The following is a 57,671-nucleotide window of genomic DNA, read 5'->3' as shown; positions in this document are numbered from 1 at the left end:
ATCGAGCGCCTCGAAGCGTTTCGCCTGCGTCAGCACCTGGCTTTCGAAGCTGCCGACAAACGCATTATACGCCCCCGTCGCCTGATCGAGATTGCGCCCGACCTTGGCGATATGCGAGCCCATCACCGACATGCGCGCATACAGCTCCTTGCCCAGTGCCGCGATCTCGCGCGCCTGATTGGCGAGCTTTTCCTGCCGCCACACCGCCGCGACGGTGCGCGCGATCGCGATGAGGTTCGTCGGGGTCGCGAGCAGCACCTTGCGCTCGAAAGCATAGTCCCAAAGCCCCGCATCCTGATCGAGCGCGGCGGCGAGGAAATGTTCGCCGGGGACGAACATCACGACAAAGTCGGGGGTGTCGTCGAACTGGTTCCAATAGGCCTTGGCGCCGAGGGTGTTGACGTGCGCCTTCATCGCTGCTGCGTGCGCGACGAGATGCGCCGCCTTCTCGCGCTCCTCGACCGCGCCGAACGCGTCCTGATAGGCGTTGAGCGAAACCTTGGCGTCGATCACGAGATTCTGCCCGCCGGGCACGCGTACCACGACGTCGGGGCGCAGGCGCCCGCCGTCGCCGTCGTTGACGCTGACCTCGGTCTGGAAATCGGCATGTTCGGACAGGCCGCAGCTTTCGAGCACGTTGCGCAGTTGCTGCTCGCCCCAGCGCCCGCGTGCCTTGGGAGCATTGCGCAGCGCGTTGACGAGCTTCGCCGCTTCGCTCGACACGCGCTCTGTGCCCTCGCGCATCGCCGCGATCTGGCCGTGCAGCAGGCCGAAGGCGTCGCGCCGCTCGGCTTCGACCTTGCCGACCGCTTCCTCATATTTCTGCAATCGCTCGTGGACCGGGTTCAGAAGGGCTTTCAGATTCTGCCCCGCCGTCTCTTCGCTCTGGCGAAAGCGCGCATCGGCGCGTTCGAGAAACGCCTTTTGCGCGCCATCGAGCATCACCTGCCCGACCTCGCGGAACTGTGCGGTGAGCGCCGCCTGCGCATCCTTCAATCCTGCGATCTGCGCATCATGCGCCTCGTCGCGCGCGCGCTGTTCGCTGAGCAGGGCGGCAAGCCGGATATCGGCGGACTTGCGCGCCTCCGCCTCGGCGGCAAGATCGGTCACCGCGCTCTTGAACCGCTCCGAAAGCCCGTCGCGCTCGGCCGTGAGCGCGCCCGACTGGCGGCCGGCGAAAAGCCAGCCGATCAGGCCGCCGACGGCAAGGGCAACAAGGGCGACCACGAGCGAGATTCCATCCATGACGGGAACATAGGACGAACACCGCCTCTCTGGCTAGTCGGTAATTCGGATCAGAGCAGATAGATGACGATGTAGCGCCCGATCAGCGCGGCGAGGATCGCGATGCTCCAGCGGCGATCCTTGACCCATATCGCCGCGACCATCAGCACGACCAGCACGACGGTCAGGATCCACGCGGCCGGCCGCGCCAGATTGGCCGCAAGCGCCGGCTGCGATGCATAATAGCCGAGCTGCGCCGCAAGCAGCACGAGCAGCAAGCCGAGCACGATCCGCCGGACGCGGAAATAATGGACGTCGAGGTTCGCGAAGCCCTCGGGATGCGACGGAAAGACCAGCCGCGCTGCGAGGAAATAGACGCTGGCGAAGGCTGCGACACCCAGCAGGGCCGTGCTCGATACGGCAATGTCGCCGCGCGCGATCCATGCCGCGCTCCAGAAGGAGAGCAGGTCGAGCATCACGAAGATCGCGAGCAGCGGGGTCAGCCAGCCGATCGCGAACGTCTCGCGTTCGGCTTCGGCGGCGAAACGCGTCTCGATCGCGCGGCCCAGCCCGCCGAGCAGCTCGACCATCGAGAGTCCGAGCAGCAGGCTGTAGAGCGCGAAGACGAATTCGAAATCATCCATCTAGGTAAGGCCCCACGATGAAGGCAGGATCGCGCGATAAGCGTCGATCCCCGGTGCGCCGCCGACGATCATGCCCTGCGTCAGCAGCCAGTAATGGCGGACGATCTCCGCTTGCTGCTCAAGCCCGTAGCGTTCGAGAAGCCAGCCGGGTTTCAGGCTGTAGCTATAGGTCGCGAACGGATGACGCATCAGCACCAGATACCAGCGCCCGCGCGTCTGCGCCTGCCACACATGCGTCATCTCGTGGATGAACAGGCCCTTGAGCCGCTGCGACGCGGCGCTGAAATCCTCGCAATAAAGCTCGCCATGCGGGTTGAAGTGCAGGCTGCCCATCGGCGCCATGACGATGTGGCGCGGCTGGAAGAAGATCCACTTATGGTGGTTCACCCGCACGCGGTCATAGGCGATCGCATCGCCGAACACCGTCCGGGCGAGCGCCACCTCACCGCTCGTCAGGGGTCGCGACGGACGCGGCACCCGCGCTTATTTCTTCGCGGCGTCCGGTGCCGCCTTTTCGGCGCCCTTTTCCGTCGAACCATGATCCATCGCGCCATGGTCCATTCCGCCCTCCGCCGCAGCGCCTTCCGCGGGCTTGATCACCATGTCGAAGAGGATGCGTTCATTGTTGTTGTTGGTGAAGACGAACGCCATCGGCAGCTTGCCTGCACGCACCGCGGCCCCGTTGATGCCCCAGATCATCAGATGCTTGCCGCCCTGCTTGAACACCAGTTCGCCCTTTGCGGGGACGTCGGCGCGGAGCAGCGGCTTCATCGTCACGACGCCATTTTCCTTGACGCTTTCATGCATTTCGACGCGCTGCGCGAGGTCGGCGGTCACCGCGACGAGCTGGACCGGCTGCGGTCCGCCCTGAACGCGGAAATAGCCCACGGCGGGACGGTCGGGAGTCGCGCCCATCACGATATGGCCGCTCACCACATTGAGCGGCTGTCCCTTGCCCAGATTTTCCCCGCAGGCCGTCAGGGTCAGCGCGGTGGCGGCAAGTGCAAGGATCGCAAAAGGTTTCATTTTGGGAGGACTCCGTAAAAGCGCGTCATTTCACGCCCTCGATAAGCCCTGAAAGCTCTTGTGCCAAGGATTAGCGCACCTATATCGCCCCCATCGAACCCCCATGGGACTCAACATACGGCGTGCCTTTTCAGGGCGCCACAGAAGCAACAAGGACGTAATACCAATGGCCAAAGTGATCGGGATCGACCTCGGCACCACGAACAGCTGTGTCGCGGTGATGGAAGGCGGAAAACCCAAGGTTATCGAAAATGTCGAAGGCACGCGCACGACCCCGTCGATCGTCGCCTTTGCGAAGGATGGCGAGCGCCTGATCGGCCAGCCGGCGAAGCGCCAGGCCGTCACCAACCCCGAAAACACCGTTTTCGCCGTGAAGCGTCTGATCGGCCGCCGCTTCGACGACCCGATCACCAAGAAGGACACCGAACTTGTCCCCTACACGATCGTCAAGGGCAGCAACGGCGACGCGTGGGTCAAGGCCGGCAACGAAGATTATTCGCCGTCGCAGATTTCGGCCTTCATCCTGCAGAAGATGAAGGAAACCGCCGAAGCCTATCTCGGCGAAAAGGTCGAGCAGGCGGTCATCACCGTTCCCGCATACTTCAACGACGCGCAGCGCCAGGCGACCAAGGACGCCGGCCGCATCGCGGGCCTCGAAGTGCTGCGCATCATCAACGAGCCGACCGCGGCCGCGCTCGCTTACGGCCTCGACAAGACCGAGAACAAGACGATCGCGGTCTATGACCTTGGCGGCGGCACCTTCGACATCTCGATCCTCGAGGTTGGCGACGGCGTGTTCGAAGTGAAGTCGACCAACGGCGACACTTTCCTCGGCGGTGAAGATTTCGACAGCAAGATCGTCGAATATCTCGCCGACGGCTTCAAGAAGGACGAAGGTATCGACCTGCGCGGCGACAAGCTCGCGCTGCAGCGCCTGAAGGAAGCCGCCGAAAAGGCGAAGATCGAACTGTCGTCGGCCGCGACGACCGAAGTCAACCTGCCCTTCATCACTGCCGACGCCAACGGGCCGAAGCATCTGGTGAAGACGATTACGCGTTCGGACCTCGAAAAGCTGGTCGAAGAGCTGGTCAAGCGCACGCTCGAACCCTGCAAGAAGGCGATCAAGGACGCCGGCATTTCGGCGAGCGAAATCGACGAAGTCGTGCTCGTCGGCGGCATGACGCGCATGCCGCGCGTGCGCGAAGTCGTGAAGGATTTCTTCGGCAAGGAACCGCACACCGGCGTGAACCCCGATGAAGTCGTCGCGATCGGCGCCGCGATCCAGGCGGGCGTGCTGCAGGGCGACGTCAAGGACGTGCTGCTGCTCGACGTCACCCCGCTGTCGCTGGGTATCGAGACGCTGGGCGGCATCATGACCAAGATGATCGACCGCAACACGACGATCCCGACCAAGAAGTCGCAGGTCTACTCGACCGCCGACGACAATCAGTCGGCGGTGACGATCCGCGTGTTCCAGGGCGAGCGCGAAATGGCGCAGGACAACAAGATCCTTGGCCAGTTCGACCTCGTCGGCATCCCGCCCGCCCCGCGCGGCGTGCCGCAGATCGAAGTGACCTTCGACATCGACGCGAACGGCATCGTGTCGGTTCACGCGAAGGACAAGGGCACCGGCAAGGAACAGCAGATCAAGATCCAGGCGTCGGGCGGCCTCAGCGATTCGGACATCGACCAGATGGTCAAGGACGCCGAACAGTTCGCCGAAGAAGACAAGACGCGCCGTGAGGCGGCCGAGGCGAAGAACAACGCCGAAAGCCTGATCCACTCGACCGAACGCCAGATCATCGAACATGGCGACAAGGTCGACGCGGGCCTCAAGTCCGAGATCGAAGCCGCGATCGCCGAAGCCAAGACCGCGGTCGAAGGCGGCGATCCCGCCGCGATGACCGAAAAGAGCCAGGCGCTCGCGCAGGTCGCGATGAAGCTCGGTCAGGCGATCTACGAGAAGGAGCAGCAGTCGGCCGCATCCCCCGGCGGCGACGAAGCTGGCGAGGCGAAGAGCGACGAAGATGTCGTCGACGCCGAATTCTCCGAAGTCGAAGACGACAAGAAGTAAGAAACTCCCCTGCCGGACCCCTCACCCGGGTCCGGTGGGCCGGAGGGGGCCTGTTTGACCTATGTCACTCGACATCGATTATTACGAACTGCTGGAAGTCGAGCGTACCGCCGACGATGCCGCGCTGAAGGCGAGCTACCGCAAGCTCGCGATGAAATATCACCCCGACAAGAATCCGGGATGCGACGACAGCGAAGCGCGCTTCAAGGCGATCAGCGAAGCCTATGACTGCCTGAAGGACCCGCAGAAGCGCGCCGCCTATGACCGCTTTGGCAAGGCCGGCGTCAACGGCAACGGCGGTTTCGGCGGCGGCAATGGCGCCGATTTCGGCGATATCGGCGATATTTTCGAATCGATCTTTGGCTCGGCGTTCGGCGGCGGACGCCAGCAGCGCGGCCCCGCGCGCGGCGCCGACCTGCGCTACGACATGGAAATCCGGCTCGAGGACGCCTTTTCGGGCGTCACGCGCGAGATCCAGGTCGACGTCGCGGCGCGCTGCGACGCCTGCGACGGATCGGGCGCGAAGCCCGGCACCCAGACCAACCGCTGCCAAACCTGCGCAGGTCACGGCAAGGTGCGCGCGCAGCAGGGCTTTTTCATGGTCGAGCGCACCTGCCCGACCTGTCAGGGCGCGGGCGAGGTCATCGCCGACCCGTGCAACAGCTGCCATGGCGAAGGCCGGGTGGACCGGCGCAAGACGCTGACCGTCAACATCCCCGCGGGGGTCGACGAAGGCACGCGCATCCGCCTGTCGGGCGAGGGCGAAAGCGGCGCACGCGGCGCGGCGCCGGGCGACCTCTACATCTTCCTCCATATGGCGCGGCACAAGGTGTTCGAGCGTGAGGGCACGACGTTGTTCACGCGCGCGCCGATCAGCTTCACGACCGCGGCATTGGGCGGCGAGATTGGCATCCCCGGCCTCGACGGCCGGATGCACGACATCGCCATCCCCGCGGGCATCCAGTCGGGCAAGCAACTCCGCCAGCGCGGCGCCGGGATGCCAGTGCTCAACGGCCGCGGTCACGGCGACCTTGTCGTCCAGATCGACGTCGAGACGCCCACGAAGCTGACCGCGCGGCAGAAGGAATTGCTCTGCGAATTCCGCGAGACCGAGACGGGCGACGAATGCCCGGCAAGCCAGGGCTTTTTCGGCCGCATCAAGGAAATGTGGGACGATCTGACGTAACGATCTGTCGCAGCCAATCCACCGTCGTCATTCTCGCGAAAGCGGGAACCCGGTTTAAGCGAGCGACGGCAGCCGCTGGGTCCACGCTTTCGCGGGGGATGACGACGGAAGCTATCCGATCTCGACCCTGAGCTCCGCAATCAGCGCCTTCACCTTGGGCAGCCTTTCTTCCTCCTCGTCGAGGATCGCGTGGAACGCGCGGCGCTTGATCGCCTTCAGATCCTCGCCCGCCATCGCGCCATCGCCCGTCACGCTGCTCGCGACGATGTCGATCAATCGGTCGGCGCCGTGGAGCCGTCCCCACAGATAGTCATTCTCGCGGTACGCGCGGCTGAAGAAGGCACCGAAACTGTTGAACTCGACCCCCTTCAGCATCGCCGCCGCGCCGCCGGTGCGGATCGCAGTGGCGTCCGACGGCGAGATGCGGTCGATCTTGATCGGGTCGAACTCGTCGAAGCCCTCGCCCTGCAGCAGCGGCAAGGTCGCGATGTCGTAAAAGGGGTAGCCGAGATAGGCGAGCAAGAGCGTCCGCCGGTCATCCTTCGGCATCGCAGAAAGCCCCGCGGCGATCAGCGCGTCGGCCTCGCCATCGACCGCGCGGAGGTCGCGCCGCGCCGCGACCGCGTCGATCCATTCGCCCGGCCCGGCGTCGGCGGGCAGGTCGAGATCGGCAAGCCAGCTATCGCCCTGCCGGTCGAGATAGAGGCCGAGCGCGGTAAAGATCGCCTCGCGCATAGCTTCGCACACCGGGTCGCGGCCATCACGCGTTGCCTCGACCGCGGTGTCGAGTTCGCGCGCGAGGAAACGCAGGCGGCGGATACGAAAACCGAGGTCGTGGGTGCGGAAAAAGACGATGGCGTCGCTGCTCGCCCCCGCCCCCCTTTTGCCCGAAATCCGGTCGAGCCCGCGCGCGCGTGCCTCGTCCCACAACGCGAGGCGACGGTTAGCCTGATGGACCGCGCCCTCGGGCGGCAGCAGCCGGTCGATCAGGCTCGCCATCTCCTCGACCACCGCCGACAGCTTGAGGTGACCGTAGGGCGCATACGCGAAGCCCGCGCGCGCCGATGCCTGGTCCTGCGCCTTGGCGCGCCATTTTTCGAGCCGCGCCACCGTCGGCGTGTCGAGAAAGAAGGTCGTGCCGAACAGCGCCGCGACCTGCTCCTCGACCTCGACCTTCATCGCGTCGACGATATGCTGCATACGGCGGATCCGGCGCGACATCCCCTCGATCGCCTCGACATTCTCGCGGATCGGCTGCTCGCGCGGAATTTCCGACAGCGCCCCCAATATGGTGGCCAGAAAGCCGGGAAGCCGCGCTCCCTCGCCCGCCACCTGTTCGCCCGGCTTGCCGAAGCTGATCGAGCGATAATCGGGCTTAGGGTCGATATAGACGAAACGGCGATCGATCTCGCGCCGCGCCGGACGCTGTTTCAGCGCCGCGATGGCGGGCCGGAAGGGCGCATTCGCGAGTACTGAACCGTCGATCAGCACGCGGTCGGCGGGATCGCCTTCGCCGCCCGACGGAAGCTGCGCATGGATAAAAGCCTCGCGGCCCGACCATGCGATCTTGCGCTTTTCGAGCACCCGGTCGAGTTCGCGCAAGGTGAAGGGCGGAAAGGCACCGGGAAAACTCGCCGTCGCGCGCGCCGCCGCGGTCAGTCCCGGAACATCGTCGAGCCGCTTTCCGAACTGGCTGTCCTTGCGAAAATGCAGCATCAGCCGATGCTCGTCCTCGGTTACGCGCGGCGGACTGTTGAGCGCCAGCGGCACGCTGTGCCCCGCAAAATCGGTGACCGAGACGAACAGGTCGACCGGCTGCCCGCCCGGCACCAGCACCGGCCCGCGCGGCCCCGCATCCATCGCGTCGAACGCATCGAGCAGCAGGTTCGTGAAGGTTTCGCCGCCGAAGGGGGGATCGAACCAGCGCGCGCGGACAAAGCGCGACAGCTTGGCGCGCACCTCGTCCTGCGCGCCTTCGCCGACGGTGCGGTCGATGGCGTTGCCGCGCTTCTTCATCATCCAGCCGGCGATCGGCACTGCCCAGAATTTGGTCGCCGCCGACAGCGGCCGCGCGTCGGGGTCGATCAGCCGGTCGACATCGGCGCTATCGAGCCACAGGTCGGTGAGCGGGTCGAGCGACTGCCCCGTCGCCAGCGCGCGCGCGAGGAAGATGCCGTTGATACCGCCCGCGCTGGCGCCCGCGACGATGTCGGCGAGCACGCGCAGCCGCACATTGCTGCGCGCCGCTATCGCCGCCAGCAGTTCGCCATAGACGGCGCCCGCTCCGCTCAGCGGTACGCCGTCGTGGAAGGCGCGCGATGCCGCGGCGAGCCGCCAGACCTCTTTCGTGATGCCGTGCATATAGACGGCGAGACTGATGCCGCCGTAGCAAATCAGGGCGAAGCGCAGTTCCTTTTCCCGCATCGGCAAGCTGATAGCGCGCTTTTCGGCACTGTGGCGAATTTTCCACAGCGCAAGCGAAAGTCGCGATACCGCGTCCGGCTCGCGGGTTTTTCCTTGCCTATGCGAATCGCTCTCATTAGCGGCCCCTGCGAACAGGAGTTGATAATGATTCGCAAAATTGCCGCCGCCGCGCTGCTCAGCACCGCGCTTTCGTCCCCCGCCTTTGCGCAGGACGGCGCCCCCGTCGACGAGGACAGCGCGGCGGGCGAGACGATCGTTGTCACCGCGGCGCGCACGATCCTGCCGCCGAACGCGCTGCCGCTGACGATCGACATCATCGGCAAGGATGCGCTCAACCAGCAGCTCGCGATTTCGGGCTCGGTCACCGATGCGGTCGCGAACCTGACCACCAGCTTCTCGCCGACGCGGCAGAAGCTTTCGGGTTCGGGCGAATCGCTGCGCGGGCGCTCGCCGCTCTATGCGATCAACGGCATTCCGCAATCGACCCCGATGCGCGACGGCAGCCGCGACGGTTTCACGATCGACGGCTTTTTCGTCGACCGTGTCGAGCTGATCTTCGGGTCGAATGCGCTGCAGGGCATCGGCGGCACCGGCGGCATCGTCAACCAGGTGACCGTTGGCGCGCCGAAGGACGAGGGTCTTTCGGGCCGCTTCCTGCTGCAGGGCACCGCCGACAATGATTTTTCGAAGGCCGGAATGGGCGGCAAGGCCGGCGGCCTCGTCCAGTATAAGGCGGGCCGGTTCGACGCGACCGTCGGCGCGACTTATGAAATCCGCGGTGTCTTTTCGGACGCCAGGGGCCGCCCGATCGGGCTCAACCTGACGCAAGGCGAAACGCAGGACAGCAAGGCAACGAACTTCTTCGCACGCCTCGGCTATGAATTGTCGCCGAGCGCACGCCTCGACCTGATCGCGAGCCGTTTCGAACTGAAGGGCGACGGCGATTATGTCGCAATCCCGGGAAACCGGGCGCTCGGCTTGCCCACCAGCGCCGTGCGCGGCACCCCGCCGGGCGTTCCCGCGGCCAACCGCACCGAAAGCGTCGCGCTGTCGCTGACCGACACCGACCTTTGGGGCGGCAATTTCGTCAGCCAGATTTTCTTCAACCGCAGCCGCGACACGTTCGGCGGCGAAATCGCCCCGATCGCGACCTTCCAGGATCCGGCGATCGCGCCCGTGAATAGCTTGTTCGACCAGTCGCAGAATCGCAGCCGCAAACTCGGCGCCAAGTTCAGCTACGAACGCGCGGTTCCCGGCTTCGAGGATCTGACGCTGACGATCGGCTTCGACGCGCTCGTCGACAAGACCGAGCAGGCGCTGATCGCAACGAACCGCGTCTGGGTGCCGCCGAGCGATTTCCAGAGCCTCGCGCCCTTCGGGCAGGCGAACCTTGCGCTGTTCGACGGCGTCGTCCGCATCGCCGGCGGGGTCCGCTGGGAAAATGTGAAGATCAAGATCGACGATTTCCACACGCTCGCCTCGACCACCTTCGTCGCCTGCCCCGCGCCGCCCGCGACGCAGCCCGTGCCGTGCGGCCTCGCGAGCTATGGCGGTGTCGACGTTGCCGGCGGCAAGCCCAAGTTCGAGGACCTGCTGATCAACGGCGGCGTGATCGTCGAACCCTGGGCGGGCATCCGCGCCTATGCGAGTTATGCCGAGGGCTTCACCGTCCCCGACATCGGCCGCATCACGCGCGGCGTGAACCGAACCGGGGTCGACATCGACAATTTCCTCGATATTTCGCCCGTCGTGTCGAACAACCGCGAGATCGGCTTCGAAGTGAAGCGCGGGCCGCTCGACGCCAGCGCCGCCTATTTCTGGTCGTCGAGCGACAAGGGCCAGCTGCTCATCACGCGCCCCGACCGCATTTTCGACGTCCAGCGCCTGCGCGTCGAAATTCAGGGGCTCGAGGTCAACCTCGGCGTCCAGACGCCGATCGACGGGCTCAAGCTCAATATCGGCTATGCGCATCTGATCGGCCGTTTCGACAGCGATGCGGTGCCCGACGGCAAGGTCGACAGCGACCTCGACGGCGTCAACATCTCGCCCGACCGCCTCAATCTCGCGGCGAGCTATAGCAGTGGCCCCTTCTCGGCGCGCGTCCAGACGCAGGTGTATATGAAGCGCCGCTTCGACGGCAAGGCACGCGCCGCCGACGACGCCAATCCGAACCACCCGCTGAAACTCGCTGACAATGACTTCGGCGGCTACACGCTGACCGACGCCTATGTCCGCTACCAGACGGGCTTTGGCGGGATCAGCCTGTCGGCGCAGAATCTCTTCAACAAGCAATATATCGACTATTCGAGCGATACGCGCCTGCCAAGCGACCAGCTGTCCTATTTCGCGGGACGCGGGCGGACCTTCACGCTCGGCTGGGATTACCGTTTCTGATGATGAAGCTGCTCGACACGCTGCACCGCTGGACGGGGGGGCTGATCGGCCTCGTGCTCGCGCTGCTCGGCCTGTCGGGCACGATCCTGCTCTACGAGCATCTGTGGATCGGCTTTCCGGGTACCGGCGATCCGCTGCGCGGCGACCTCGCGACGGTCGCCGCGACCACCGAGAAGCTGATGGCGGCGCCGGGCGCGCAGGGCATCATCTATGCCGACGAGCGCTTCGGCCTCCACCAGCTCCGTCTGGGCAAGGAGGCCGGCGCCTATGCCAGCCAGTCGGGCGATATCGTGACGCGCTGGGCGAGCCAGTGGGAGCGGCCCGAGCTCTGGATCTTCGATTTCCACCACCATCTGTTCGCGGGCGACAATGGCGAATGGGTGATCGGCATCGCGGGGCTGTGCGGGCTGTTCTTCGTGATCAGCGGCGTGATCCTGTGGTGGCGCACGCGCAAGACCTTTCAGTTCCGGCTTTGGCCCAAGCGCATGTCGCGCCCGTCGATCGTGTGGCAGCACCGCGACCTCGGCATTATCGTCGCGCCGCTGCTGCTGATCTCGATCGTCACCGGCACGATGATGATCTTTCGTCCGTTCGCGCTCGGGGTCGTCGCGCCCTTCGGCCCGGTCGCCGAGACCGCAAAGGCGCTCGACCCGCCCAAATACAAGGGCGGTCCGCTCGCCGGAAAGCCCGACTACACCGCGATGCTGACCGAAGCGCGTCGCCGCTTTCCCGACGCCGAATTCCGTATCCTCAGCCTGCCGCGCAAAGACGGCGACCCGATCAGCCTGCGCATGAAACAGCCCGCCGAATGGCTGCCCAACGGCCGCACGACGCTGGCGTTCGACGCCGCCACGGGCGAAGTGCTCGGCGCGCGCGACGCGCTCGCGCTGCCCCCGGGCGCCCAGGCGTTCAACATGGCCTTTCCGATCCACGCGTCGAAGGTCGGTGGCTGGGCGTGGCGCAGCGTGCTCACTATCTCGGGCCTGTCGCTGACGATGCTCGGGAGCCTTGCGGTGTGGACGTTCTGGTTCAGGCGGCCAAAGCCGGCAAAGCGGGTGGTGAAGAAGGCGGCGCTCGCCTCCGCCTAACCTCCTTCGTCACCCCGGACTTGATCCGGGGTCTATGCCGAGGGCGCAGGAATGGATGCCGGATCAAGTCCGGCATGACGAAAGAATGAGGGGCACCGCTCCCCGCGCTTTCCTATTTTACCCGCCGCCCTATATCCTGCGCAGCCCATGACCCGCGCCCGCGTCCTCCTCCTCACCGCCGCCCTCGGCCCGCTCGACTATCGCGTCCCGCGCGAAAGCGAGGCGCCGCTAGGCAGCGTCGTGGTCGCGCCGCTCGGCCCGCGGCGATTGGGCGGCGTGGTGTGGGAGGATGAGAGCTTCGGCGCGCCCGAGGCGGTCGGCGACAATCGCCTGCGCAATCTCTACGAAGTCGTGCCCGTCCCGCCGGTGCCCGCCCCCTTGCGCCGCCTCGTCGAATGGACGAGCGACTATTATCTCGCGCCGCCGGGCGCGGTGCTGCGCATGGTGCTGCCGGGGGTCGCCTTCGCCGACGCACGCCGCCCGATCGTCGAATATCGCGCCACCGGTGAACTGCCCACGCGGATGACGCCGCAGCGTATCGTCGCGCTCGAGGCGATCGGCGAGCGGCAGGGCATGGTGCGCGAACTCGCGACGCTCGCCGAGGTCAGCGACGCGGTGATCCGCGGGCTCGTGAACACCGGCGCGCTCGAAGCGGTCACCGTCTCGGCCGACCAGCCCTACCCCGAGCCCGACAGCGGCTTTGCCCCGCCCGACCTTTCCGACGAACAGACCGCCGCCGCCGCGCAGCTCAAGGACGCGGTGCACGCCGCGAAATTCGACACGCTGCTGCTCGACGGCGTCACCGGGTCGGGCAAGACCGAAGTCTATATGGAGGCGATCGCCGCCGCGATCGATGCGGGCAAGCAGGCGCTGGTGCTGCTCCCCGAAATCGCGCTGACCGAACCGATGCTGACGCGCTTTGCCGCGCGCTTCGGCTGCGAGCCCGTCGCGTGGCACTCGGGCCTGCGCTCGACCGAGCGCCGCCGCGCCTGGCACAGCATCGCCGCAGGCGAGGCCAAGATCGTCGTCGGCGCACGCTCGGCGCTCTTCCTGCCCTATGCGAACCTCGGCGTCATCGTCGTCGACGAGGCGCACGAGACGAGCTTCAAGCAGGAGGACGGCGTCCATTATCACGCGCGCGACGTCGCGGTGATGCGCGGACATTTCGAAGGGCTTCCCGTCGTCCTCGCGAGCGCGACCCCCGCGCTCGAAAGCCTCGCGATGGTCGAGGCGGGACGCTACCGCCATATCGTCCTCCCGGCGCGCTTCGGCGGCGCGACGCTGCCCGACCTCGCGGCGATCGACATGCGGCAGGACCCGCCCGACCGCGGCCGCTGGCTCGCGCCGCCGCTCGTCGACGCACTCGCCGACCGGCTCCAGAAGGGCGAGCAGAGTCTGCTCTTCCTCAACCGCCGCGGCTTCGCACCGCTGACGCTCTGCCGCACCTGCGGCCACCGCATCCAGTGCCCGAACTGCACCGCATGGATGGTCGAGCACCGCCTCGTCCACCGCCTCGCGTGCCACCATTGCGGCCATGTCATGCCGCCGCCGCGGCTCTGCCCCGAATGCGAGGATGAGGACAGCCTCGTCGCGTGCGGCCCCGGCGTCGAGCGCGTCGCCGACGAGGTCGCGCTGCGCTTACCCGAGGCGCGCGTCGCGATCGTCACCTCGGATACGCTCTGGTCGCCCGCGAAGGCGGCCGAGTTCGTCGACAATGTCGAGGGCGGGCTGGTCGACATCATCATCGGGACGCAGCTCGTCACCAAGGGCTATCATTTCCCGAACCTCACGCTCGTCGGCGTCGTCGACGCCGACCTCGGGCTCGACGGCGGCGACCTCCGCGCCTCCGAGCGCACCTTCCAGCAGATTGCGCAGGTCGCGGGGCGCGCCGGGCGCGGGGTGAAGCCCGGCGAGGTGCTGATCCAGACGCGCGTTCCCGAAGCGCCCGTGATGGCGGCGCTCGTCGCGAACGACCGCGACGGATTTTATGCGGCCGAAGCCGCGGCGCGCAAATTCGCCGGCGCCCCCCCCTATGGCCGCTTCGCCGCGCTTGTCATTTCGTCGGAGGATATCGAGGTCGCGCGCGGCGTCGCGCAGCGGCTGGGGGCGAAGGCTCCGGTCGCCGAAGGTCTTGCCGTTTACGGGCCCGCCCCCGCGCCGCTCGCGATGCTGCGCGGCCGCCACCGTTTCCGCTTGCTGCTCCACGCCCCGCGCAGCTTCGACCTGCAGGGCACGATCCGCGAGTGGGTCGGCAGCGTCGACTGGCCCGCAAAAGCGCGCCTCGCAATCGACATCGACCCCTACAGCTTTGTTTAGCCGTAACAGGGCTTTACTGTAACCGGGCGTGCTGGCAGCATCCCCCAGGGGTTTCGACGCGGGGGCGCAGAATGAAGAGAATCGGTTTGGGCCTGCTGGCCGGGATCGCGGCGATCGGGATGGCGGGGGCTGCCGAGGCCAAATGGCTTCGCGCCGACACCGACAGTTTCATCATCTACAGCGAGAGCAACGAGAAATCGCTGCGCGAATTCGCCCAGAATCTGCAGCGGTTCGACACCACGCTGCGCCTGCTCTTCAAGGTCGAAACGCCCGGCGAGGAAAGCAAGCTGCCGATCTATCTGGTGCCCGCCGCGCCCGACGTCGCGGAATTGGCAACGGGATCGCGCAATGCGTCAATCGCGGGCTTTTATCGGCAGGACCGCGACGGCAGCTTCGCCATGTCCTTTCGCCAGAATGGCAGCAGCAGCGTCACCGGTACATCGGCTTCGCAGCAGGTGCTGTTCCACGAATACAGCCACCATTTCATGAAGCGCCACCTGCGCGCCGCCTTTCCGTCGTGGCTGATCGAAGGGTTCGCCGAATATTATTCGACCGTCGATTTCGACAAGCAGGGCCGCGCGATGATCGGCCATCCGGTCTACCGCCGCGCTTATGGCCTGCTCGCGATGCCAAAAATTCCGGCCGAGAGGCTGTTGTTCGAACAACCGGGCGCGATGCGCAACAGCGGCCAGATGGATGTCTATTACGGCCGCGCATGGGTCCTGACCCACATGCTCCTCCACAGCGCCGCGCGGGGAGACCAGATCAACGCCTATACGAGTGCGATCAACAACGGGACCGACCCCAAACAGGCGGCGACCGACGCCTTTGGCGACCTGGCGCTGCTCGACAAGGATCTGAACCGCTATATCGAGGGCAAACTCAGCTACCGCACCACGCGCGATGCCGTTCCTATCTCGACCAACATCAAGATCACCCCGCTGTCGGCGGACGAAGATGCCGTGATCCTGCCGCGGCTCGAACGGCTGAATGCGCGCGGCGACGCGGCGCGGCTGACGAAAGCGCGCGATACGCTGCGCAAACTGGCAGCCGCACAGCCAGCCAATGCTGACGTCCAGTTCGAGCTTGCGGCCGCCGAATGGGACATCGACAGCGACAAGCGCGACCTTGCGGCGATGCAGGCCGCGCTGGACAAGGTGCTCGCGGCCAAGCCCGACCATGTCCGCGCCAATGTCCTGCTCGGACGGCTGAAGCTGTATCAACTGCGCGAAAAGGGAGAGGATGACGCCGCCGCATGGCGCGAGGCGCGGAGGCCGATCCAGCTCGCCAACCGCACCGATCCCGACGACGCAGTGCCGCTCTACGCCTATTTCGACAGCTTTCTGGCCGAAGGTAAACGGCCGAGCGAGATGGCGATCAAGGCGCTCGAGCGCGCCTTCGTCCTCACGCCGGAAAATATCGAGATGCGGGTCGCTTATGCCTTCGCGCTCGCGAATCAGGGCGAGTTCGATCGTGCGGTGCGGCTGGCGCGAACGGTGGCCTTCGATCCGCACGACAATGGCCGGGGCGAAGCGATGCTCGCGCGGCTAGAGGCGATGCAGAGCCGCCGCGCGGGCGCCGCGGGCACTGGCAAAGAAGCCGTCGCCGGCGACGCCGACGACGACTAGCCTTTTGTCAATAATCGGGTTCGGCGCCGCCCAATACCTGTTTGGTCTGCCCCGCCAGCCACGCCATCGCCGCCGCCCACGGCTGGTGCCCGTGGCTGATCCGCGCAACGCCGAGCGCGGCGAGTTCCTTGTGCGTCGGGCCGCCCTTGCCGCGCAGGATGTTCACCGGCAACGGCGAGGCGTCGCAGATCGCGTCGATGCATTTGGGGTCGAGCAGGAAGGGCACGAACAGCGACCCCGCGCCCGCGTCGGCATAGGCGCGCGCGCGTTCGAGCGTTGCCGCAACGAGCGCGTCGCCGTCCTTCGCCGCATCCTGCCCCAGGAACAGGTCGCAGCGCGCGTTGACGAAGATGCCGGTGTCGGCGGCAGCGCGGTAGCGTGCGGCGGCATCTGCAATGGCGAGCAGTTCCTTCTGCCCGGGCAGCCGGTCTTCCATATTGATGCCGGCCGCACCGGCTTCGCGCGCCAGCGCCACCGATTCGCCCACCGCGGCGGGATCGTCGCCATAGCCCGCTTCCATATCGATCGTGACGGGCAGATCGGTGACCGCCAGAATCTGCGCAAGGTTGGCGAGCGCCGCTTCGAGCGGAAAATTCTCGCCGTCGGACGATCCGTGCGCCGACGCAACGCCCCAGCTTCCCGTCGCGATCGCCTTCGCGCCGGCGGCCGCAACCGCCTTCGCGCTCCCCGCATCCCAGATGTTGATCAGGATCAGCGGATCGCCGGGGACGTGCAGCGCGCGAAATTCAGCAACCTTGTCCGACATCAAAAACTCTCCCTCTTGAGCAATTCTTCCTTGATCGGCAGGCCATAGGCATAGCCGCCGAGCGTTCCGTCGCTGCGTACCACGCGGTGGCACGGGATCAGCACCGCGACATTGTTCGCGCCGTTGGCGCTTCCGGCCGCGCGCACCGCCCTGGGCTTGCCGACCGCGGCGGCAATGTCGGCATAGCTGCGCGTCTCGCCCGCGGGAATCTTACGCAGTTCGCGCCACACCGCTTCCTGAAAGGCGGTGCCCTTCACGTCGATCGGGATATGGTCGAAGCCGTTCACCGGCGCCTCTACCGCGTCGACCACCTGTTTCAGCAGAGCTTCAAACTCTTCGCCGCCCTCGACCAGTTCGGCCGCAGGGAAACGCTCTTCCAAGGCTTCGCGCCCTTCGTCGAAACTCAGGCGGCATACGCCCTTCCCGGTCGCCGCGACGAGCATTTCGCCGAGGCTGGTCGGCACGACCGCCCAGTGGATCACCGTGTCCTTGCCGCCGTTGACCCACGCCGACGCCGTCATGCCCATGCGGCCTTCCATATTCTGATAGAAACGCGACGGCCCCGAAAAGCCCGCGTCGTAAATCGCGTCGGTCACCCGGCTGCCGTCGCTCAGCGCCTGCCGCGCGCGCTCTTCGCGGAGGGCGCGGGCATAGGCCGCGGGCGAAAGGCCGGTATGACGGGTGAAGACGCGCTGGAAATGCGTCGGCGAATAGCCGGTGCGCGCGGCAAGGTCGCCGAGCGCGAGCGGCTCCTCGCTGCCCTTGATCGCCGCGATCGCCTTGATCACCGCATTTTCGTCGCGCGCGACATCGTCGGGCAGGCAGCGTTTGCACGGACGCAGGCCCATGGCGCGCGCCGCGTCGCCGTCGGCGAAGAAGCGGACATTCTGGCGCAAGGGATGGCGCGCCGCGCAGCTTGGCCGGCAATAGATGCCGGTGGTCAGCACCCCGGTGACGAAACGGCCGTCCTGCGCCTTGTCGCGCGCCTGTACTGCTTCCCAACGCTCGTCGTCGGTCATGGCCTTGAAGTCCATGGTCAATTCCTTTCGATTCGCGCGGCAAAACAGCCATAGGCGGCGTTGTGGGCATCGATATAGGATATGCCCTCGTCCTCGAACAGGTCGCGGATCGCACCATCGGCCTCGCCCGGACCCGCAAGCCGCGCGGTTTGCAGCATGCCGTCCGCAGCGAAGGCGCGCAGCGCGAGCGCGCGCCCCTCGAACACCGGGGGCAGTTCGTCGCGATAGGTCGCCGCTTCGACGCCGGGACGCACATAAATCGCATAAGCGCTGCGATACGGCGTTTCGACATCGTGGCTCATGTGGTGGAGCAGGATCAGCGCCTCACCCGCCTTCGCATCCTCCAGGCTGACGCGGCACGGAAAGCCGCGATCGGCGGTCGCGGTAACGCGGCGCGCGTTGAGCGCGGCGAGTCCGGCGTCGTCGAGCGCGAAGAGCGGGGCAAAGGGTTCGGGGCTGAGGCCCTGGATCGAATAGGTCATCGGAATATCCTTTCTCGTGCGTTGGACATTCAATGCCACGGTCCGATTCGCGCCGCGTCCCGATGCTTGCGTTCAAACATTTCAGCACCAGTGTGTTACTGTATTATATCATTGACTCACTATGGCGAAAGACGCACTCTCCCCGGAAATGGAGGGTCGGCCATGGCAAGCATCAATGCAGCAATCGCACCCGCACGGCCCACGCGCCGCACCGACTGGCTCAGGCGCAGCGCGACCTTCTGTTACCTCGCCATAGCTGCGGGGCAGTTGCTCTTCACCGCGTTCATCCTGTTCTTCTATTATCCCTCCTCACTCTCGGGCAATTTCGCGGCGTGGAACGGCAAGCCGCTGATCAAGGGATTTGTCGCGGGCGACGGCGCGGGCAATCTTTTCTTCGCGGTGCATGTGCTGATGGCGGCGGTGATCACCTTCGGCGGACTCGTCCAGCTTGTCCCCGCGATCCGCAGCCGCTGGCCCGCGGCGCATCGCTGGAACGGACGGCTCTACCTCGTCAGCGCGGTCACCCTCGCGCTCGGCGGGCTGTGGCTCACCTGGGTGCGCGAAACCTGGCTCGTGCTCGCCGGCGCGATCGGCATCACGCTCGACGCGCTGCTCATCCTCGCCTTCGCCGCGCTCGCGTGGCGAGCCGCCCGCGCGCGCCGCTTTGTCGAGCACCGCCGCTGGACGCTGCGCCTCTTCGCGGTCGCCTCGGCGGTATGGTTCATGCGCGTTGCCTATATGGCATGGGGCATGGCGACCGGCGGCGCGGGGATCGGCAAGGCGCTCAACGGGCCGTTCGATATCTTCCTCGCCTTCGCCAGCTCGCTCATCCCGCTCGGACTCGCCGAGCTCTATCTGCGCGCCGGTTCGCACGGTACGCTGGCCGCGAAAAAAGGCGTCGCGATCATCCTCACCTTCAGCGGCCTCGTCATCCTGGCCGGCAGCGCCGGCGCGTGGATGATGATGTGGAGCCCTTATATCTAGCTGCGCTTGCCTTCCCGCCGCGAGCGACTAGGTTCCGCGCCATGACCCGCCTCCTCGCGCTGCTGCTCGCCCTTCTGACCCTCTCGCTTCCGGCCCTCTCCCTTCCGGCGCACGCCGCCGACGATATCAGCGCCGCGTCGCGTAGCGTCGTGCGCGTCGTCACCGTCGCGATGGTCGATGGCGAGGTCGTCGGTTTCGGGCACGGCAGCGGCATCGCGATCTCGCCGACGCGGATCGTCACCAATGCGCATGTCGTCGAATCGGCCGCCAAATATCCCGACAATGTCGCCTTGGGCGTCGTCCCGTCCGAAGGGCAGAAGAGTTTCGCGGGCAAGCTGATCGCGATCGACACCGCGCGCGACCTTGCGCTGATCGAGATCACCGAGGGCCGCCTGCCCGCCGCTGCGATCTACACCGGCCCGCTCGATTCGGGCGCCGATGTTGTGGCCTTGGGCTATCCGGGCAATGTCGACCTTGCGACCGCGCGCAGCGCCAACGATTATATCACCCCGCGCACCCCGACGCGCAGCGAGGGCAATATGTCGAACACGCAGGCGGTCGACGGGGTCGCGATGCTGATCCACACCGCCAAGATCTCGCGCGGCAATTCGGGCGGCCCGCTCGTCGATCAGTGCGGCCGCATCACCGGGATCAACACCGCGATCACGCGCGCCGACGACGGCGATTCGCCCTTCGCCTTTGCCATTTCCGGGCGCGAGCTCATGCGCTTCCTCGCCGATGCGAACCAGCAATATAGCAGCGTCGGCACGCCGTGCCTGTCGCTCGCCGAAGCCGATGCCCGCGACCGCGCCGCGATCGACGCCGAAGCGCGCGCGAGCGCCGAGGCGAATGCCGCGAAGGACGCCGCCGCCCGGCTCGACCGTGAATTGAAGCAGGCGCGCGCCGAGGAAGACGCGCTCGCCGCGCGCGAAAACCGCATCGCGCTCGCGGGCGTGTTCTTCGTGATCGGCGCGCTCGCCGCGGGCGCCGGCCTGCTCTTCTACAGCCAGAAGAATCTGCGTAACGCCAAGATTGCTGGCGGCGCGGGCGCGGTGCTGATGCTCGGGGCCGCGATATTGTTCGCAACGCGCCCCGACGCGCACGCCGAGATCGCGGAGGAAGCGGCGACCGCCGCTGCCACCGCAACCCCGAAGCTCGCGCAGGGCAATTTCCTCTGCACGATCCGCCCCGACCGCAGCCGCATCACCGTGTCGGCGACGACCGACGTCCCGATCGCCATCGGCAAGGGCGGCTGCGTCAACGGGCGCACGCAATATACGAGAGGGCCCGACGACCGCTGGCAACGCATCCTCGTGCCGAACGACGAGGCGACCGTCACCGTCGCGTCGATCGATTCGACCGGGCGCGATTATCGCGTCGACCGCTATCTGCTCGATGCCGAAACGATGACGAAGGCACGCGAGACGCGCGCGACGGTCACGCTGAAGAGCTGCACCGCCAATCCGGACGAGCTCGCGGGGCTAGCCGCGCAACAGGACGCGATCCGCAGCGCGCTTCCCGCCACCCCGAACGAACGGCTCGTCTATCGCTGCCAGCCCGCGTCGGGGGCGGCGGTCAAACCGGCGCCCGGCGGCTGACCGTCAGCGGAGTCCGCCAACCCATTCGGTGAGAATCGCCTGCGCAGGGGCCGTGTAGGCCAGCTCGTGCCCCGCGCCCGCGACGCGAGCCACGGTAGCGTCGGGGCGTGCGCCGGCGAGCCGCTCGAGATTGACGGGCGTCACGAGCGTATCGGCGTCGCCGTGCATCAGATAGACGGGCGCCTTCACGCGGGCCAGCTTGGCCGCATTGTCGAACCGGTCACGCACCAGCCGGCGCGGAACGACCGGGACCTGGCTTTTCACCACCGAAGGCAGGTCGGCAAGCCCCGAGACGAGCATCAGCGCCGCGACATCATGCCGTAACGCGATTTCGGTTGCAGGCCCCGAACCGATCGAATTGCCGACAAGGACGATATTTCGCGGCTCGACCCCCGCCTCGGCGAGCCAGCGCATCGCCGCCTCCCCATCGCGATACAGCCCCGCCTCGTCCGGCGAGCCCGGATTGCCGCCATAGCCGCGATATTCGACGAGCATCAGCCCGTGCCCCGCCGCCGCCGGTCCGCGCGTCGCCTCGATCGCGCCCAGCATATTGTCGCCATTGCCGTGGAAAAAGAGGATCGTCTTCCGTCCCGGCATCGCGGGGCGATAGAAAGCGGAAAGCCGCAAGCCGTCATCGGTGCGGGTGTGGACGAGGCGAAAGCCTGGCGGCGGCGTCTGCACATAGTCGGCCGGCGCCGGAAAGATCAGCCGGCGCTGCTGCGTAAAGAGCAGCGTCGCTGCGACGAGCGCGAAGACGGAAAGCGCCAGTAGCAGGTTCAGCGCGAGCTTCACCCTTCGTGCGCTATCCGAGGCCGAGCGCGGCGCGAATCCGCTCTGCCGCTTCGGCGGGGCGCATGGCGCCCGAATCGACCGCGACCCGCGCGGCGGGAAGCGCGGGATAGGCAAAGGCGCCCTTCGCCGCGAGTTCGCGATACAATGCAACCGATGACAATTTGCCGCTCGCCTGCCGCGACGGCGCATCGAGACGGGCTTCGACAATCGCGCGCGCGCATGTCAGCGCGACGAAATCGACCTGTCCTCCGGCTTGTTCGACCAGCGCTACGACGCGCTCTGGAAAATCGGGGGCGACGCTCGCCTCGGGATGAAAGGTGAAGATCAGCGATCGCCCGCAGGCCGCGGCCGCGCGAAATACATCCATCCACATCGTCTCGCGCAGTTTGACGAAAGCGTCGCTGCCGAAGGGGAAGACCGCCAGCAGCGCATCGACGACCAGATGATTATGGAACAGCGGCAAGCCGGTGAGCGCCGCAAGTTCGCGCGCGATGGTCAGCTTGCCCGACGCCGCGGGACCATGGATGAAGACAAGTCTCATCCCCCGCACGCCTTGAACAGCATCAGCGTGCGCTCGCGCGCCAGATCGGCGCTCGCTTCGTGATAATCCTTGCGCCGGTCGCTGTTGAAGCCGTGCCCCGCCTCATAGACGAAGATCTGCGCGGTCGGGTGATCCTTCGCGACCAGCGCCTCGACGCCCTCCATCGGGATGCCATCATCGAAGCGGCCGAAATGGGCGATCGCCGCGCAGGCGGGTGCCTCGTCCTTGAACATCGTCGGCACAAGGCTGCCATAATAGGCCGAAGACGCCGCGAGGTCCGAGCTGATCTGCGCCATCCGCCATGCGACCGACCCGCCATAGCAATAGCCGGTGATGAACACCGGCCCCTTACCTTTCAGCGCATCGATGCACGTCTGCGCATCCTTCAGGCTCTGCTCGAAGGGATGCAGCTCGCGCGCCAGCTGCACCGCACGCTGGAACTGCGGCCCCGAATAATCGCTCTCGAACCCCGGATGCTCGCGGTCGAACAGCGCGGGCGACAGCACCTCATAGCCCTCGGCGGCAAACTCGTCGCACATCTCGCGGATATGGTCGGTGACCCCGAAGATTTCCTGGATCAGCACCAGCCCGCCGCGCCGGGCGCCGTCGGGCCGGGCGTGATAGACCGCGATTTCGGCGCCATCGTCCATCGTCATCCGGATCATCTCGCCCATCGTGCACCTTCCCTTCGACGTCATATTTTTTGGTTAGCCCGTCCCTATCGCACGAAGGGGCAAAAGCAATCGCCCGCCCGCCTTGCATTGCAGCAAAATCGTTGCTAGGCGCGCCGCGACTTCGCGTGGGGGACATTCGTCGAATATCCCGCAAAAGCGCGCGACCCATCCCCCACGGGATAGCAACAAAGGACTTTCACGCGTGGAGAATTCCGGCGGCATTCAGGGCAACATCACGGCGGGCCTCGCGGGCCGTTATGCGGTCGCTTTGTTCGATCTGGCGCGCGAATCGAACGCGATCGACGCGGTCGCCAAGAGTCTCGCGACGCTTCGCGCCGGCCTCGCCGAATCGGCCGACCTGACGGCGCTGATCGCCAGCCCGGTCGTTGGCCGCACCGATGCCGCGAACGCCATCGCCGCGGTCGGCAAGGCGATGAAGCTTGATTCGCTGACCGCGAAGTTCCTCGGCGTGCTCGCCGAGAATCGCCGCCTCGCCGATCTGCCCAGGATGATCGACGCGTTCGACGCGATCGTTGCCGATCACCGCGGCGAAGTGACCGCCAAGGTCACCAGCGCGCACCCGCTTTCGGCCGCGCAGCTGAAAGAGCTGACCGCGAACCTCAAATCCCGTGTCGGGCGCGACGTCACCGTCGCCGCGACCGTCGACCCCGCCATCCTTGGCGGTCTCGTCGTCCAGCTGGGCAGCCAGCTGATCGACGGCAGCATCCGTACCCGTCTCAATAGCTTCGCACAGGCGATGAAAGGCTAAACCATGGAAATCCGCGCCGCTGAAATCAGCAAGGTCATCAAGGACCAGATCGCCAATTTCGGCACCGACGCAACGGTCAGCGAAATCGGCAAGGTTCTGTCGGTCGGCGACGGCATCGCCCGCGTCCACGGCCTCGACAACGTCCAGGCCGGTGAAATGGTCGAATTCGCCAATGGCGTGCAGGGCATGGCGCTCAACCTCGAAGCCGACAACGTCGGCATCGTGATCTTCGGCTCGGACGCCGAGATCAAGGAAGGCGACACCGTCAAGCGCACCGGCACGATCGTCGACGTTCCCGTCGGCAAGGGTCTGCTCGGCCGCGTCGTCGATGGCCTCGGCAATCCGATCGACGGCAAGGGCCCGATCAAGGCCGAGAAGCGCATGCGCGTCGAAGTGAAGGCGCCGGGCATCATCCCGCGCACCTCGGTGCACGAACCCGTCCAGACCGGCCTCAAGGCGCTCGACGCCCTCGTCCCCGTCGGCCGCGGCCAGCGCGAACTGATCATCGGCGATCGCCAGACCGGCAAGACCGCCGTCGCGATCGACACCTTCATCAACCAGAAGGAAGCCAACGCGGGCGATGACGAGAGCAAGAAGCTCTATTGCATCTATGTCGCGATCGGCCAGAAGCGCTCGACCGTCGCGCAGATCGTCCGCCAGCTCGAAGAAAATGGCGCGATGGAATATTCGATCGTCGTCGCCGCGACCGCGTCGGAGCCCGCTCCGCTGCAGTTCCTCGCACCCTACACGGGCTGCACGATGGGCGAATATTTCCGCGACAACGGCATGCACGCCGTGATCGTGTATGACGATCTGTCGAAGCAGGCCGTCGCTTACCGCCAGATGTCGCTGCTGCTGCGCCGCCCGCCGGGCCGCGAAGCTTACCCCGGCGACGTCTTCTATCTCCACAGCCGCCTGCTCGAGCGTTCGGCAAAGATGAACGCCGACAATGGTTCTGGCTCGCTGACCGCGCTGCCGATCATCGAAACGCAGGCGGGCGACGTTTCGGCCTACATCCCGACCAACGTGATTTCGATCACCGACGGCCAGATCTTCCTCGAAACCAACCTCTTCAACGCCGGTATCCGCCCCGCCATTAACGTGGGTCTGTCGGTGTCGCGCGTCGGCTCGGCCGCGCAGACCAAAGCGATGAAGAAGGTGTCGGGCTCGATCAAGCTCGAACTCGCGCAGTATCGCGAGATGGAAGCCTTCGCGCAGTTCGGTTCGGACCTCGACGCGTCGACGCAGAAGCTGCTCAACCGCGGCGCGCGCCTGACGCAGCTCCTGAAGCAGCCGCAGTTCCAGCCGATGCCGTTCGAAGAGCAGACCGCGTCGATCTTCGCCGGCACCAACGGTTATCTCGACAATGTCGCGACCACCGACGTCTCGCGCTACGAAGCGGCGATGATCGCCTATCTGCGCAGCGACCATGCCGGCGTGCTCAAGACGATTCGCGACACCAAGGATCTTGGCGACGACGCCAAGAAGGGCCTCGTTGCCGCGCTCGAAGCGTTCGCCAAGATTTTCGCTTAAAGGTTTACGTCGTCCCGGCCTCGGCCGGGATGACGAAATATAGGGGCCTTCATGGCAAACCTGAAAGAACTCAAAGGGCGGATCAACTCGGTCAAATCGACCCAGAAGATCACCAAGGCCAAGAAAATGGTCGCGGCGGCAAAGCTGCGCAAGGCGCAGGCGGCTGCCGAAGCCGCGCGTCCCTATGCGACGCGCCTCGAAGGCGTCGTCGCCAGCCTGGCGTCGAAGGTCGGCGGGTCGGACAGCGCGCCGAAGCTGCTCGCGGGTACGGGCAAGAGCGACACGCACCTGCTCGTCGTGCTCAACAGCGACCGCGGCCTCGCCGGCGCGTTCAACTCGAACATCGTCAAGGCGGCGCGCGACAAGGCGCTCGAACTGCAGGCGCAGGGCAAGAAGGTTCTCTTCTACCTGATCGGCCGCAAGGGCCGTCCGGTCATCGGACGCCTGTTCGCAGGCCAGATCACCGAGCTGTATGAGACGACCGGCATCCGCGACATCGGCTTCGACCAGGCGCACGAAGTCTCGGCGAAGGTCATGGAGATGTACGAAGCCGGCGTGTTCGACGTCGCGCATCTCTTCTATTCGAAGTTCCGTTCCGCGCTCCTCCAGGAAGCGACCGGCCAGCAGCTGATCCCCGTTCCCGCTCCGGCCGACGTTCCGGCGTCGAGCGGCGCCGCGGTCGAATATGAGCCCGACGAGGAAGCGATCCTCGCCGACCTGCTGCCGCGCAACATCACGATCCAGATCTTCAAGGGTATCCTTGAAAACGCCGCGTCCGAACAGGGTGCGTCGATGACCGCGATGGACAATGCGACGCGCAACGCGGGCGACCTGATCAACAAGCTGACCATCATCTACAACCGCACGCGTCAGGCGGCGATCACGACCGAACTCATCGAAATTATTGCTGGCGCGGAAGCGCTGTAGCTCCGCGAAGAACTGGGCGCCGAAGCGCTCTAATCGATCAACCCAAGGAAGAAGACCATGGCTACCGCACCCGCTGAAAAGAAGGCACCCGCCAAGAAGGCCGCCGCGCCCAAGGCTGCTGCGCCGAAGAAGGCCGCCGCCCCCAAGGCCGCGAGCACCGGAACCGCCACGGGCCGCATCGCACAGGTCATCGGCGCCGTCGTCGACGTCCAGTTCACCGGCACCCTGCCCGCGATTCTGAACGCGCTCGAAACCGACAACAACGGCAACCGCCTTGTCCTCGAAGTCGCGCAACACCTCGGTGAGAACACCGTCCGCACGATCGCGATGGACGCGACCGATGGCCTGACCCGCGGCCAGCCCGTCACCGACACCGGCGCGCAGATCTCGGTCCCCGTCGGCCCGCAGACGCTCGGCCGCATCCTCAACGTCATCGGCGAGCCGATCGACGAACAGGGCCCGGTGAACGCCGCCAGCCGCGCGCCGATCCACGCCAAGGCTCCCGAATTCGTCGACCAGTCGACCGAATCGAGCATCCTCGTCACCGGCATCAAGGTCATCGACCTGATCGCGCCTTACGCAAAGGGCGGCAAGATCGGCCTGTTCGGCGGCGCGGGCGTCGGCAAGACTGTGCTCATCCAGGAACTGATCAACAACATCGCCAAGGGCCATGGTGGTACGTCGGTGTTCGCGGGCGTCGGTGAACGCACCCGCGAAGGCAACGATCTCTATCACGAATTCCTCGACGCGGGCGTTATCGCCAAGGACAAGGACGGCAACCCGACCCCCGAAGGTTCGAAGGTTGCGCTGGTGTTCGGCCAGATGAACGAACCCCCGGGCGCCCGCGCTCGCGTCGCGCTCTCGGGCCTGACGATCGCCGAATATTTCCGCGATCAGGAAGGCCAGGACGTGCTCTTCTTCGTCGACAACATCTTCCGCTTTACGCAGGCGGGTTCGGAAGTGTCGGCGCTGCTCGGCCGTATTCCGTCGGCCGTGGGTTACCAGCCGACGCTGTCGACCGACATGGGCGCGCTGCAGGAACGCATTACCTCGACCAACAAGGGCTCGATCACCTCGGTGCAGGCCATCTACGTTCCCGCGGATGACCTTACCGACCCTGCCCCGGCAACCTCGTTCGCCCACCTGGACGCGACGACGACGCTGAACCGCGCGATTTCGGAACTCGGCATCTATCCGGCGGTCGATCCGCTCGATTCGACCAGCCGCGTGCTGACCGCCGCGATCGTCGGGCAGGAGCATTATGAAACCGCCCGCCGCGTTCAGGAAACGCTGCAGAAGTACAAGTCGCTTCAGGACATCATCGCGATTCTCGGCATGGACGAGCTTTCGGAAGAAGATAAGCTGGTCGTCGCCCGCGCGCGCAAGATCCAGCGCTTCCTGTCGCAGCCGTTCCACGTCGCCGAAGTCTTCACCAACATCCCCGGCAAATTCGTGGCGATCGAAGACACGGTGAAGTCGTTCAAGGCGGTGGTCGATGGCGAATATGACCATCTGCCCGAAGCGGCCTTCTACATGGTCGGCGGCATCGACGAAGCGGTCGCCAAGGCCGCGAAGCTCGCCGAAGACGCGTAACACACCTACACCCCTCCCCGTGCGGGAGGGGTTTAAGGACATATCATGGCTCTGAAGTTCGAACTCGTCACTCCCGCCCGCCTCGAACGGTCGATCGACGTCCACATGGTTACCGTGCCCGGCAGCGAAGGCGATTTTTCGGTGCTCGAAGGTCACGCGCCCTTCATGGCGACGCTGCGCAACGGCCCGCTGACCATCTATGCGACCGCGGGCGCCGCGCCCGAGGTGATCGAGGTCGAAGGCGGCTTTGCCGAGGTTAACGAAGCGGGCCTCACCGTTCTGGCCGAGCATATCGCAAGCTGATTGCTTCCGCCGTCCACGGCGATCAAAAGTCCGCATCCTTCACGGATGCGGACTTTTTTTATGCCTGCGCGCAATCGCCCGTCGCATTAGGACAATGTCAAAGTTTCCGGTTTATTCACCGTGTCGGATGGGGGTTCGTCTGCTCAGGCAGCGATGCTCCCGATGATATGGAAGCAGGAAAAACCGATGAGTGCATTCGGACGCCGACCCGGAACCGCTGGCCGCCCCGCCTTTGGCGTGGCCAAGCCGATGCAGACTGGTCCTGGCGTGCCGGGCGGAACGCAGTTCCCCGCGATCGACAGCCCGGTCGAAATCCCGCAGATGCCGTCGAACCTGACGCCCGAAGAAGAGGCGATGGAGCGGCTGAACCAGCGGTCGACCGCCGAGGCGATGGAGCCCGAAAAGGCGCAAGGCTTTGAAGCGAGTGTCCACAAGATCAAGGAACAGGTGCTGCCGCGCCTGCTCGAACGCGTCGATCCCGAAGCGGCGGCGACACTCAACAAGGACGAGCTGACCGAGGAATTCCGTCCGATCATCCTCGAAGTGCTCGCGGAACTGCGCATCACCTTGAACCGCCGCGAACAGTTCGCGCTCGAAAAGGTGCTCGTCGACGAGCTGCTCGGTTTCGGCCCGCTCGAAGAACTGCTCGCCGACCCCGACATTTCGGACATCATGGTCAACGGACCCTACCAGACCTATATCGAACGCAAGGGCCAGCTGGTCATCGCGCCGATCCAGTTCCGCGACGAACAGCATCTGTTCCAGATCGCGCAGCGCATCTGCAACCTCGTCGGTCGCCGCGTCGACCAGACCACCCCGCTCGCCGACGCCCGCCTCAAGGACGGCAGCCGCGTCAACGTCATCGTCCCGCCGCTCTCGCTGCGCGGCACCGCGATCTCGATTCGTAAATTCTCGGCCAAGCCGATCACGCTCGACATGCTCTGCCAATGGGGCGCGATGAGCCAGAAGATGTGCACCGCGCTGAAGATCGCGGGCGCCAGCCGTTTCAACATCGTCATCTCGGGCGGTACGGGCTCGGGCAAGACGACGATGCTCAACGCGCTGTCGAAGATGATCGACCCCGGCGAACGCGTGCTGACGATCGAGGATGCCGCCGAACTTCGCCTGCAACAGCCGCACTGGCTGCCGCTCGAAACGCGCCCCGCGAACCTCGAGGGCAATGGCGCCATCCACATGGGCGACCTCGTCAAGAACGCCCTGCGTATGCGTCCCGACCGCATCATCATGGGCGAAGTTCGCGGCGCGGAGTGTTTCGACCTCCTCGCCGCGATGAACACCGGTCACGATGGCTCGATGTGTACGCTCCACAGCAACTCACCCCGCGAATGCCTCGGCCGTATGGAAAACATGGTTCTGATGGGCGACATCAAGATTCCGAAGGAAGCGATTTCGAAGCAGATCGCCGATTCGGTCGACCTGATCGTCCAGATCAAGCGCCTGCGCGACGGTTCGCGCCGCGTCACCAACGTCACCGAGGTGATCGGCATGGAAGGCGACGTCATCGTCACCCAGGAACTCTTCAAGTTCGAATATCTCGACGAGGACAAGGACGGCAAGATCGTCGGCGAATATCGCGCGATGGGCCTGCGCCCCTATACGCTGGAAAAGGCGCGCCAGTACGGCTTCGACCAGCCCTATCTCGAAGCCTGCCTCTAACCTCCCCCCTCTCCCCTTGGGGGAGAGGGATGCAAAGACTTGGCAGCTTGCTGCCTGGTCGAAGCTGGGTGAGGGTATAAACGAGGCGCGCGAAAGCAGGGGCAGAGACCCTCATCCAACTCCGCCAAGGGGAGAAGGTTTATTTCCCGGCGAGCCAGAACGCCGTCGCGAACAGCGCCACCGCCGCCGACGCGAGCGCGATCCCGCGCCAGGGCATGAAACCGACATTGTCGACGTCGCGGCGGTTGTTGCGGCGCCAGCTCGCGACCTCGGCCACACCGAACAGAATCGCGGCACCGATCCCGACTGACAGCATGGACACTTGCATTGCCGCGCATCCCTTCGCAAACAGGGCCTTCCCCTGGAGAGAGGTGCCCCATATGCGTTCCCTGTTACTGGTTGCAAGTGCCGCCGCCCTGATCGCCGTCCCCGCGACCGCGATGCAGCATGACGCCCACGCCGCGCACAAGGCGCACGATGCGATCGCCGCCGCCGTCGCAGCGCCGACCCGCACGGCAACGAACACGCCGCGCGACACATATCGCCACCCCGCCGAAACGCTCGCCTTCTTTGGCGTGAAGCCCGGCGACACCGTGGTCGAGCTGTGGCCCGGCGGCGGCTGGTACACCGAAATCCTCGCCCCGCTCGCCAAGGCTGGCGGCGGTACGCTCTACGTCGCGGCGCCGTGGGAACGCGGCCTCAATCGCGTCAAAACCAAGCAGACCGAGAATGCCGACGTTTATGGTGCGGTAAAGCTCGCCGAATTCCCCAATGCGGGCACCAACCCGAAGGTCCCCGACGGCAGCGCCGATGTCGTGCTGACCTTTCGCAACGTCCATAACTGGCGCTTCGACGGCACCGACAACACCGCGAACGCCTTCAAGCAGATTTTCGCGATGCTCAAACCCGGCGGCACACTCGGCGTCGTCGAACATCGCCTCAATGAAAGCGACGACAGCGCGAAGGAAGAGAAATCGGGCTATATGAAGAAAAGCTCGATCGTCGCCTTCGCCGAAGCCGCGGGCTTCAAGCTGGCGGGCGAGAGCGAGATCAACGCCAATCCCAAGGACACCAAGGATTATCCCAAGGGTGTCTGGACGCTGCCGCCGAACCTGACCGAGGGCGAGACCGACCGCGCCAAATATGTCGCGATCGGCGAATCGGACCGCATGACGCTGAAATTCGTGAAGCCCGCGTCCTGAAGCATTTCGAGTCCATAGACCCGGCGCTGCTTTTGAGCGCCTATGCTCAGGGCATTTTTCCGATGGCCGACGGGGCGGACGACCCGTCGGTCCATTGGGTCGAACCGCGGCTGCGCGCGATCCTGCCGCTCGATGGCTTTCACCTGTCGCACAGCCTGAAAAAGGTGATCGTGTCCGACCGCTTTCGCGTCACCACCGATACCGCCTTTGCCGAGATGGTCGCGCTCTGCGCCGCGCCCGCCGACGACCGGCCGACGACGTGGATCAACCCGGTGATCCGGGCGAGCTACGACCGGCTGTTCCAGCTCGGCCATGCGCACAGCGTCGAATGCTGGCTGGATGGCGAGCTCGCGGGCGGGCTCTACGGCGTGACGCTCGGCCGCGCCTTTTTCGGCGAATCGATGGTCAGCCGCGCGCGCGATGCCTCGAAGGTCGCGCTCGCGCACCTCGTCGCGCGGCTCCGCGCGGGCGGCTGGAAATTGCTCGACTGCCAGTTCATCACCCCGCATCTTGCCAGCCTCGGCGCGATCGAAATCCGCCAGGCCGACTATCTTGCGCGGCTCTATTCGGTGTTGGCGGGGGGCGACGGTGCCGCGGCCTTGGGCGCCGGGGCCGGAACGACTGGCGGGGCGACGGGCGCTGCTATGCCCTCGCCGCCGTTCGTCGCGGGCGACTGGGGCGCCCTCGACGCCTTGGGCGCTGCAGCGGCGCCCGATTTCGGCGCCGAACGCGCGACGGGTTCGCCGCCCGGATATGTCATCGCGCAGCTTTTGACGAAGACGTCATAGATCGGGTGCTGGATCACGTTGCGGTCGGGCCGCTCGCGGAAAATCCAGCCCGAAAAGACGCGATACCATTTGTCGTCGCGCTGATCCTGCACCGTCAGCTGGACGAACGCACCCGTCTCGGGCGGATCCTCCCACGGCGCGGTTTGCTCGCATGCGCGGAGCCGCACGATCGCGCGGCCGACGCGCGCCGTTTCGCCGGGCTTCATCTCGAGATCGCGGACGAGCCCGTTACGCTTGTTGAGCAGGCCGACGACGGCGACGCGGTCCGCCATCGGGGTCGCGCCTTCGATGCCGCCGACTTCCTGTGGCACGCGTTCGGATTTGGCGATCTGCGGCGCCTTGTCGCTGCCGCCCGCCTTGGTCGCCGGGTTCCGGTCGCAGGCGCCGAGCGACAGCGCGGCGAGCATGGCCAGCCCGGCGGTCGCGGTCAGCCTGGGCACCGCGGCGCTCACTCGGCGCCGGGCCGCCAGGCCTCATAATCGCCCGTCGCCGCGGCACGCTGGCCGCCGCGTTCGAGCGCGCCGGCGGGGCGATAGGCGCCCGTGCTGCCGGTCAGGTTCGGGGTGGCTTCCTTCTCCCACGCGCGCGGCGCGGGGAGCATATCGGTCGGCAGTTCGTCAAAGGTGCCGTGCAGCCAGCCGTGCCATTCGGGCGGCACGCGGCTCGCATCATTCGATCCATTGTAGAGGACCCAGCGGCGCCCGCCCTTTTTCGCACGGAAATAGCGGTTGCCGAGGCTGTCCTCGCCCACCTTCGTGCCGGTGCTCCAGCTGTTCAGCAACGTGCCGACGGTCGCGCCGTCCCACCAGGTGAAAATCTTGCCCAAGATGCTCATGGCGTGGCGTTTACAGGCAAGGTAGCGCGGTCTGCAAGCCGCAAACCACGCGGCCGGGCGCTATTTCGTATCTTTCCATGTGATCTTGGCGGTCTCGTCGATGCCAAGCTTTGCCGCCGTACCGCCCGCGAGTTCGAGCACTGCCGAAACCTCGCCGCCGCTGACCACAGGCTCCAGCGATTCGGGGATGGTATTTTCGGCGATGCGGTCGATGCTGCCGTCGGCGCGGATGAAGAACATATCGAGCGGGATCAGCGTATTCTTCATCCAGAAGCTGCCGATTCGCGGCTTCTTGAACGGGAAAATCATTCCGCCGCCCTCGGGCAGGCTGGTGCGAAACATCAGCCCGCGATCCTGCTCTTCATCGGTGCTTGCAACCTCGACGTTGAAGACATGCGCCTTGCCCGCCGCGGTGATTGTCACCGGGATCGTCGCCGCACTTTCGGCCTGCCCGCCCTGATCTGCCGTGCTTTCGGCCGGCGTGTTCGGATCCGCGCTGCACGCCGCCATCGGCAATGCGAGCGACAGCGCAAGGGCAGTAAAAATGGCGCGCATCGGCAAATCCTTGTCCCGTGATGTCGCCGGACCTAATCGAGCATCGCTTCATCGTCCAGCACCGCCAGCGCCGCCTCGTTCCCCGGGGGAACGGCGAGGATGCGGCGCGCGATCGTCATGCTGTGTCCCGCGCGCAAAAAGGCGCCGATTTGCCGCTCGCGCTGCTTCGGATCGTCGGTGGATCGCATCGCGAACGGCCCGAACCGCCGCCGCCGCGCGAATCCGACCGCCGCGGCCACCGCCGCGCCTTCGGCCGCCTCGATCGCTTCGCCGCTGTCCTTCTCTCCGATTCCGTCGACGTAAAGCTGCGCCTTGACCCGCCGCACGCCGAGCCCGCGCCGCGTCATCGCGCCGGCGCGCATTACGGCATATTGGCGGTCGTCGAGATAGCGCAATTGCTCCATCCGGTCCGCCGCCGCCTCGCACGCCGCCATGGCGTCAATCTCGTCTATCCATTCGGATTCGCGGACTTTTCGCGACAAATAGCGCGTCAGTTTCGCCCTGCTCGTCGCGAATCGCGCAACATAAGCGAGTGCCAGATCGTCAAGCCTGGCTGCGCCGAGAGGCCTTTTCGATCGGTCGGATGGGGCGCGGCGGTTGGCCATATGCCATGTTTGTGCCACAGTCGGGCCTGATTGAGAACGATCAACACCGCCATATCGGGCCATAACGCCCGGAAATGGGCGATTGTTCTAACAACACAGGGCTCGCGCACGGTACTATGGCTGCAAAAGATGACATGCTTGTTGCCGCGCGGCCCGTTTCACGGGATGTCGCACCCCCTATGACACAGATCATCGAAACGCAGGCCGACGCGCTGACGTCGACCCCGACGCTTTGTGCGCAGCCGCGCCGCTTTTCGGACTTCGCCACCGTCGGCGAAGCGCTCGACTATGCCGCCAACGGCACGCGCGGGCTCAATTTCCACGACCCGCGCGGCAAGCTTGTGCGCCCCTATCCGTACAGCGAGCTCAAGGTCGACGCGCTTCGGGCCGCCTATCGGCTGATCGCCACGGGCGTGAAACCCGGAGACCGAATCGCGCTGATCGCCGAAACCGGTCCCGAATTCGCCGCGCTGTTCTTCGGCACGATCTACGCCGGCGCCTGGCCGGTGCCGCTGCCGCTGCCGACCAGCTTCGGCGGGCGCGACAGCTATGTCGGCCAGCTCGTCGTCCAGCTTTCCAGCTGCGACCCGACGATGCTCTTCTTCCCGCCCGAAATCGCCGCGATGGCGGTCGAAGCGGCGGAGAAGGAAGGCGTGAAACCCGTCGACTGGAGCGAATTCGAAAAGAAGCCCGCGCCGGTCACTGCGCTTCCCGAGCAGAAGTCGGACGAAACCTGCTATCTTCAGTACAGCAGCGGTTCGACGCGCTTCCCCCACGGCGTCGCGGTCACCCACGCCGCATTGCTCAACAATCTGGCCGCGCACAGCCACGGCATGGAAGTGCGTGACAGCGACCGCTGCATCTCGTGGCTGCCCTGGTATCACGACATGGGTCTTGTCGGCTGCCTGCTCTCGCCCGTCGCGAACCAGGTCTCGGTCGATTATCTCAAGACCGAGGATTTCGCCCGTCGCCCGCTCGCCTGGCTCGACCTGATCAGCCGCAATGAGGGCACGACACTCAGCTATTCGCCGACCTTCGGCTACGACATCTGCGCCCGCCGCGTGTCGAGCCAGACGCATGTCGCCGACCGTTTCGACCTGTCGCGCTGGCGCGTCGCGGGCAATGGCGCCGACATGATCCGCCCCGACGTCATGCAGAGCTTCGTCGACGCCTTTGCCGACGCGGGTTTCAAGGCAAGCGCCTTCCTGCCGAGCTATGGCCTTGCCGAAGCGACGCTCGCAGTCAGCATCATGCCACCGGGCGAAGGCATCGTCGTCGAACTGGTCGAGGAAACCGAGCTGTCGGGCGCCGCGAATGATTCGGGCCGCCCCACGCGCTACCGCGCGATCGTCAACTGCGGCCGCGCTGCGCGCGACATGGTGATCGAGGTCCGCGACGAAGCGGGGGGCGTGCTTCCCGACCAGACCGTCGGCAAAGTGTGGTGCACCGGCCCGTCGCTGATGACCGGCTATTTCCGTGATCCCGAATCGACCGCCGCCTGCATGAAGGATGGCTGGCTCGACACCGGAGACATGGGTTATTTGTCAGATGGTTACATCTATATCGTCGGCCGCGCCAAGGACATGATCATCATCAACGGCAAGAATCACTGGCCGCAGGATATCGAGTGGGCGGTCGAACAATTGCCGGGCTTCAAATCGGGCGACATCGCGGCGTTCGCGATCACCGCGCCCGGCGGCGAAGAAACTCCCGCGGTGCTCGTCCAGTGCCGCACCAGCGACGAAGCCGAGCGCCTCGCGCTGCGCGAGACGATTCGCGACCGCGTCCGCGCGATTACCGGCATGAATTGCCTGATCGAACTGATCCCCCCGCGTACGCTGCCGCGGACCAGTTCGGGCAAGCTCAGCCGATCGAAGGCGCGCGCGCAATATCTGGCCGGGGAAATCCAGCCTTTCGCGATAGCTGCCTGATCAACACCCTGAAGTTGCAACGCTTTCCTGTCTCGTGACCGAACAGGAAAGCGTTTTGGAAATGGGCCGATAGTTACCTTCGGGTAACCCCCGCGCGCTAAACAGGGCGGGTGAAAAGCCTGCTGACCGATCCAATTGCTGCCGAAGTCATTCCTGCGCGGACCCTTTTGGGGCTGGGGCCACGCGATCAGGACATCGGCAACCTCCGCCAGCTCCAGCTCGCGCCGCTCCGCGGCCGCGGATCGTTGCGCCTGCTGATGGGTATGGGCATGGCGCTCGTTGCGGCTTTCACCATGATCCTCAGCGTGCCCTTGCCGGTCGCTGCCGGCTGGCTGGGCGGCGCGCTGCTTTTCGGCCTCTGGTCGTACAGCAGGTTCCGCAACCTCCCGCTCGGTGACCCCAAGCTTTCAGGGGTGGCCGAATATCGGCTGTGCGTGCGTCACGCGCTCTATTCGGCGGTTCTCTGGGGATCGCCTTTCTGGTTGCAGGGGCTGACGCCGGCGCTCGACCATGTCCTTTCGATGTGGACGATCGCGGTGCTGATGATGGTCACGCTCTCGATCGTCGCGCACAGCGTGCCGCTGGCCTGCGTGCTGTTTATCGGGCCCGTCACCCTGTCGGCGGTAGTCGCGCTGGTGCGCGCCGGCGCGCCTCAGCTGGCCGGCGTCGCGCTCGCCGCGGGGCTGCTGCTTTGCGCCTTCTGCGTGCGTTTCGCGCAAAGCCATATCCGCTTCCGCCGCGCCGAAGAGACGCTGCACGAAAAGACCGAAACGGTGAGCCTGCTGCTGCGCGAATTCGAGGAAACCTCGGCAGACTGGCTGTGGCAGACCGACAACAGCCGCCGCCTCGTCCATGTCTCGCCGCGCCTCGCCTATGCGCTCGGGGGCACCGCCGAGACGCTCGAGGGCGTCCCGCTCTTGCAGGCGCTGTCGGGCGACGCCTGGGAAACCGGCCTGTTCCCCAAGAGCCTGCACGACATGGCCGAACGGATGAAGCGGCGCGAGAGTTTTTCGAACCTGATCGTCCCGGTGACGATCGGGGGCATGCCGCGCTGGTGGGAATTGTCCGCGTCGCCGCGCCTCGATGAAGCCGGCAAATTCCTCGGGTTCCGCGGCGTCGGATCGGACGTCACCGAAAAGCGCGCGACCGCCGAACAGATCGCCAAGATGGCACGCTTCGACAATCTGACCGGTCTGCCCAATCGCCTCAGCCTCAATGAAGACCTCGCGCGTGCTCTGGCACACGCGCTCGAGGCCAAGTCGCGTTGCGCGCTGCTGATGATCGACCTCGACCGGTTCAAGGCGGTCAATGATACATTGGGCCACCCCGTCGGTGACAAATTGCTCGCGCAGGTCGCCGCGCGGCTGAAAGGCCTGATGGAACGCGGGATGACCTGCGGGCGGCTCGGCGGCGACGAATTTGCCGTGGTGCTCCACAATGTGGCGTCGGCCGATGCGGCCGAGGATCTTGCGCAGCGGCTCATCACGACGATCAGCCGCCCCTACGTCGTCGATAACCATCAGCTTTTCGTTGGCGCCAGCATCGGCTTCGCGATCGGGCCGACCGATGGCGCGACGGTCGAAACGCTGACGCGCAACGCCGACCTCGCGCTCTACAAGTCCAAGGATAAGGGCGGCAATGTCGTCGCCGCCTATGTCGCCTCGCTGCACGCGCAGGCCGAGGAACGGCGCGTGATGGAGCAGGAATTGCGCGGCGCGCTCGAGCGCGGCGAGTTCGAACTCTATTACCAGCCGGTGGTCACCGCCGCCGACGGCACGCTCAACGGCTTCGAAGCGCTGATCCGCTGGCACAACCAGAAACTCGGCAACGTGTCGCCGGGCCGCTTCATCCCGCTGGCTGAGGATGCGCGCCTGATTTCGCCGATCGGCGAATGGGTGCTGCGCACCGCGTGCTGCGAAGCGATGAAATGGCCGTCGAACCTGAAGGTCGCGATCAACGTCTCGGCCGACCAGCTCACCGACCCCAGCTTCGCCTCGGTGGTCGTCTCGGCACTCGCGCAGAGCGGGCTTTCGCCGCAGCGGCTCGAGATCGAGGTCACCGAAAGCGTCTTCCTGCGCGACGGCGGCGGCGCGGCGCAACTGCTCGACCAGCTTATCGGGCTCGGCATCCGCCTGTCGCTCGACGATTTCGGCACCGGCTATTCGTCGCTCGGCTACCTGCGCAAGACGCAATTTTCGACGATCAAGGTCGATCGCAGCTTCGTTGTCGGGGCGGCGAAGGGCAGCATCGAATCGATCGCGATCATCCGCGCCGTCGTCGCGCTCGCCGACAGCCTCGGCATGTCGACGACCGCCGAGGGGGCCGAGACCGAACTCGAGGTCGACACGATTCGCGCGATGGGATGCAGCAACATCCAGGGCTATTATTACGGGCGGCCGATGCCGGCGAGCGATGTGCTGACGCTGTTCCGTGCGCCCGACGATGTTACGACGGTCGCCGCCTGACGGCGACAGGCCGAACCACCCGCACGACGAATTGAACACCTTAACAAAAGGTTCCCCCGTCCACCGCATCGACGGCGCGACTCGTCGCTATGCGGTGGTGTACCGCGCGGTCCGTGGCAAAGACGCTCCAACGCTTGAAGACAAGCCATCGGGGGGTCGCTTTCCATGCATTATCGTCGTTATCTGGCAGCCGCCATGGCGTCTGTGATGATGATCACCGGCCTGCTTGCCAGCGCCCCCGCCGCCGCGCGCGACTATCTGCAGTGCGTCCCCTTCGCCCGCGCAGAATCGGGCGTCGAAATTCGCGGCAACGCCAAGACCTGGTGGTCGCAAGCCGCCGGCACCTATCAGCGCGGCGACGAGCCTCGCCAGGGCGCCGTGATGGCCTTTGCCGGCACCGGCGGCATGCCGCTCGGCCATGTTGCCGTCGTCAAGAAAATCGTCAGCGACCGCGAAATCCTGATCGACCACGCTAACTGGTCGCCAATCAACGGCCGCCGCGGCCAGATCGAGCGCAACGTCCGCGTCGTCGACGTCAGCAACGCCGGCGACTGGAGCATGGTGCGCGTATGGTACGCCCCGATCGGCGACCTCGGCCTGCGCGCCAATCCGGTGCAGGGCTTCATCTACGCCGATGGCGAAGCGGGCGCACCGAACAAGGCGCCGAGCTTCAAGGCGCCGGTATGGGCCCAGAACGACTGGAAACCCGGCAACGGCCTCGAATTCGTCGCCGCTTCGCTCGGCCAGTAAGCCGCAAACGACATTCGGCAAGCACATCGCGCGCACAAAGAAAGCCCCGGATTGCCTCCGGGGCTTCTTTTATGCGCCGTGACGCCAGTGGTTCAGGCGTCGTCGCCTTCGCCGGCGGCGGTGTCCTCAAACCAGGCTTCGACCTCACCCGACAGCTTGATCGTCATCGCCTGGCCGAAGCGGTCCTTCGACTTGCCCGCGGCGACGCGGATCCAGCCTTCGGAGATCGAATATTCCTCGACGTCGGTGCGCTCCTTGCCCTTGAAGCGGATTCCGATGCCGCGCTGCAGCACCTCCATGTCGAAATGCGGCGAGCGCGGATTGGTCGACATGCGGTCGGGGGGCGTATCGGTCATGACTATATTTCCCAAAAAATGATGGCGCGGCCCTAGCTGGACCGCGCCACCATCGTCAATCGTTGAGACGCGGCACCGAGGGACCGGTGCCGCGTCTCAAGCCTAGAACCCGGCCTTCAGCGTGACGAAAAACTGCTGCGGCGCGCCCGTCAGCAAGGTCTGGCTGTCGCCGCGGTTGGCGAAGCCGTTCGTCCCGATCGTCGACACATATTCCTTGTCGAACAGGTTCGTCGCATTCGCCTGGATCGAGATGCGCTCGTTGAGGCGATAACCGATGCTGGCATCGACGATGATGAAGCCGCCGACCTCGGCGTCATTCTCGTACGAATAATAGCGTTTCGACGTATAGTTGGCGCCGACGCGCGCGAAGAAACTGCCATTGTCCCAGGTGATCTCGCCCTTGCCGAGATGGCGCGGCGAGTTGACCACCGTCTTGCCCGCGGTCGCCGCGACGACCGTGCCGGCGGCGTTCACGACATCGTCCTGATATTCGGAGTCGTTGTACGCATAGGAGGCGAAGAGCGAGAGTTCGGGGGTGACGCGGAACGTCCCCGCCGCCTCGACGCCCCACGAACGGACGTCGCCGACGTTGCTGAGGATCGCCGGATTGCCCTGGATGCCCGATCCGTTGGCGAACGCAATGATGCGATCCTTGAAATCGACATAATAGCCGGCGATCACGCCCTGGAAGCGCGACGATTTTGTGCGGAAGCCCAATTCGTACGTCGTCGAGGTTTCGGGTTTGAGGTCGAGCGCGTCGAAGCCCGCCTGCGTCGTGGCGAAGGGACCGCCCGTCGCCGACGATTCGAAGGCACGGATATTTTCGGTGTAGCTCGCGAACAGCTCGTTATCGTCGTTAAGACGATAGAGCAGCCCCGCCTGCGGCAGGAACCAGTCCTTCGCCTCGGTCTTCCCCGACGCCAGCCCGCCGCTGACGACCGGCGTCGCAAGGTTGGTGACGCGAAGCCCCTTCCACCCCGCATTGATCTGGAAGCTGCCGAGGTCGATCGTGTCCTGGACGTGATATTGCAGCGTCTGGGTGTTGAAATCGAACTCCCACTGCGTCGCCAGCGGATCCTTCGGGAAGGTCAGGCTGCCGCGGCTCGGTGCGCCGGTCGTATCGGCCAGGCCATAGAAGCGCCGTGCCTGATTGAACGCATTATCCTCGTACCACATGCCGATTTCGAACTTGTTGTTGCCGACCTCGAACAGGCTGGAGGTGACGATGCCATAGCGTTCGATGTCATATTCGGTGGTGCGGATCGTCATCGGCGCGCCGCCCGGCGTGGTCACATAGGGCGTGAACCACAGGCCGCGCCCCTTGTTACCATGATAATAGCCCATCGCCTTCAGCGTCCAATATTCGCCGAGCGGCGCTTCGACGCCGACGCCGGCCAGCCAGTCCTTGCGCAGGCCTGCGGCGTCATAATAGGCGTCGTCGACCGTCCCGACCGGCGCCGGGAATGCTTCGCCGATCCCGGCATAGGGCGCGACATAGGGTGTTCCCAGCGGCAGGCTGCCATTCGCAACGCCGGTGTTATAGGCCGCGCGCGCGACCTGATTCTGATAGACTTTGGCGACCTGAACCGCCGTGTCCCAGTCCTTGGCGAAATTGTCCCACTGATAACCAAGGCGGCCGATCATGTTCGCGCTCAAATCCTGATAGTCATTCTCGCGGCGGTTCGAATAATTGACGAAACCGAAGAACTGGCCGTCGCCGACGGGCTGGACGATGCGCGCATTGACCTGGTCCTGACGCTGGACGCCATTGCCCTTCCACTTGTCGGCATCCTGCCACGCATAGCTCAGCGACAGGCGCGGCCCGCCGGGCGCGATCTCGCCGCTGTCGATGCGTGCGAAGAGGCGCTTCGTTTCGTCGCTGCCATAGGTGGCCGACGCCTCGATCCCGAGTTCTTCGGCCGGTTCGCGCGAGAAGAATTCGATCGTGCCGCCGAGGTTGCTCGTCGACGCCGCGCCAAGCGAGCCCGCGCCCTGCGCGACTTCGACCCGGCCGACATTCTCGCTGATGATCGCGCGGCTGATGTGCAGGCCGTTGTGGTTGCCATAATTCATGTCGCCGAGCGGCACGCCGTCGAGCGTGAAGCCGAGCTGGTTCTGCGAAAAGCCGCGGATCGAGATACGCGCCGACCATTCATAGGCGCCGAACGGGTCGGCCGCCTGAAAATTGACCCCGGGCAGCTTGTCGATGGCTTTGAGCGGGCTGATTCCCGAAACTTCAAGCGCGATGTCGGCGGCGCCCAGTTCCTGCACCTGCCGCGCCTGCCCCTGGCCGAGCACGACAATCTCGTCGACATCGCCGCCATCGGCGGCGGCATCGACCGCGGCGTCTTCGGCAAAGGCCGGCGTCGCGGCCAGTACGGCGAGCGCAGCGATCGAGGCGGCCCCGGCGCGCAGGCGACTCCTGTACGGATTGGTCATTGATGAATCCCCTTTTCCCGGTCGCGAAATGGCGCCGGGGTCGCGGGGGCATTAGGCGGGCGATATTGCTGCGCTGCGGCGAAGGCGTGACAGGGCGATGACGGAAAGAAGTAGGATTCGCGGCAATCGCGCCGTCATCGGGCGGGAACTTTTTATATAAATCAATTTGTGAAAATCATGTCTCTTGATGGATCACATATTGACCACGCCAAGTCGGCATGAAGAATGAACTACAGAAAAATTTTAGTTAACGCCTTGGATCTCATTGTAAGGAAATGCGTAATGATCTCCTGATTTACTAGTTTATATACTCGGTTAATAACAATTAATTTCAACAACAAAGGGAACTTTCGAGTTCGTTTGGGAATATCGGCACAGGGACCAGACCATGTACGGAAGGGGATATCTCATGCCTTTGTCCTGTCTTGAATTCCGCCCAGCCCATCTCATCCTTATCCCGGCGTGCTTTGCGCTCGCGGCCTGCGAATCGTCGGGCAGTTACCGCGTCGGCAGCGTCGGCAGCGGCGGCGCCACCGGCACCGTCGGCCCCGCGGGCGCCCCCGGTCCGGCCGGAGCGACCGGTGCCACGGGACCGGCTGGCCCCGCGGGCCCGGCGGGTAGCGGCCTCGGTCTCGGCAGTGCAGGTGCGCTCGCGGTGGGCGGCCTCGTTGGCCCCGGCGGCGTCGCGGGCACCGGCCTCCTCGCCAACACCGGCGATCCTGCCAGCACCAATCCGGTGATCGGCGGCGTGCTCGTGAAAACGGGCGGACTCGTCAATGTCATCGCCGACAAGGGCCTGCTGCTCGCCAGCGCGGTCGACGGCAAGGTGCCCGGCAACACCAATCTCGTCGGCACCGTCGTCGGCGTCGTCAAAAGCACCGGTGTCGCGCTCGTCCAGACGGGGAGCGGCCAGCAATATCTGGTCGATGGCCTCGCCGCCGCCCCTGGCCAGCTGATCACCGCGAAGATCGGCAAGGCGACCGCGATCGGCAGCCCGACCGCGTCGCCCCTGATCGGCGCGAGCATCCTCTCGCCCGGCCAGCAGAACGGCAGCCTGCTGACCGTCGGCGTCGGATCGGCGGGGCAGCTCGTCACGCTCCAGCCCGGCGCCGGCGGCAATCTGCTCGGCGGCGCCACCGGCGGCCTGACGGGCGGTACGACGGGTAATCCCGCCGGGGCGCCCGTCACGCTCGTCAGCAATGTCGTCACCACGGCGACCGGCGCGCTCGCGCAGGTCGGCGGCGGCGTCACCGGCGGCACGCCGGGCGGCGGCACGGCGGTCGATCCCGTCACCGGCCTCGTCACCGGGGTCACCGGCACCGTCGGGGGCGTCCTCGGCGGCCTGAAACCGAAGCGCGGCAACTGAAGCCGCACCCTATGCGCCCATTGCGCAACGCCTGTGCCGCGGCGGCCGGAGCCCTGCTCCTCCCCGCCGCGGCGCTCGCCGCCCAGCCGGCGGCAACGCCGCTCGATGGCCGCCCGCCCCTTGCCCCCGACCGCAGCCGCGACCCGCTTCCCGATCCAGAGGCCAAACCGCTCTCGCTCGGCAAGGTCGAACTCGGCGCGCGGCCCGACGTCACCATCCGCGAAATCCGCTTCGTCGGCGCGGGGGTGCCCGCCAATGTCGGCCGCGCCGCGCAGCGCTTCGTCGGCAAACCTGCATCGGCGGACAATCTCGCGAAACTCGCCGCCGCGATGACGCGCGCCTACAACCGGTCGAGCGTGGCGCTCTTCACCCTCGTCATTCCCGAACAGGATCTGTCGGGCGGCGTCGTCACCGTCGCCTCGGCCGAGGGCTATATCGGGTCGGTGACGCTGAGCGGCGAGCGCGAGAGCGGCCCCGCGCCGCTCGTCGGCCGGATGGCCCGGAGCCTCGTCGCTCAGCGCCCGCTGCCGCGCGCGCGCTTCGAACGCGCGCTTGGCAATATCGCCGACATTCCGGGTGTCACCGTCACCCCGTCGCTCACGCTCGGCGGCGAACAGGGCGCCGTCGCGCTCGACCTCGCGCTTGATGCCAAAAAGCCTACCGTCGGGCTCGGCTTCACGACGCGTACCAGCCAGTTCGTCGATGACGGCATCGTCGAGGCGAATGCGCGCGACACCAGCCTGCTGCGCAGCGGCGATGAGACGCGGCTCACCGGCGCCGCGGCGGTCAACCTCAAGTCTCTGCTCTACCTAGCGGCAAGCCATTCGACCCCGATCGGCGCGGGCGGTACGCGCGCCGAACTGTCGGCGGCGGCGCTCCGCACCCGCCCCAAGGGCCTCGCGATCGACGGCGAGGCGTGGAGCACGGGTTTCGGCGTCACCCATCCGCTGATCCGCGCGACGCGGCGCAATTTGGTCGCCGCGGCGCGGATCGACTATCTCGATTCGAAAAATGCGCTGTTCGGCTCGACGATCGCCGCCGAAAAGACCTGGACGGCAAGTGGCAGCCTCGCCTTTCGCCTCAGCGAAGAGCGCACCGTCGTCGGCGCGCGTATCGGCGGCGGCAAGGGTCTCGATTTTGCAGGCGCACGCGTCGATCCCGGCGTCGGTGAGGCCGACTTCCTCTATGCCGACGCCAGCATCGAAGCGAATCAAGCGATCGGCAAAGCGTTCGTCGTCCGCGCCGCCGCGACGGGGCGCTGGACGCGCGACCGCCTGCCCGCCGCGCAGCGATTCAGCGTCGGCGGCGCTACCTTTGGCCGCGCGTTCCACGACGGGCTGGTCAATGGCGATCGCGGCTATGCGACGTTCGGCGAGTTCGCGCTGCGTCCGCTGCGCGCCGGCAAGCTGGCGAAGAGCGAGATTTACAGCTTCATCGATTATGCCGACGTCACGCTGCTCACGCGCACCGCGATCCCGAAAACCAATTTCCGGCTCGGCAGCTGGGGCGGCGGCGTGCGCCTATCCTGGTCCGAAAATGCAACGATCGGCCTCGAACTCGCCGACGCGTGGAACCAGCCGGTGCCGGGCTATGACCAGGACTGGCGCGTCGCGCTCAGCTGGAAATTGTCGCTTCGTCCGTGATCGAAGGGCCGAGTGCCGCGGCCGCCGCGTAAAGCTTGTCGGCAAGCGGATAAAGTTCGCGTTCCTCGCGTTCGACCCGCATCGCCAGCACGCCGAAAACTTCTATCGTCTCGCGGCTAAATTCTTCCCAGCGCGCAGCGACGCGTTCGGCGGTCCATTTGTCGTCATAGGCGACATATTCCGCCGCAAGGTCGCCCATTTCCAATTCGAATTCGCGGGTGATGTGCATCAGGTCCGCGTCGCCGGTCGCCCTGAGGCGCGGATAGAGAATCCAGTCCTCGCATTTCAGGTGGCGCACCAACGTCTCGCGGAGCAGCCCCCGCGCCGACGCCAGTTCGGTCAGCCGCGCCGGGCCGGGAGCCTGAAGCAATTCGGTCACGATCCGCGCCAGCGCGATCAGCGCCATATGTTCGGCGCGCAGTCGCTCTATTTCGCGGCTCAAAGGCATAGTTGCTCCAAGCGATACGAGCGGTCCCTCGATGTCACCTTGAGGGCACCGCAATCGGAAAGCAAATTGATATTTTAAGACGTTCGAAACGCCCGAACAGTCTGCACCGGAATGGCCCCTCCCGTTCGTTTCGCCGCTGGAGCGGCCCGGGCCTGATTGCCCGCCGTACCGGGAACCGCTTGCCGCCTTGTTCATTGTGACTCCCGATAGCGAAAGGGAAAACCGATGGCGGCACGCGCTTACTGGAAGGGGCAGATCCGGCTCGCGCTGGTGTCGATCCCCGTCGAAATCTATTCGGCGACCAAATCGGGCGCCGCGGTCACCTTTCGCCAGATCCACGAACCGAGCGGCAAGCCGATCAAATATGAGAAGGTCGTGCCCGGCATCGGCGCGGTCGACCATGACGAGATCGTGAAGGGCTTCGAATTGTCGAAGGGCAATTATGTCCTGCTCGATGAGGAGGAGATCGAGGCGGTCAAGCTGGAGAGCAAACGCACGCTCGAGCTTGTCCAGTTCGTCGACACCGACGCGATCGACGTCCTCTATTATACCAAGCCCTATTACGTCGTTCCTGCCGACGAGCTCGCCGAAGAAGCCTATATCGTGCTTCGCGAAGCGCTCAAACGCACCAAAAAGGTCGGGCTCGGCCAGCTGTCGCTGCGCGGGCAGGAACAGCTCGTCGCGTTGCGGCCATGCGGGCGTGGGCTGGTGCTCGAAGTGCTGCGCTACGCCGACGAGGTGAACAAGGCGGCGAATTATTTCCGCGATGTCGGCAGCAGCAAGCCCGACGCCGATCTGCTCGACCTCGCCGAAACATTGATCGCCAAGAAGAGCGGCGAATTCGACGCCTCCGACTATCACAACCATTATATCGACGCCCTGAAGCGCGTGATCGCCAAGAAAGCGAAAGCCAAGGGCAAGCGCGTCCTCGAAGACGTCGAAGAGCCCGCCAGCACCGGCCGCGGCTCGAACGTCATCGACTTGATGGCCGCGCTCAAAGCCTCGGTCGACGGCAAGAAGACGGCGCCCTCCAAGGACGCTCCGGCGAAGAAGGCCCCCGCCAAAAAGCCCGCCGCCCGCAAGCGCGCCTGACATGGCCAAGCGCGCCGACCCGCTCGCGCAATATAACGCCAAGCGCGACTTCGCGCTCACTCCCGAGCCCGCGGGCAAGGTCGCAAAAGGTGCGGGCAACCGCTTCATCGTCCAGAAGCACGACGCGACGCGGCTCCATTACGACTTCCGCCTCGAAGTCGACGGCGTGCTCAAAAGCTGGGCGGTGACCAAGGGGCCGAGCGCCGACCCCGCCGACAAGCGCCTCGCGGTTCGCACCGAAGATCATCCGATGAGCTACGCCGATTTCGAGGGCGGCATCCCCAAGGGCGAATATGGCGGCGGCACCGTGATGCTGTGGGACAGCGGCACATGGGCGCCGATCGAGGGCAAGAGCGCGAAGGATATCGACAAGGGCCATCTTCATTTCACCCTCGACGGCGAACGCATGAAGGGTGAATGGCTGCTCGTCCGCATGAAGCCGCGCCCCGGCGAAAAGCGCGAGAACTGGCTGCTCCGCAAGGTCGACGACGCCTTTGCGGGGGGCACCGACGACCTTGTCGGCCGCCAGCTGACGAGCGTGCTCACCGGCCGCACGATGGCCGAAATCGCCGGCGACGAAGGCGGCGAGCAATCGCTCGAGGGCGCAAAGGGCGCAGCCTTCAAGAAGAAGATGGCCGACGCCGCCGCGCACAACAAGAAAGTCGCGAAACCCGCCACAAAGGGCAAGCCGCCCAAATTCCGTCCGCTCCAGCTCGCGACGCTCGTCGATGCAGTCCCCGGTGGCAACGGCTGGTTCCACGAGATCAAATATGACGGCTACCGCGCCGAAATCGCCGCGGCGGGATCGGACGTGCGCGTCTACACCCGCAACGGCCTCGACTGGACCGACAAATTCGCGCCGCTCGTCCGCCATATCGCCGCACTCGACCTGCCGTCGTGCCTGATCGATGGCGAAATCGTCGCCTATGGCAAGGACGGCAATCCCGATTTCTCTTCGTTGCAAGCCGTGCTCAAGCGCGGTCATGGCGCTCAGGATGAGAAGACCGAATTGCTCTTCTTCGCGTTCGACCTGCTCGAACAGGATGGCAAATCGCTCGCCAAGCTCGGAAATCTCGAACGCAAGGATCGCCTCGAAGCCCTTCTCCGCGAGGCCAAGGCTCCGGTCGCGGTCGCCGATCATGTGATCGGCGCGGGCGAAAAACTCTACGCCACGATGTGCAGCGCGGGACAGGAAGGCATTATCTCGAAACGCGCCGACGCCGCTTATTCGGGCCGCCGCTCGAAAAGCTGGGTGAAGGTCAAATGCACGCGGCGACAGGAATTCATCCTTGTTGGCTGGAATCCGTCGTCGACCAAGGCACGGCCTTTCGCCTCTTTGCTCCTTGCGCAGCGCGAAGGCGACACGCTTGCCTATAAGGGCAATGTCGGCACCGGCTTCGACACCGACACTATGGCCGACCTCGCAAAGACATTCGCCAAGCTCGAACGCCAGACCGCGCCGCTCGAAGTCGACACCGCAGCGGCGCGCAAGGTCCATTGGCTCAAGCCCGACCTCGTCGCCGAAATCGCTTTCGCTGAATTCACTGCAAGCGGATCGGTACGCCACGCAAGCTTCCTCGGCCTGCGTCAGGACAAGGAGGCAAAAGACGTGACCCCAGAGAAGAAACAGTCCGCCCCCGCGCCCGAAAGCGACGTGACGATCAGCAGCCGCGACCGCGTGATTTTCCCCGAGGCCAAGGCAACCAAGGGTGACCTCGCCGACTATTATGCCGCGATCGCACCGCTCATGCTACCGCACACCGCGCGCCGCCCGATCAGCCTCGTCCGCTGCCCGCAGGGGCGCGCCAAGAAATGCTTTTTCCAGAAACATGATTCGGGATCGTTCGGCGACCATGTCCTCCACGTGCCGATCAAGGAGAAGGACGGCGGGCATGAGGACTATCTTTACGTCGAGGAAGCCGACGGCCTGCTCGCCTGCGTCCAGATGGGGACGATCGAATTCCATGGCTGGGGCAGCCATGTCGATGCGCTCGAAAAGCCCGACCGCATGGTGTTCGACCTCGACCCCGACGAGGGGCTCGATTTTGCCGATGTGAAGAAAGCCGCGCTCGACATCCGCCGCCAGCTCGCCGACATCGGTCTCGTCAGCTTCGCCATGCTCTCGGGCGGCAAGGGCGTGCATGTCGTCGTGCCCGTAGATCCGGGGCACAGCTGGGACAAGCACAAGGATTTCTCGAAACGCTTCGCCGAGGCGCTCAGCCTCGCCGAGCCCGACCGCTTCATCGCGACGATGAGCAAGGCGAAGCGCAAGGGCAAGATCTTCATCGATTATCTTCGCAACCAGCGCGGCAGCACCGCGGTGATGCCCTATTCGGCGCGCGCGCGCGAACAGGCGCCGGTCGCGGCACCCATCGGCTGGGACGCGCTCGCCGATGTCGAAAAAGCCGGCCAGTGGACGATCAGGGATAGCGACGAACTGGTCGCCCGCGCCGCCAGCTCCGAACTCAAGGGATGGGGTTTCGCGAACCAGGCGCTTCCCGATTTCTAGCGCATCGGGCCGGCGCGACTCGCGCACGGCAGATTGGTTAGCGCGCTAAGCGTCCTTCCAATAGGACCAATAAAGTACCAAAATTCCACTCACTTCGCGTAGACGGGTCACAAATTGCGTCAAATTCAGCTTGACGGATAGATTGGTATGTATAAATTTCCCTCAAAATTAGAGCAAAACACGATCTAAGATCAAAAAGAGGGAGACACGACATGACCAATGCAAGATATCTGCTCGCTTCGGCCAGCATTGGTACGATGCTTTTTGCCGTTAGCGCGGCCCACGCCCAGACTTCCACCACTGCCTCCGCCGCCGATGCGGCAGAGAGCGAAATCGTTGTCACCGGCATCCGCGGATCGCTCCGCGAAGCGATCGATGCCAAACGCGACCTGTCGGTGATCGCCGATGTCGTCACCGCCGAGGACGTCGGCAAATTTCCCGACAAGAATGTCGCCGAGGCGCTCCAGCGTGTTCCGGGCATCGTCGTCAACCGCGAGTTCGGCGAGGGGGAGCGCGTCTCGCTGCGCGGCACCGCACCGAACCTGACCAAGACCCTCCTCAACGGCCACAGCGTCGCGACCGCCGACTGGTTCATTCTCGACCAGGTCGCCTCGACGCGCAGCTTCAACTACCTCACCCTGCCCGCCGAGATCATCGGCCGCCTCGAAGTGTATAAAAGCCCGCAGGCCGATGTCGAGGAAGGCGGGGTCGGCGGCACGATCAATGTCATCACGCGCAACCCGCTCGACCTCGACCCGCTCACGCTGTCGGCATCGGCGCAGGCCGCTTATTCCGATTTGTCAGGCAAGGTCGACCCGCAGGTCTCGGGCCTCATCAGCTGGAAGAATGCCGATGAGACCTTCGGTGTGCTTGTCGGCGCGATCTACCAGAAGCGCCGCACGCGCCGCGACGGGCTCGAAATCTTCGGCTACCGCTCCTTCCCCGTCGGCGGCGGACAGAGCGCGCTCGTCCCGACCTTGATCGGCTCGACGATGTTCGAACAGGACCGCGAACGCTACGGCGCCAATATCGGCATCCAGTTCCGCCCGTCGGACGAGCTCGAGATCAACATCACCGGGCTCTATTCGCGCTTCAACGCCGACAACTTCAACCAGAATTATATCGCATGGGGCGAACAGGCGCTCGGCGGCGGCGGCACGATCACGGGTGCGGTGGTCGAGGACGGCGTCGCGGTTGCGGGCAATATCGCGTCGGCAACGGGCGGCACGACGGGCTTTGGCGTCGTCTATGACGCGATCGACCGGCAGGCGGTCGCCAAGACCGTCTCGGCCGACTTCGACCTGACGTACCGCCCGACCGACAGCCTGTCGGTGCATTTCAAGGGTGGCTGGACCAAGGCGAACGGCGACACGAGCAACGAGAATTTCATCGAGTTCGCCGGCCCCGGCGCCTTCAGCTACGACCTGCGCAGCGGCCGGCCCGAAGTCAATTTCTCGAACCCCAACCCCCTCAATCCGCTCGGCATCCGTCCCGACTTCGCGCGCATTCAGTCGGTCACCAACGAGGATGAGGAGAAATATTTCTACCTCGACGTCGAAAAACAGGTCGAATGGGGCCCGATGACCGCGCTCAAATTCGGGGTCAAATACACCGATCACGACCGTGTCGCCGAACGCTTCGCGACCAACGGCGGCGTGTTTACCCCCGGCCTGCGCTGCAACGGCGTCGCTTGCACCTCGGCCGATTTCGCGACCGGCAGCGGTATGCCCGGCGACTTCCTCGACAATATCGCGTCGCCCGGCACGCTCAAGGATTACTGGCGCGTCGATCCCGCGAAGCTGCGCGCGATCTATGGCGCGGCGACGTCGCCCGGAACCGACCGTTTCCTCGTCCCCGGCAACACCTATTCGATCAACGAAAAGGCGTGGGGCGGATACGGCCTCGCCAAATTCGGCGGCGACGGTTGGCGCGGCAATGTCGGCGTGCGCGTGATCGAGACGAAGCAGACCTCCGACGGCTTCATCATCGGCGGCGCGAACCCCGAGTTCACCAACCCGTTCGGCGGCTTCACCCCTTCGCGGGCGAAACGTTCGTACACCGACATCTTGCCGAGCGCGAACCTGTCGGTCGACCTGTCGGACCAGGTCGTGCTGCGCTTCGCCGCGGGCAAGACGGTGACGCGCCCCGACTTCGTCGACATCACCCCCGGCGTCGACCTCAACGGCACCTTGCTGACCGGGCGCGGCGGCGATCCGAACCTCGATCCGTACCGCGCCAACCAGTATGACCTGTCGATCGAATGGTATCCGGACCGCGAGACGATCGTCGCGCTCGCCGCATTCTACAAGGATATCCAGTCGTACATCGTCAACACCACCTCGACCGAAATCCTGCCGAGCGTCTTCGTGCCGGGGTCGCAGCCCGCGGGCTGCGTCGCGGCGGGCGGCGGCAACCCGAACCTGTTCAACTGTCCCTATCAGATCAACCGCCGCACCAATGGCGACGGCGGCCGCAACCAGGGCTTCGAATTCCAGGTGTCGCGGCCGATCTGGGGCGGCTTCGGCGCGGTCGCGAACTACACCTACTCCGACGCCAAGGCGAACAACGGCGATCCGATCCCCGGCAATTCGAAGCACTCGCTCAACCTGACGGGCTATTTCGAGAACGACCTGATCAGCGCGCGGCTGTCTTACAACTACCGGTCGAAATTCTTCATCGACATCGACCGCGCAGCGCCGCTCAATCAGGCGTCGCTCTCGTCGCTCGATGCGTCGGTCAGCGTCAATATTACCGACAATATCGCGCTGACCGCGGACGCGATCAACCTGACCAACGAAGAGATCGTGCAATATTCGGGCACCCGCGCCCGCCCGCGCGCGATCTATGACAATGGCCGTCAATTCTATGTCGGCGCCCGCCTGAAGTTCTGATCCTCGTCGCAGCCGGCATCTGGCGCATACAGCGCCGGATGCCGGCTCGGTCCTGTCAGAACCGACCTTCGAAGGTCAGCCCGATCATCCGCGGTTCGCCGAACAGCGCCTGCATCCGGCCGGCGTTTTCATACTGATAGTCGTAATATTCATCGTCGAAGATGTTCGTCGCGACCAGATAGGCCCCGAAATTGTCGTTGCTATACCCGACCTTGGCATTGACCAAAGTGCGCGAGGGCAGGTCGCGCCCTGTGCTCTGGTCGCGGATGTCCTGGAACTGCGCGCCGCGATAATTGACGTTGAGGTTGGCGCTGAAACCCGACGGGTGCCGCCAGTCGAGCCCCGCCGCCCAGGTCCAGCGCGGCGCATTGGCGAATTCGAAGCCCGACAGGTCGAGCACCTGACCGTTGGTCGTCTGGAAATCGAGGAATTTGCTGTTCGCATAGCCGACCGAACCATAGAGGTTCAGCCGCTCGGTTACGTCGAAATCGCTCTCGACCTCGAAACCCCAGACGCGCGAACTGCCGGCATTCTGCGTCTCGTAATCATAGACATTGTCCGACAGCTGGACATAGACCTGCTGGTCCTTCCAGTCGACGTAGAAGGCGTTGGCGTTGAGCGTCAGCCGACGGTCGAGCCATTGCGTACGCAGCGACAGTTCGTAATTCCACGTATATTCGGGATCATAGACATGCGTCGTCGCGCGCCCCGGATTAACCCCGCTGCCGCCCGAACGATAGCCGCGCTGGACGATGGCGCTCAATGTCTTGTCGGGCGCGATCTCCCACGAAATCCCGCCCTTGGGCAGGAACGCCTTGTAGGTCGTCGTCGATTCGGGCCCGGCGCTGTTGGCATTGGCGACCTGCTGGCGCAGCAGGCCGTTGATCGTCTGTACGATGCCCGCCATCAGCGGGCTGAACAGCGGGTTGGCGGGGTCGGGCAACGGGGTGTTGAGGATCACGACATTGTCGTTCGCGACCTTCTGCCGCTCATGATCGTAACGGAAGCCCGCGAGCAGTTTCAGCCCCGGTGCAACTTCCCAGTTCGCGTCGCCGAACAGCGCCATCGTCTCGATATCGACCGCATAGCGCTGATCCGACGAGATGAAGATGCGCGGCGGGTAGAGCGCGCGCGCCTGCTGCGCAAAGGCCAGCGCCTGATCGGCCGGCAGCCCGAACTGGCTCTGGAGCAGCGCCGCGACCTGCGGGGTCAGCCCCAGGTCGGCATCGGGGTCGAGGCTGAAAGTGCTGTTCGAATCCGACGCCGGATTCTTCGTCCGCGAATAATAGCCGCCGAGCAGCCCCTGCAGCGGTCCGCTGTCGAAGGTCAGCCGCAGTTCCTGGCTATAGATTTTCTGGTTGGTCGCGAAATCGCCATAGGACTCGTCCTCGGCGCGCAGCTCGCCGTCATAGGTCGAGAAGGTCTTGAGGTGGTTGTAGGTGCTCACCGACGACAGGGTGAAGACATCGCCGATCGGCAGCGTCACGTCGAAGGTGAACAGGTCGGCGCTGGTCCGCGTAAAGGTCGGCCGGTTGGCGAGGACATGGCGGTTGTCCCACGCATCGGGCACGTCGCTGAACACATAACCGCGCCCGTCGTTTCCGAAATGGCGGTCATAGAGGTAAGATGCCTTGATCTGGACCCCGTCGGCACCCGCGGGGGTGAACAGCAATTTGGCGCGTACCACCTCGCTGTTCGTCCGCGCGTAATGGCCGCCGGTCAGGCGGTTCTTGATAAGGCCGTCGCCGCGCGCCAGTTCGCCCGCGACGCGAAACGCCAGCACATCGTCGATGATCGGCCCGCCGACCGCAGCGGCCAGGCGGTACTCACCGTCGGCGTCGGCGATCATCGCGCGCGCCTTGCCGCGCCAGTCGAAGCTCGGGTCGGCGGTCTTGAGGATGATCGCGCCTGCGAGCGCGTTGCGTCCCTGCAAGGTCGATTGCGGCCCGCGCAAGATTTCGGCCTGGTCGAGATCCCACAGGTCGAGCGGCCCGCCCGCCGCCGCTTCGCTGGGGAGCGGCGATCCGTCGAGATAGATCGTTGCGAGGTCGCCGAAACCATAGCCCGAGACATTGGTGTTCGAAATGCCGCGGATGTTGAAACCCGATTTGGCAAAGGTCGAGGAGAGGTTCGCGGTGCGGTCGATCAGGTCATAGACGCTGACCAGATTCTGGCGCTCGATCTCTTCGGACGTGAACACCTTCACGCTTTCGGGCGTGTCCTGCAACGTCCGGTCGAATTTCATGCCCGTGACGACAATCTCGTTGCTCGCGCCACCGGCCTCGACCGCCTCTGCATCGACGGCAGCGTCCTCGGCGTAAGCCGGCATGGCCGCACCCGCCAGCAGCAACAGAAGCACCGGATTGAAAATCTTGGTCATTGCGAAGGACTCCCCATGTCGCTATCGAACGGGCCGCTATTGCTATTGCGAATGCATGTCAATAGTAGGACGATAAGGGGGATAGATGATGGAAGACAGCTCGCCGCTAGTGCCGGCTCTGCTGACGGTGATCGGCGTCGGGACCGGCGTGTGGATGCTGCGCCAATCCTGGGGCGCGCGCGATACGCGCGGTCGCGGCTGGGTGCTCGGCGGCTGGCTGTTGATCGCCGCGTCATTCATCCGCCCGATATGGGCTCTCGGCACCGCGCGCGGAGCCTTCATCGCGTTGGCGCTTTTCTCGGTCGCCGCGCTCGCTATCGTTGCATCGGGCTACAGCATCAAGGTCGCGCGGGCCGCGCGCGCCGCGCGCGAAAGCCTCGCCCCCGAACCCTCCGACCGCGCGACCACCAAATGGCGCGAGACCTTGCGCTGGCTGCTCGCCGGACCGATCGGGATGATCGCCGCGATGGGCGTCGGCATTGCTTACGCCGCGCTCGTCCCCGGCGAACAGCAGACGCGGCTCGTCGTCGGCGGGATGATCGTCCCCGTCGCATGGGGAGCGTGCATGGCGTGGACGCTCGCCGACAACCGCATCCTCCGCGCGACCGCCGTGCTCGTCGGCGTCGCCATTGCCAGTTTCACCGCCGCCATCGTGAAGGGCTTCGCATGACCACTTCCACTCCGAAGCCCCGAAAACCTGCCGAAAAGAAGCGGGGAGACCTCATGTCACGCATCCCCGCGGGCTTCGTCCGCGCAGTGCTCCGCGGGCACAGTTCGCTCGGCCTCGCCTTCGCCGCGCTCATCTACCTTGTCTGCCTCTCGGGCAGCATCGCGGTCTTCGCGCACGAGTTCCGGCGCTGGGAAAGCGCGGCCGCGCCGCAGGTCGCCGACGTCACCCCCGACGCAGTCCAGACCGCTTTCGAAGGCGCGATCGCGTGGGGCGGCCCCGGGGTCGAGCATGTCTATATCACCCTCCCCTCGGCCGATTTCCCACGCCTCTTGCTCTATGTCGATGCCGCGGAGGACCGCCAATATGTCGCCGATGCCAAAGGGCAGATCGTCGAAGGCAGCGCCTTCGCGTGGACCGAGTTCATCACGCGCCTCCACATCAACCTCCACCTGCCGCAGACGTGGGGCGGCTTCCTCGTCGGGCTGATCGGCGTCGCTTTGCTGTCGTCGCTCATCTCGGGCATCCTCGCGCACCCGCGCATCTTCCGCGACGCCTTCCACCTCCGGCTCGGCGGATCGAAGCGACTGCAAGAGGCCGACCTCCACAACCGGCTCGGCGTGTGGGCGCTGCCCTTCCACATCATCATCTCGCTGACCGGCGCCTTCCTCGGGCTCACGACGATCATCGTCGGGGTGCTCGGCATGGCGATGTTCAACGGCGACGTGAACAAGGTCTATGCGCTGTTCATCCCCGCGCCGCCGGTCGACGACCCGCGCCCCGCGCCAGTGCTCGACCTCCGGCCGATGTTCGCCAAGCTGCCGCAGGATGGCGGCCGCATCGAATATGTCTTCACCGAACATCCGACCGAAACGGGCGGCGCGGCGCTGTTCAACGTCAAGCATCCGGACCGGCTCGCCGGCACCGACAGCTATGCCTTCCGCCGCGACGCGACGATCTATAACGAAAAACAGGCGGCAACGAACAACCTCGGCGAAGACATCCTCGCCTCTGCCGGCACGCTTCACTTCGGCTGGTTCGGCGGCGGAATCGTCAAGATCGTCTATTTCGCGCTCGGCCTCGGCCTCACCTATCTCGCCGCGAGCGGGGTGAACATCTGGCTCGCGCGCCGCCGCGACAAGGGCCACCCCGCGCCCGGCTGGGAGCGCGCGTGGGCCGCGACCGTCTGGGGCCAGCCCGCGGGTATCGCCGCCGCCGCTCTCGCCGCGCTGGTCGCGGGCACCATCGTCCCGACGATCGCGACCTGGCTGATCGTCAGCCTCGCCTTCCTGCTCGCCGCGATCCGCCTCTCCGCCGAAAAGCTTTCGGCCGTCGGCAGCGTGACGACCGGCGCGCTGATCCTGCTCGCCGCCGCGACGCATCTCGCGCTGCGCGGCGGGATCGCTGCGGCGGATGGCATGGCATGGATCGTCAACGCGGCGCTGGTCGCGGGCGGGCTGTTCCTGATCCTCTGGGCGCGGCGCCGATCGGTCGTCGCCGCAAAACCCGCACCCGTCGCCGTGGCGGCCTGACCGCAGCTATTCGCAGCAGCGGTCGGGATCGTCCGACGCATCGAGGGCGACGAGCAGTCCGATCCCCGCAAGGAGCGCGAGACCGCCGACGACCACCGCCACGGTCCCGGCGTCGGACATATTGCTGCGCCCCTTCGTCGGCGTCGGCCGGCCGGGCGCATAAGACGTCCGCGTCAGCCGCTGCCCGGCGAGCGAGACATGCGGCGATCGCTCATCGCCCGAGAAGCCGAACTCGAGCCCCTCGCCGATGCGCCACGCAGGTCCTTTCAGCCCCGCCCCGTCGCTCCGCTGCATGGGCGCCACCGTCAGGCTCGCGCGAAGCTTCCTTGCCTCGTCGCTTTTCGTTCCGCCGAGCGGGATGCGAAGGCGCGCGCCGACGAATCCCCCCGTCGCGACGGGGCCGGCGCCGTTCGGATGTGAGCTGCCCCCGATCGTCTGGGCGTGTAGCGGCGATGCGCAGCAGGACAGCAGCGCGAGCGATGCAGCGATGGATCTCATGGTCATTGGATGCTCCCTCCCTGAAACCCGATCCTCACCCTGAAATATGGCGGAAGAATGGCCCCGAAGCGCGGCGCGCGGCGCCTTTCGAGCCGGCTGCAATCATGCCACGGATCGCCGTCGATAGCTTCGCCTGATCCTAACGTCGCCTAACCCCGTAATCGATCCTGATCCGGACCCAGGCGCCCACCAGCGGCCGTCCACCAAGGCGCGGCGGCCGCACCTGGAACGCCCACGCCGCGGCGAGCACTGCGCGATTGATCTGCGATCCGTTCGGATATTCGTCGAGCCCGACGCAATCTTCGACGCGATAATCGGGCGCGGTGCGGCAAGCGATCAGTCCCCAGCCGGGCCCGCTGGCGGTCGACAAATAGCCGCGAAGCTCGTCGTCTCTCGGCTCGCGATACCAGGCCGCCGCATAGAGCGGCTCGCCATTGGGAGCCGTCCCCACCCGTTCCGTGTCGCGCGAGGCGGAGGAGCCGCCGGTGTTGGGCGGCCCATAGACCTTCCCGCTCGGGGGACGAACGGGAGTCAGGGGAAGCACCGGCGCGGGCGGCTGTTCGGCCGGCGTCTTGATGATCGGCGGGACCTTCGGTTCCACGGCACGCGGGGGCAACGGTTCTTCGGGTGCTGGCTGCGGCGGCACGGGCGGCTCTTCGGTCTGCTCGCGCTCCGCGCTGCTCGGTTCGGGCGTTTCCTCTGAAATCTGGCTGGCCTCGAGGCTCACCACGCTGACGCGCGCCTCCCGATAGTCGGGCTCGGTTTCAAAACCAAAGGAGAGCAGCAGGAGCAGCAGGAGCGCGGGGATCAGAACCGCCAGGCTTATGGCAAGCGTGCGGCGCCCCGCCCCGATGCTGAGCTGTTCGACATAGGGAGTGGCTGGAACAGGGCTCAGCTGAAGCAATCTTTGGTGGTGGCGTCCGCTGGTCAAGGGGCCCGGGGCTGCGTTCGCGGGAGATAGAGGCGCGCCAGACCTTTGACAAGTGCGAGCACCGCCTGCTGTCTGCCTGACCGCAACCGGCCATTCGCCGTTTGCCTGTCACCCGACCTCCCGCCA

Annotated in this window: 48 protein-coding genes and 1 pseudogene (2 of these 49 only partly in view); 26 read left to right on the top strand and 23 right to left on the bottom strand. The window is 65.5% G+C overall.

Features of this window, described 5'->3' with window-relative positions; genetic code table 11:
• The 4 genes in view from ASD73_RS20985 to ASD73_RS20970 are tightly spaced (at most 50 nt apart) and all read right to left on the bottom strand, a layout consistent with a single transcriptional unit that may run on beyond the window.
• Positions 1-1,245 carry the 5' portion of a DNA recombination protein RmuC gene (locus tag ASD73_RS20985; protein ID WP_056367953.1) on the bottom strand. It extends 111 nt beyond the left edge of the window, so only the first 1,245 of its 1,356 coding nucleotides appear in the window; it begins with the start codon at positions 1,243-1,245; the stop codon falls past the left edge of the window.
• 50 nt (positions 1,246-1,295) lie between these two features.
• Positions 1,296-1,868 carry a hypothetical protein gene (locus tag ASD73_RS20980; protein WP_056367951.1) on the bottom strand — a complete coding sequence of 191 codons (573 nt, stop codon included), beginning with the start codon at positions 1,866-1,868 and terminating at the stop codon, positions 1,296-1,298.
• A complete protein-coding gene (locus ASD73_RS20975) occupies positions 1,869-2,345 on the bottom strand; it encodes a hypothetical protein (protein WP_056367949.1) in 477 nt (158 codons plus the stop codon).
• A gap of 6 nt (positions 2,346-2,351) precedes the next feature.
• Complete coding sequence (locus ASD73_RS20970; RefSeq protein ID WP_056367947.1) at positions 2,352-2,894, bottom strand: copper chaperone PCu(A)C; 543 nt, start codon at positions 2,892-2,894, stop codon at positions 2,352-2,354.
• 166 nt (positions 2,895-3,060) lie between these two features.
• Between ASD73_RS20970 and dnaK the strand changes: the two genes are divergently transcribed.
• Together dnaK and dnaJ are read left to right on the top strand one after the other, a co-directional pair.
• The gene (gene dnaK, locus ASD73_RS20965) at positions 3,061-4,968 is read left to right on the top strand and encodes a molecular chaperone DnaK (RefSeq protein WP_056367945.1); all 1,908 of its coding nucleotides are present in this window, start codon (positions 3,061-3,063) and stop codon (positions 4,966-4,968) included.
• 61 nt (positions 4,969-5,029) lie between these two features.
• Positions 5,030-6,154 (top strand): molecular chaperone DnaJ, encoded by a 1,125-nt coding sequence (dnaJ, locus tag ASD73_RS20960; protein WP_056367943.1) that lies wholly within the window; start codon positions 5,030-5,032, stop codon positions 6,152-6,154.
• A 111-nt stretch (positions 6,155-6,265) separates the two neighbouring features.
• Here the strand turns inward: dnaJ and ASD73_RS20955 are convergent, their stop codons facing one another.
• On the bottom strand, positions 6,266-8,578 hold the full coding sequence (locus tag ASD73_RS20955; RefSeq protein WP_056367941.1) for a patatin-like protein: 2,313 nt from the start codon (positions 8,576-8,578) through the stop codon (positions 6,266-6,268).
• Positions 8,579-8,722: 144 nt separating this feature from the next.
• On the opposite strand from ASD73_RS20955, the gene ASD73_RS20950 reads away from it, so the two are divergent.
• From ASD73_RS20950 to ASD73_RS20935, 4 genes are all read left to right on the top strand, one after another.
• Positions 8,723-10,972 carry a TonB-dependent receptor gene (locus ASD73_RS20950; RefSeq protein WP_056367938.1) on the top strand — a complete coding sequence of 750 codons (2,250 nt, stop codon included), beginning with the start codon at positions 8,723-8,725 and terminating at the stop codon, positions 10,970-10,972.
• Positions 10,973-10,974: 2 nt separating this feature from the next.
• A complete protein-coding gene (locus ASD73_RS20945) occupies positions 10,975-12,060 on the top strand; it encodes a PepSY-associated TM helix domain-containing protein (RefSeq protein WP_056368273.1) in 1,086 nt (361 codons plus the stop codon).
• Positions 12,061-12,207: 147 nt separating this feature from the next.
• Positions 12,208-14,376 (top strand): primosomal protein N', encoded by a 2,169-nt coding sequence (locus ASD73_RS20940; protein ID WP_056376159.1) that lies wholly within the window; start codon positions 12,208-12,210, stop codon positions 14,374-14,376.
• A gap of 71 nt (positions 14,377-14,447) precedes the next feature.
• Positions 14,448-16,004: a tetratricopeptide repeat protein gene (locus ASD73_RS20935; protein WP_056367937.1), complete on the top strand. Its 1,557-nt coding sequence runs from the start codon at positions 14,448-14,450 to the stop codon at positions 16,002-16,004.
• 7 nt (positions 16,005-16,011) lie between these two features.
• Here the strand turns inward: ASD73_RS20935 and ASD73_RS20930 are convergent, their stop codons facing one another.
• The 3 genes from ASD73_RS20930 to ASD73_RS20920 are packed head-to-tail and all read right to left on the bottom strand — an operon-like array spanning position 16,012 to position 18,271.
• On the bottom strand, positions 16,012-16,770 hold the full coding sequence (locus ASD73_RS20930) for an isocitrate lyase/PEP mutase family protein (RefSeq protein ID WP_056367935.1): 759 nt from the start codon (positions 16,768-16,770) through the stop codon (positions 16,012-16,014).
• The gene (ada, locus tag ASD73_RS20925; protein ID WP_156377495.1) at positions 16,770-17,804 is read right to left on the bottom strand and encodes a bifunctional DNA-binding transcriptional regulator/O6-methylguanine-DNA methyltransferase Ada; all 1,035 of its coding nucleotides are present in this window, start codon (positions 17,802-17,804) and stop codon (positions 16,770-16,772) included. Before ada ends, ASD73_RS20930 begins: the two co-directional genes overlap by 1 nt.
• Before the next feature lie 2 nt (positions 17,805-17,806).
• Positions 17,807-18,271, bottom strand: a complete 465-nt coding sequence (locus ASD73_RS20920) for a DUF1203 domain-containing protein (protein ID WP_056367931.1) — start codon at positions 18,269-18,271, stop codon at positions 17,807-17,809.
• Positions 18,272-18,433: 162 nt separating this feature from the next.
• On the opposite strand from ASD73_RS20920, the gene ASD73_RS20915 reads away from it, so the two are divergent.
• Both ASD73_RS20915 and ASD73_RS20910 read left to right on the top strand, forming a co-directional pair.
• Positions 18,434-19,255 (top strand): DUF2306 domain-containing protein, encoded by an 822-nt coding sequence (locus ASD73_RS20915; RefSeq protein ID WP_056367929.1) that lies wholly within the window; start codon positions 18,434-18,436, stop codon positions 19,253-19,255.
• A gap of 41 nt (positions 19,256-19,296) precedes the next feature.
• Positions 19,297-20,853 (top strand): S1C family serine protease, encoded by a 1,557-nt coding sequence (locus ASD73_RS20910; protein WP_056367927.1) that lies wholly within the window; start codon positions 19,297-19,299, stop codon positions 20,851-20,853.
• A 3-nt stretch (positions 20,854-20,856) separates the two neighbouring features.
• On the opposite strand, the gene ASD73_RS20905 is transcribed toward ASD73_RS20910, so the two are convergent.
• From ASD73_RS20905 to ASD73_RS20895, 3 genes are read right to left on the bottom strand one after another with little or no spacing between them, the layout of a single operon-like run.
• Positions 20,857-21,645 (bottom strand): alpha/beta hydrolase, encoded by a 789-nt coding sequence (locus ASD73_RS20905; RefSeq protein ID WP_056367925.1) that lies wholly within the window; start codon positions 21,643-21,645, stop codon positions 20,857-20,859.
• A 10-nt stretch (positions 21,646-21,655) separates the two neighbouring features.
• On the bottom strand, positions 21,656-22,186 hold the full coding sequence (locus ASD73_RS20900) for a shikimate kinase (RefSeq protein WP_056367924.1): 531 nt from the start codon (positions 22,184-22,186) through the stop codon (positions 21,656-21,658).
• Positions 22,183-22,860, bottom strand: coding sequence for a dienelactone hydrolase family protein (locus ASD73_RS20895; RefSeq protein WP_056367922.1), 678 nt, complete (start codon positions 22,858-22,860; stop codon positions 22,183-22,185). The genes ASD73_RS20900 and ASD73_RS20895 overlap by 4 nt, the downstream gene beginning before the upstream one ends.
• A gap of 202 nt (positions 22,861-23,062) precedes the next feature.
• Between ASD73_RS20895 and ASD73_RS20890 the strand changes: the two genes are divergently transcribed.
• The 6 genes from ASD73_RS20890 to ASD73_RS20865 all read left to right on the top strand — a co-directional run bounded on the left by ASD73_RS20890 (position 23,063) and on the right by ASD73_RS20865 (position 29,662).
• Positions 23,063-23,629 carry a F0F1 ATP synthase subunit delta gene (locus tag ASD73_RS20890; protein WP_056367920.1) on the top strand — a complete coding sequence of 189 codons (567 nt, stop codon included), beginning with the start codon at positions 23,063-23,065 and terminating at the stop codon, positions 23,627-23,629.
• A 3-nt stretch (positions 23,630-23,632) separates the two neighbouring features.
• Entirely contained in the window at positions 23,633-25,162 is a 1,530-nt protein-coding gene (gene atpA / locus ASD73_RS20885; protein WP_056367919.1) for a F0F1 ATP synthase subunit alpha, read from the top strand.
• 51 nt (positions 25,163-25,213) lie between these two features.
• The gene (locus ASD73_RS20880; protein ID WP_056367917.1) at positions 25,214-26,089 is read left to right on the top strand and encodes a F0F1 ATP synthase subunit gamma; all 876 of its coding nucleotides are present in this window, start codon (positions 25,214-25,216) and stop codon (positions 26,087-26,089) included.
• 57 nt (positions 26,090-26,146) lie between these two features.
• Entirely contained in the window at positions 26,147-27,682 is a 1,536-nt protein-coding gene (gene atpD / locus ASD73_RS20875; protein ID WP_235534633.1) for a F0F1 ATP synthase subunit beta, read from the top strand.
• A gap of 45 nt (positions 27,683-27,727) precedes the next feature.
• Positions 27,728-27,985, top strand: coding sequence for an ATP synthase F1 subunit epsilon (locus tag ASD73_RS20870; protein WP_039577185.1), 258 nt, complete (start codon positions 27,728-27,730; stop codon positions 27,983-27,985).
• A gap of 186 nt (positions 27,986-28,171) precedes the next feature.
• The gene (locus ASD73_RS20865; RefSeq protein WP_056368269.1) at positions 28,172-29,662 is read left to right on the top strand and encodes a CpaF family protein; all 1,491 of its coding nucleotides are present in this window, start codon (positions 28,172-28,174) and stop codon (positions 29,660-29,662) included.
• Positions 29,663-29,801: 139 nt separating this feature from the next.
• Here ASD73_RS20865 and ASD73_RS22885 read toward each other — a convergent pair whose 3' ends face one another.
• Complete coding sequence (locus tag ASD73_RS22885) at positions 29,802-29,990, bottom strand: hypothetical protein (RefSeq protein WP_156377494.1); 189 nt, start codon at positions 29,988-29,990, stop codon at positions 29,802-29,804.
• Positions 29,991-30,042: 52 nt separating this feature from the next.
• On the opposite strand from ASD73_RS22885, the gene ASD73_RS20860 reads away from it, so the two are divergent.
• Both ASD73_RS20860 and aat read left to right on the top strand, forming a co-directional pair.
• Positions 30,043-30,864 carry a class I SAM-dependent methyltransferase gene (locus ASD73_RS20860; RefSeq protein WP_056367914.1) on the top strand — a complete coding sequence of 274 codons (822 nt, stop codon included), beginning with the start codon at positions 30,043-30,045 and terminating at the stop codon, positions 30,862-30,864.
• The gene (aat, locus tag ASD73_RS20855; RefSeq protein ID WP_082521751.1) at positions 30,861-31,652 is read left to right on the top strand and encodes a leucyl/phenylalanyl-tRNA--protein transferase; all 792 of its coding nucleotides are present in this window, start codon (positions 30,861-30,863) and stop codon (positions 31,650-31,652) included. Before ASD73_RS20860 ends, aat begins: the two co-directional genes overlap by 4 nt.
• 35 nt (positions 31,653-31,687) lie before the next feature.
• Here aat and ASD73_RS23355 read toward each other — a convergent pair.
• From ASD73_RS23355 to ASD73_RS20840, 4 genes and pseudogenes are all read right to left on the bottom strand, one after another.
• Positions 31,688-31,858, bottom strand: a pseudogene (locus ASD73_RS23355) (DUF2155 domain-containing protein); the annotation flags it as partial.
• Positions 31,859-32,100: 242 nt separating this feature from the next.
• Positions 32,101-32,487, bottom strand: a complete 387-nt coding sequence (locus ASD73_RS20850; RefSeq protein WP_056367911.1) for an NADH:ubiquinone oxidoreductase subunit NDUFA12 — start codon at positions 32,485-32,487, stop codon at positions 32,101-32,103.
• A 60-nt stretch (positions 32,488-32,547) separates the two neighbouring features.
• The gene (locus ASD73_RS20845; RefSeq protein ID WP_056367908.1) at positions 32,548-33,042 is read right to left on the bottom strand and encodes a DUF192 domain-containing protein; all 495 of its coding nucleotides are present in this window, start codon (positions 33,040-33,042) and stop codon (positions 32,548-32,550) included.
• A 32-nt stretch (positions 33,043-33,074) separates the two neighbouring features.
• The gene (locus tag ASD73_RS20840) at positions 33,075-33,647 is read right to left on the bottom strand and encodes a regulatory protein RecX (protein ID WP_056367907.1); all 573 of its coding nucleotides are present in this window, start codon (positions 33,645-33,647) and stop codon (positions 33,075-33,077) included.
• A gap of 179 nt (positions 33,648-33,826) precedes the next feature.
• Here ASD73_RS20840 and ASD73_RS20835 point away from each other — a divergent pair, with 179 nt between their 5' ends.
• The 3 genes from ASD73_RS20835 to ASD73_RS20825 all read left to right on the top strand — a co-directional run bounded on the left by ASD73_RS20835 (position 33,827) and on the right by ASD73_RS20825 (position 38,793).
• Entirely contained in the window at positions 33,827-35,578 is a 1,752-nt protein-coding gene (locus ASD73_RS20835) for a fatty acyl-AMP ligase (protein WP_056367905.1), read from the top strand.
• Between the two features lie 110 nt (positions 35,579-35,688).
• Positions 35,689-38,043 carry a putative bifunctional diguanylate cyclase/phosphodiesterase gene (locus ASD73_RS20830; protein WP_056367904.1) on the top strand — a complete coding sequence of 785 codons (2,355 nt, stop codon included), beginning with the start codon at positions 35,689-35,691 and terminating at the stop codon, positions 38,041-38,043.
• A 165-nt stretch (positions 38,044-38,208) separates the two neighbouring features.
• Positions 38,209-38,793, top strand: coding sequence for a CHAP domain-containing protein (locus ASD73_RS20825; RefSeq protein ID WP_056367902.1), 585 nt, complete (start codon positions 38,209-38,211; stop codon positions 38,791-38,793).
• A 92-nt stretch (positions 38,794-38,885) separates the two neighbouring features.
• Here the strand turns inward: ASD73_RS20825 and ASD73_RS20820 are convergent, their stop codons facing one another.
• A complete protein-coding gene (locus ASD73_RS20820; RefSeq protein ID WP_056367900.1) occupies positions 38,886-39,149 on the bottom strand; it encodes a DUF3297 family protein in 264 nt (87 codons plus the stop codon).
• A gap of 102 nt (positions 39,150-39,251) precedes the next feature.
• On the bottom strand, positions 39,252-41,588 hold the full coding sequence (locus tag ASD73_RS20815; protein ID WP_082521750.1) for a TonB-dependent receptor: 2,337 nt from the start codon (positions 41,586-41,588) through the stop codon (positions 39,252-39,254).
• 409 nt (positions 41,589-41,997) lie between these two features.
• Between ASD73_RS20815 and ASD73_RS20810 the strand changes: the two genes are divergently transcribed.
• Entirely contained in the window at positions 41,998-42,954 is a 957-nt protein-coding gene (locus ASD73_RS20810; RefSeq protein ID WP_056367898.1) for a hypothetical protein, read from the top strand.
• A gap of 11 nt (positions 42,955-42,965) precedes the next feature.
• The gene (locus ASD73_RS20805) at positions 42,966-44,597 is read left to right on the top strand and encodes a ShlB/FhaC/HecB family hemolysin secretion/activation protein (RefSeq protein ID WP_056376155.1); all 1,632 of its coding nucleotides are present in this window, start codon (positions 42,966-42,968) and stop codon (positions 44,595-44,597) included.
• On the opposite strand, the gene ASD73_RS22525 is transcribed toward ASD73_RS20805, so the two are convergent.
• Positions 44,569-45,039: a hemerythrin domain-containing protein gene (locus ASD73_RS22525; RefSeq protein WP_162248181.1), complete on the bottom strand. Its 471-nt coding sequence runs from the start codon at positions 45,037-45,039 to the stop codon at positions 44,569-44,571. The two genes, ASD73_RS20805 and ASD73_RS22525, sit on opposite strands and share 29 nt — an antisense overlap.
• A gap of 231 nt (positions 45,040-45,270) precedes the next feature.
• Between ASD73_RS22525 and ku the strand changes: the two genes are divergently transcribed.
• The 3 genes from ku to ASD73_RS20785 all read left to right on the top strand — a co-directional run bounded on the left by ku (position 45,271) and on the right by ASD73_RS20785 (position 51,537).
• Entirely contained in the window at positions 45,271-46,137 is an 867-nt protein-coding gene (gene ku, locus ASD73_RS20795) for a non-homologous end joining protein Ku (protein WP_056367893.1), read from the top strand.
• Position 46,138: 1 nt separating this feature from the next.
• Positions 46,139-48,646 carry a DNA ligase D gene (gene ligD / locus ASD73_RS20790; protein ID WP_056367890.1) on the top strand — a complete coding sequence of 836 codons (2,508 nt, stop codon included), beginning with the start codon at positions 46,139-46,141 and terminating at the stop codon, positions 48,644-48,646.
• 212 nt (positions 48,647-48,858) lie between these two features.
• Positions 48,859-51,537: a TonB-dependent receptor gene (locus tag ASD73_RS20785; RefSeq protein WP_056367888.1), complete on the top strand. Its 2,679-nt coding sequence runs from the start codon at positions 48,859-48,861 to the stop codon at positions 51,535-51,537.
• 55 nt (positions 51,538-51,592) lie between these two features.
• Here the strand turns inward: ASD73_RS20785 and ASD73_RS20780 are convergent, their stop codons facing one another.
• Positions 51,593-53,917 carry a TonB-dependent receptor gene (locus ASD73_RS20780; RefSeq protein ID WP_056367886.1) on the bottom strand — a complete coding sequence of 775 codons (2,325 nt, stop codon included), beginning with the start codon at positions 53,915-53,917 and terminating at the stop codon, positions 51,593-51,595.
• Between the two features lie 85 nt (positions 53,918-54,002).
• Here ASD73_RS20780 and ASD73_RS20775 point away from each other — a divergent pair, with 85 nt between their 5' ends.
• The gene (locus ASD73_RS20775; protein WP_156377493.1) at positions 54,003-54,587 is read left to right on the top strand and encodes a hypothetical protein; all 585 of its coding nucleotides are present in this window, start codon (positions 54,003-54,005) and stop codon (positions 54,585-54,587) included.
• A gap of 53 nt (positions 54,588-54,640) precedes the next feature.
• Positions 54,641-56,116: a PepSY-associated TM helix domain-containing protein gene (locus tag ASD73_RS20770; protein ID WP_056367881.1), complete on the top strand. Its 1,476-nt coding sequence runs from the start codon at positions 54,641-54,643 to the stop codon at positions 56,114-56,116.
• Positions 56,117-56,122: 6 nt separating this feature from the next.
• Here the strand turns inward: ASD73_RS20770 and ASD73_RS20765 are convergent, their stop codons facing one another.
• The 3 genes from ASD73_RS20765 to ASD73_RS20755 form a co-directional block, all read right to left on the bottom strand.
• Positions 56,123-56,620, bottom strand: coding sequence for a hypothetical protein (locus ASD73_RS20765; protein ID WP_056367879.1), 498 nt, complete (start codon positions 56,618-56,620; stop codon positions 56,123-56,125).
• Between the two features lie 133 nt (positions 56,621-56,753).
• Complete coding sequence (locus ASD73_RS20760) at positions 56,754-57,518, bottom strand: hypothetical protein (protein WP_056367877.1); 765 nt, start codon at positions 57,516-57,518, stop codon at positions 56,754-56,756.
• A gap of 135 nt (positions 57,519-57,653) precedes the next feature.
• Positions 57,654-57,671, bottom strand: the 3' portion of a protein-coding gene (locus tag ASD73_RS20755) for a pseudouridine synthase (RefSeq protein ID WP_056367875.1). The gene runs 549 nt beyond the window's last position; the window shows 18 of its 567 coding nt (coding positions 550-567); its start codon lies beyond the right edge, outside the window; the stop codon is at positions 57,654-57,656.

It is taken from the genome of Sphingopyxis sp. Root154 (assembly GCF_001427105.1).
Classification (GTDB): domain Bacteria; phylum Pseudomonadota; class Alphaproteobacteria; order Sphingomonadales; family Sphingomonadaceae; genus Sphingopyxis.
The sequence above is the reverse complement of the archived record's forward strand: the minus strand, read 5'-3'. Positions and strand labels throughout refer to the sequence as shown.

Coding starts and splice junctions, on each gene's coding strand:
- ASD73_RS20980 (WP_056367951.1), bottom strand. CDS start 1,868: ATGGATGATTTCGAATTCGTCTTCGCGCTCTACAGCCTGCTGCTCGGA.
- ASD73_RS20970 (WP_056367947.1), bottom strand. CDS start 2,894: ATGAAACCTTTTGCGATCCTTGCACTTGCCGCCACCGCGCTGACCCTG.
- dnaK (WP_056367945.1), top strand. CDS start 3,061: ATGGCCAAAGTGATCGGGATCGACCTCGGCACCACGAACAGCTGTGTC.
- dnaJ (WP_056367943.1), top strand. CDS start 5,030: ATGTCACTCGACATCGATTATTACGAACTGCTGGAAGTCGAGCGTACC.
- ASD73_RS20955 (WP_056367941.1), bottom strand. CDS start 8,578: ATGCGGGAAAAGGAACTGCGCTTCGCCCTGATTTGCTACGGCGGCATC.
- ASD73_RS20950 (WP_056367938.1), top strand. CDS start 8,723: ATGATTCGCAAAATTGCCGCCGCCGCGCTGCTCAGCACCGCGCTTTCG.
- ASD73_RS20945 (WP_056368273.1), top strand. CDS start 10,975: ATGAAGCTGCTCGACACGCTGCACCGCTGGACGGGGGGGCTGATCGGC.
- ASD73_RS20940 (WP_056376159.1), top strand. CDS start 12,208: ATGACCCGCGCCCGCGTCCTCCTCCTCACCGCCGCCCTCGGCCCGCTC.
- ASD73_RS20935 (WP_056367937.1), top strand. CDS start 14,448: ATGAAGAGAATCGGTTTGGGCCTGCTGGCCGGGATCGCGGCGATCGGG.
- ASD73_RS20930 (WP_056367935.1), bottom strand. CDS start 16,770: ATGTCGGACAAGGTTGCTGAATTTCGCGCGCTGCACGTCCCCGGCGAT.
- ada (WP_156377495.1), bottom strand. CDS start 17,804: ATGGACTTCAAGGCCATGACCGACGACGAGCGTTGGGAAGCAGTACAG.
- ASD73_RS20920 (WP_056367931.1), bottom strand. CDS start 18,271: ATGACCTATTCGATCCAGGGCCTCAGCCCCGAACCCTTTGCCCCGCTC.
- ASD73_RS20915 (WP_056367929.1), top strand. CDS start 18,434: ATGGCAAGCATCAATGCAGCAATCGCACCCGCACGGCCCACGCGCCGC.
- ASD73_RS20910 (WP_056367927.1), top strand. CDS start 19,297: ATGACCCGCCTCCTCGCGCTGCTGCTCGCCCTTCTGACCCTCTCGCTT.
- ASD73_RS20900 (WP_056367924.1), bottom strand. CDS start 22,186: ATGAGACTTGTCTTCATCCATGGTCCCGCGGCGTCGGGCAAGCTGACC.
- ASD73_RS20895 (WP_056367922.1), bottom strand. CDS start 22,860: ATGGGCGAGATGATCCGGATGACGATGGACGATGGCGCCGAAATCGCG.
- atpA (WP_056367919.1), top strand. CDS start 23,633: ATGGAAATCCGCGCCGCTGAAATCAGCAAGGTCATCAAGGACCAGATC.
- ASD73_RS20880 (WP_056367917.1), top strand. CDS start 25,214: ATGGCAAACCTGAAAGAACTCAAAGGGCGGATCAACTCGGTCAAATCG.
- atpD (WP_235534633.1), top strand. CDS start 26,147: ATGGCTACCGCACCCGCTGAAAAGAAGGCACCCGCCAAGAAGGCCGCC.
- ASD73_RS20870 (WP_039577185.1), top strand. CDS start 27,728: ATGGCTCTGAAGTTCGAACTCGTCACTCCCGCCCGCCTCGAACGGTCG.
- ASD73_RS20865 (WP_056368269.1), top strand. CDS start 28,172: ATGAGTGCATTCGGACGCCGACCCGGAACCGCTGGCCGCCCCGCCTTT.
- ASD73_RS22885 (WP_156377494.1), bottom strand. CDS start 29,990: ATGCAAGTGTCCATGCTGTCAGTCGGGATCGGTGCCGCGATTCTGTTC.
- ASD73_RS20860 (WP_056367914.1), top strand. CDS start 30,043: ATGCGTTCCCTGTTACTGGTTGCAAGTGCCGCCGCCCTGATCGCCGTC.
- ASD73_RS20850 (WP_056367911.1), bottom strand. CDS start 32,487: ATGAGCATCTTGGGCAAGATTTTCACCTGGTGGGACGGCGCGACCGTC.
- ASD73_RS20845 (WP_056367908.1), bottom strand. CDS start 33,042: ATGCGCGCCATTTTTACTGCCCTTGCGCTGTCGCTCGCATTGCCGATG.
- ASD73_RS20840 (WP_056367907.1), bottom strand. CDS start 33,647: ATGGCCAACCGCCGCGCCCCATCCGACCGATCGAAAAGGCCTCTCGGC.
- ASD73_RS20835 (WP_056367905.1), top strand. CDS start 33,827: ATGACACAGATCATCGAAACGCAGGCCGACGCGCTGACGTCGACCCCG.
- ASD73_RS20825 (WP_056367902.1), top strand. CDS start 38,209: ATGCATTATCGTCGTTATCTGGCAGCCGCCATGGCGTCTGTGATGATG.
- ASD73_RS20820 (WP_056367900.1), bottom strand. CDS start 39,149: ATGACCGATACGCCCCCCGACCGCATGTCGACCAATCCGCGCTCGCCG.
- ASD73_RS20815 (WP_082521750.1), bottom strand. CDS start 41,588: ATGACCAATCCGTACAGGAGTCGCCTGCGCGCCGGGGCCGCCTCGATC.
- ASD73_RS20810 (WP_056367898.1), top strand. CDS start 41,998: ATGCCTTTGTCCTGTCTTGAATTCCGCCCAGCCCATCTCATCCTTATC.
- ASD73_RS20805 (WP_056376155.1), top strand. CDS start 42,966: ATGCGCCCATTGCGCAACGCCTGTGCCGCGGCGGCCGGAGCCCTGCTC.
- ku (WP_056367893.1), top strand. CDS start 45,271: ATGGCGGCACGCGCTTACTGGAAGGGGCAGATCCGGCTCGCGCTGGTG.
- ligD (WP_056367890.1), top strand. CDS start 46,139: ATGGCCAAGCGCGCCGACCCGCTCGCGCAATATAACGCCAAGCGCGAC.
- ASD73_RS20785 (WP_056367888.1), top strand. CDS start 48,859: ATGACCAATGCAAGATATCTGCTCGCTTCGGCCAGCATTGGTACGATG.
- ASD73_RS20780 (WP_056367886.1), bottom strand. CDS start 53,917: ATGACCAAGATTTTCAATCCGGTGCTTCTGTTGCTGCTGGCGGGTGCG.
- ASD73_RS20775 (WP_156377493.1), top strand. CDS start 54,003: ATGATGGAAGACAGCTCGCCGCTAGTGCCGGCTCTGCTGACGGTGATC.
- ASD73_RS20770 (WP_056367881.1), top strand. CDS start 54,641: ATGTCACGCATCCCCGCGGGCTTCGTCCGCGCAGTGCTCCGCGGGCAC.
- ASD73_RS20765 (WP_056367879.1), bottom strand. CDS start 56,620: ATGACCATGAGATCCATCGCTGCATCGCTCGCGCTGCTGTCCTGCTGC.